General features: G+C 65.0%; 54 protein-coding genes, 3 tRNA genes and 4 pseudogenes. 6 read left to right on the plus strand and 55 right to left on the minus strand.

The window, feature by feature from the left end; genetic code table 11:
* Positions 1-1,116 (minus strand): SH3 domain-containing protein (locus tag ACFVV1_RS07655; RefSeq protein WP_389985968.1); only part of this gene is annotated, 1,116 nt, incomplete at its 3' end.
* A 263-nt stretch (positions 1,117-1,379) separates the two neighbouring features.
* Here ACFVV1_RS07655 and ACFVV1_RS07660 point away from each other — a divergent pair.
* A complete protein-coding gene (locus ACFVV1_RS07660; RefSeq protein ID WP_389985971.1) occupies positions 1,380-2,636 on the plus strand; it encodes a glycosyltransferase in 1,257 nt (418 codons plus the stop codon).
* 274 nt (positions 2,637-2,910) lie between these two features.
* On the opposite strand, the pseudogene ACFVV1_RS07665 reads toward ACFVV1_RS07660, so the two are convergent.
* Positions 2,911-3,980: pseudogene (locus ACFVV1_RS07665) on the minus strand (acetyl-CoA C-acyltransferase); the annotation flags it as partial.
* 199 nt (positions 3,981-4,179) lie between these two features.
* On the opposite strand from ACFVV1_RS07665, the pseudogene ACFVV1_RS07670 reads away from it, so the two are divergent.
* Positions 4,180-4,740, plus strand: a pseudogene (locus ACFVV1_RS07670) (SDR family oxidoreductase); the annotation flags it as partial.
* A gap of 3 nt (positions 4,741-4,743) precedes the next feature.
* A complete protein-coding gene (locus ACFVV1_RS07675) occupies positions 4,744-5,688 on the plus strand; it encodes a MaoC family dehydratase (protein WP_389985974.1) in 945 nt (314 codons plus the stop codon).
* On the opposite strand, the gene ACFVV1_RS07680 is transcribed toward ACFVV1_RS07675, so the two are convergent.
* The 3 genes and pseudogenes from ACFVV1_RS07680 to ACFVV1_RS07690 form a co-directional block, all read right to left on the minus strand.
* Positions 5,618-6,271, minus strand: a complete 654-nt coding sequence (locus ACFVV1_RS07680) for a TetR/AcrR family transcriptional regulator (RefSeq protein ID WP_389986386.1) — start codon at positions 6,269-6,271, stop codon at positions 5,618-5,620. The two genes, ACFVV1_RS07675 and ACFVV1_RS07680, sit on opposite strands and share 71 nt — an antisense overlap.
* A gap of 205 nt (positions 6,272-6,476) precedes the next feature.
* Positions 6,477-6,665: a hypothetical protein gene (locus tag ACFVV1_RS07685; RefSeq protein WP_389986402.1), complete on the minus strand. Its 189-nt coding sequence runs from the start codon at positions 6,663-6,665 to the stop codon at positions 6,477-6,479.
* A gap of 129 nt (positions 6,666-6,794) precedes the next feature.
* A pseudogene (locus tag ACFVV1_RS07690) lies at positions 6,795-7,049 on the minus strand (hypothetical protein); the annotation flags it as partial.
* 533 nt (positions 7,050-7,582) lie between these two features.
* On the opposite strand from ACFVV1_RS07690, the gene ACFVV1_RS07695 reads away from it, so the two are divergent.
* Positions 7,583-8,689, plus strand: a complete 1,107-nt coding sequence (locus ACFVV1_RS07695; RefSeq protein ID WP_389985977.1) for a glycosyltransferase — start codon at positions 7,583-7,585, stop codon at positions 8,687-8,689.
* An 87-nt stretch (positions 8,690-8,776) separates the two neighbouring features.
* Here the strand turns inward: ACFVV1_RS07695 and ACFVV1_RS07700 are convergent, their stop codons facing one another.
* From ACFVV1_RS07700 to ACFVV1_RS07920, 45 genes and pseudogenes are all read right to left on the minus strand, one after another.
* Positions 8,777-9,388, minus strand: a complete 612-nt coding sequence (locus ACFVV1_RS07700) for a dicarboxylate/amino acid:cation symporter (RefSeq protein WP_389985980.1) — start codon at positions 9,386-9,388, stop codon at positions 8,777-8,779.
* Positions 9,389-10,538: 1,150 nt separating this feature from the next.
* The gene (locus ACFVV1_RS07705; protein WP_389985983.1) at positions 10,539-11,384 is read right to left on the minus strand and encodes a hypothetical protein; all 846 of its coding nucleotides are present in this window, start codon (positions 11,382-11,384) and stop codon (positions 10,539-10,541) included.
* 699 nt (positions 11,385-12,083) lie between these two features.
* A complete protein-coding gene (locus ACFVV1_RS07710) occupies positions 12,084-12,302 on the minus strand; it encodes a hypothetical protein (protein WP_389985986.1) in 219 nt (72 codons plus the stop codon).
* A gap of 109 nt (positions 12,303-12,411) precedes the next feature.
* On the minus strand, positions 12,412-12,834 hold the full coding sequence (locus tag ACFVV1_RS07715; RefSeq protein ID WP_389985989.1) for a deoxycytidylate deaminase: 423 nt from the start codon (positions 12,832-12,834) through the stop codon (positions 12,412-12,414).
* The gene (locus ACFVV1_RS07720; protein WP_389986405.1) at positions 12,812-12,997 is read right to left on the minus strand and encodes a hypothetical protein; all 186 of its coding nucleotides are present in this window, start codon (positions 12,995-12,997) and stop codon (positions 12,812-12,814) included. Before ACFVV1_RS07720 ends, ACFVV1_RS07715 begins: the two co-directional genes overlap by 23 nt.
* Positions 12,994-13,698, minus strand: coding sequence for an FAD-dependent thymidylate synthase (thyX, locus tag ACFVV1_RS07725; RefSeq protein ID WP_389985993.1), 705 nt, complete (start codon positions 13,696-13,698; stop codon positions 12,994-12,996). Before thyX ends, ACFVV1_RS07720 begins: the two co-directional genes overlap by 4 nt.
* Positions 13,699-13,942: 244 nt before the next feature.
* Positions 13,943-14,221 (minus strand): hypothetical protein, encoded by a 279-nt coding sequence (locus ACFVV1_RS07730; RefSeq protein ID WP_389985996.1) that lies wholly within the window; start codon positions 14,219-14,221, stop codon positions 13,943-13,945.
* 85 nt (positions 14,222-14,306) lie between these two features.
* A complete protein-coding gene (locus tag ACFVV1_RS07735; protein ID WP_389985999.1) occupies positions 14,307-14,468 on the minus strand; it encodes a hypothetical protein in 162 nt (53 codons plus the stop codon).
* A gap of 53 nt (positions 14,469-14,521) precedes the next feature.
* Positions 14,522-15,430: a hypothetical protein gene (locus ACFVV1_RS07740; protein WP_389986002.1), complete on the minus strand. Its 909-nt coding sequence runs from the start codon at positions 15,428-15,430 to the stop codon at positions 14,522-14,524.
* Positions 15,431-15,947: 517 nt separating this feature from the next.
* On the minus strand, positions 15,948-17,795 hold the full coding sequence (locus ACFVV1_RS07745; protein WP_389986005.1) for a DNA polymerase: 1,848 nt from the start codon (positions 17,793-17,795) through the stop codon (positions 15,948-15,950).
* Positions 17,796-17,869: 74 nt separating this feature from the next.
* Positions 17,870-20,365 (minus strand): phage/plasmid primase, P4 family, encoded by a 2,496-nt coding sequence (locus ACFVV1_RS07750; RefSeq protein ID WP_389986008.1) that lies wholly within the window; start codon positions 20,363-20,365, stop codon positions 17,870-17,872.
* Positions 20,366-20,416: 51 nt separating this feature from the next.
* Positions 20,417-20,926, minus strand: coding sequence for a hypothetical protein (locus ACFVV1_RS07755; protein WP_389986011.1), 510 nt, complete (start codon positions 20,924-20,926; stop codon positions 20,417-20,419).
* An 817-nt stretch (positions 20,927-21,743) separates the two neighbouring features.
* On the minus strand, positions 21,744-22,457 hold the full coding sequence (locus ACFVV1_RS07760; protein ID WP_389986014.1) for a hypothetical protein: 714 nt from the start codon (positions 22,455-22,457) through the stop codon (positions 21,744-21,746).
* A 109-nt stretch (positions 22,458-22,566) separates the two neighbouring features.
* Positions 22,567-23,400, minus strand: a complete 834-nt coding sequence (locus ACFVV1_RS07765; protein WP_389986017.1) for a hypothetical protein — start codon at positions 23,398-23,400, stop codon at positions 22,567-22,569.
* Positions 23,401-23,678: 278 nt separating this feature from the next.
* A complete protein-coding gene (locus ACFVV1_RS07770) occupies positions 23,679-24,269 on the minus strand; it encodes a hypothetical protein (RefSeq protein ID WP_389986020.1) in 591 nt (196 codons plus the stop codon).
* 116 nt (positions 24,270-24,385) lie between these two features.
* Complete coding sequence (locus ACFVV1_RS07775; RefSeq protein ID WP_389986023.1) at positions 24,386-25,939, minus strand: hypothetical protein; 1,554 nt, start codon at positions 25,937-25,939, stop codon at positions 24,386-24,388.
* A 153-nt stretch (positions 25,940-26,092) separates the two neighbouring features.
* A complete protein-coding gene (locus ACFVV1_RS07780) occupies positions 26,093-26,668 on the minus strand; it encodes a hypothetical protein (protein WP_389986026.1) in 576 nt (191 codons plus the stop codon).
* A 54-nt stretch (positions 26,669-26,722) separates the two neighbouring features.
* Positions 26,723-26,935 carry a hypothetical protein gene (locus ACFVV1_RS07785; RefSeq protein WP_389986029.1) on the minus strand — a complete coding sequence of 71 codons (213 nt, stop codon included), beginning with the start codon at positions 26,933-26,935 and terminating at the stop codon, positions 26,723-26,725.
* Between the two features lie 119 nt (positions 26,936-27,054).
* The gene (locus tag ACFVV1_RS07790; protein ID WP_389986032.1) at positions 27,055-28,089 is read right to left on the minus strand and encodes a peptidoglycan-binding protein; all 1,035 of its coding nucleotides are present in this window, start codon (positions 28,087-28,089) and stop codon (positions 27,055-27,057) included.
* 77 nt (positions 28,090-28,166) lie between these two features.
* Positions 28,167-30,371 carry a hypothetical protein gene (locus ACFVV1_RS07795; RefSeq protein ID WP_389986035.1) on the minus strand — a complete coding sequence of 735 codons (2,205 nt, stop codon included), beginning with the start codon at positions 30,369-30,371 and terminating at the stop codon, positions 28,167-28,169.
* Positions 30,372-30,478: 107 nt separating this feature from the next.
* Entirely contained in the window at positions 30,479-30,724 is a 246-nt protein-coding gene (locus ACFVV1_RS07800) for a hypothetical protein (RefSeq protein WP_389986038.1), read from the minus strand.
* Between the two features lie 13 nt (positions 30,725-30,737).
* Positions 30,738-31,562, minus strand: coding sequence for a hypothetical protein (locus ACFVV1_RS07805; RefSeq protein ID WP_389986040.1), 825 nt, complete (start codon positions 31,560-31,562; stop codon positions 30,738-30,740).
* Positions 31,546-32,616, minus strand: a complete 1,071-nt coding sequence (locus ACFVV1_RS07810) for a hypothetical protein (protein ID WP_389986041.1) — start codon at positions 32,614-32,616, stop codon at positions 31,546-31,548. Before ACFVV1_RS07810 ends, ACFVV1_RS07805 begins: the two co-directional genes overlap by 17 nt.
* Positions 32,616-33,419, minus strand: coding sequence for a hypothetical protein (locus tag ACFVV1_RS07815; protein ID WP_389986044.1), 804 nt, complete (start codon positions 33,417-33,419; stop codon positions 32,616-32,618). The genes ACFVV1_RS07810 and ACFVV1_RS07815 overlap by 1 nt, the downstream gene beginning before the upstream one ends.
* A 56-nt stretch (positions 33,420-33,475) precedes the next feature.
* Positions 33,476-35,803 carry a phage tail tape measure protein gene (locus tag ACFVV1_RS07820; RefSeq protein WP_389986047.1) on the minus strand — a complete coding sequence of 776 codons (2,328 nt, stop codon included), beginning with the start codon at positions 35,801-35,803 and terminating at the stop codon, positions 33,476-33,478.
* Positions 35,804-36,016: 213 nt separating this feature from the next.
* Positions 36,017-36,298, minus strand: coding sequence for a hypothetical protein (locus ACFVV1_RS07825; protein WP_389986050.1), 282 nt, complete (start codon positions 36,296-36,298; stop codon positions 36,017-36,019).
* A gap of 2 nt (positions 36,299-36,300) precedes the next feature.
* Positions 36,301-36,729, minus strand: a complete 429-nt coding sequence (locus ACFVV1_RS07830; protein WP_389986053.1) for an HK97-gp10 family putative phage morphogenesis protein — start codon at positions 36,727-36,729, stop codon at positions 36,301-36,303.
* A gap of 9 nt (positions 36,730-36,738) precedes the next feature.
* A complete protein-coding gene (locus ACFVV1_RS07835) occupies positions 36,739-37,740 on the minus strand; it encodes a phage tail tube protein (protein ID WP_389986056.1) in 1,002 nt (333 codons plus the stop codon).
* 12 nt (positions 37,741-37,752) lie between these two features.
* Complete coding sequence (locus ACFVV1_RS07840; protein ID WP_389986059.1) at positions 37,753-38,181, minus strand: hypothetical protein; 429 nt, start codon at positions 38,179-38,181, stop codon at positions 37,753-37,755.
* A 10-nt stretch (positions 38,182-38,191) separates the two neighbouring features.
* The gene (locus ACFVV1_RS07845) at positions 38,192-38,557 is read right to left on the minus strand and encodes a hypothetical protein (protein WP_389986062.1); all 366 of its coding nucleotides are present in this window, start codon (positions 38,555-38,557) and stop codon (positions 38,192-38,194) included.
* Between the two features lie 74 nt (positions 38,558-38,631).
* Positions 38,632-39,819: a phage major capsid protein gene (locus ACFVV1_RS07850; protein WP_389986065.1), complete on the minus strand. Its 1,188-nt coding sequence runs from the start codon at positions 39,817-39,819 to the stop codon at positions 38,632-38,634.
* Complete coding sequence (locus tag ACFVV1_RS07855) at positions 39,819-40,502, minus strand: HK97 family phage prohead protease (protein WP_389986068.1); 684 nt, start codon at positions 40,500-40,502, stop codon at positions 39,819-39,821. Before ACFVV1_RS07855 ends, ACFVV1_RS07850 begins: the two co-directional genes overlap by 1 nt.
* Positions 40,465-41,736, minus strand: coding sequence for a phage portal protein (locus ACFVV1_RS07860; protein WP_389986388.1), 1,272 nt, complete (start codon positions 41,734-41,736; stop codon positions 40,465-40,467). Before ACFVV1_RS07860 ends, ACFVV1_RS07855 begins: the two co-directional genes overlap by 38 nt.
* Positions 41,737-41,868: 132 nt before the next feature.
* Positions 41,869-43,422 carry a terminase large subunit domain-containing protein gene (locus ACFVV1_RS07865; RefSeq protein WP_389986071.1) on the minus strand — a complete coding sequence of 518 codons (1,554 nt, stop codon included), beginning with the start codon at positions 43,420-43,422 and terminating at the stop codon, positions 41,869-41,871.
* Between the two features lie 13 nt (positions 43,423-43,435).
* Entirely contained in the window at positions 43,436-43,780 is a 345-nt protein-coding gene (locus tag ACFVV1_RS07870; RefSeq protein WP_389986391.1) for a phage terminase small subunit P27 family, read from the minus strand.
* A 304-nt stretch (positions 43,781-44,084) separates the two neighbouring features.
* Entirely contained in the window at positions 44,085-44,432 is a 348-nt protein-coding gene (locus ACFVV1_RS07875; RefSeq protein WP_389986074.1) for an HNH endonuclease, read from the minus strand.
* A gap of 120 nt (positions 44,433-44,552) precedes the next feature.
* A tRNA-Leu gene (locus ACFVV1_RS07880) sits at positions 44,553-44,625 on the minus strand.
* Positions 44,626-44,630: 5 nt separating this feature from the next.
* A tRNA-Ala gene (locus tag ACFVV1_RS07885) sits at positions 44,631-44,701 on the minus strand.
* Between the two features lie 100 nt (positions 44,702-44,801).
* Positions 44,802-44,873, minus strand: a tRNA-OTHER gene (locus ACFVV1_RS07890).
* A gap of 546 nt (positions 44,874-45,419) precedes the next feature.
* A complete protein-coding gene (locus ACFVV1_RS07895; protein WP_389986077.1) occupies positions 45,420-47,162 on the minus strand; it encodes a recombinase family protein in 1,743 nt (580 codons plus the stop codon).
* Positions 47,163-47,188: 26 nt separating this feature from the next.
* Positions 47,189-48,133: pseudogene (locus ACFVV1_RS07900) on the minus strand (dicarboxylate/amino acid:cation symporter); the annotation flags it as partial.
* Between the two features lie 410 nt (positions 48,134-48,543).
* Complete coding sequence (locus ACFVV1_RS07905) at positions 48,544-48,798, minus strand: DUF4229 domain-containing protein (RefSeq protein WP_389986080.1); 255 nt, start codon at positions 48,796-48,798, stop codon at positions 48,544-48,546.
* A 154-nt stretch (positions 48,799-48,952) separates the two neighbouring features.
* The gene (locus tag ACFVV1_RS07910; RefSeq protein WP_389986083.1) at positions 48,953-49,477 is read right to left on the minus strand and encodes a GNAT family N-acetyltransferase; all 525 of its coding nucleotides are present in this window, start codon (positions 49,475-49,477) and stop codon (positions 48,953-48,955) included.
* A gap of 108 nt (positions 49,478-49,585) precedes the next feature.
* On the minus strand, positions 49,586-50,749 hold the full coding sequence (mqnE, locus tag ACFVV1_RS07915; RefSeq protein ID WP_389986086.1) for an aminofutalosine synthase MqnE: 1,164 nt from the start codon (positions 50,747-50,749) through the stop codon (positions 49,586-49,588).
* Positions 50,750-50,838: 89 nt separating this feature from the next.
* Positions 50,839-51,294 carry an Lrp/AsnC family transcriptional regulator gene (locus tag ACFVV1_RS07920; protein ID WP_389986089.1) on the minus strand — a complete coding sequence of 152 codons (456 nt, stop codon included), beginning with the start codon at positions 51,292-51,294 and terminating at the stop codon, positions 50,839-50,841.
* Between the two features lie 132 nt (positions 51,295-51,426).
* Here ACFVV1_RS07920 and ACFVV1_RS07925 point away from each other — a divergent pair, with 132 nt between their 5' ends.
* Positions 51,427-51,561 (plus strand): hypothetical protein, encoded by a 135-nt coding sequence (locus ACFVV1_RS07925; RefSeq protein WP_389986092.1) that lies wholly within the window; start codon positions 51,427-51,429, stop codon positions 51,559-51,561.
* 8 nt (positions 51,562-51,569) lie between these two features.
* Here the strand turns inward: ACFVV1_RS07925 and ACFVV1_RS07930 are convergent, their stop codons facing one another.
* Positions 51,570-52,250: a UbiX family flavin prenyltransferase gene (locus ACFVV1_RS07930; RefSeq protein ID WP_389986095.1), complete on the minus strand. Its 681-nt coding sequence runs from the start codon at positions 52,248-52,250 to the stop codon at positions 51,570-51,572.
* Between the two features lie 139 nt (positions 52,251-52,389).
* On the opposite strand from ACFVV1_RS07930, the gene ACFVV1_RS07935 reads away from it, so the two are divergent.
* A complete protein-coding gene (locus ACFVV1_RS07935) occupies positions 52,390-53,025 on the plus strand; it encodes a rhomboid family intramembrane serine protease (protein ID WP_389986098.1) in 636 nt (211 codons plus the stop codon).
* 28 nt (positions 53,026-53,053) lie between these two features.
* Here the strand turns inward: ACFVV1_RS07935 and ACFVV1_RS07940 are convergent, their stop codons facing one another.
* The 4 genes from ACFVV1_RS07940 to ACFVV1_RS07955 all read right to left on the minus strand — a co-directional run bounded on the left by ACFVV1_RS07940 (position 53,054) and on the right by ACFVV1_RS07955 (position 56,910).
* The gene (locus ACFVV1_RS07940; protein ID WP_389986101.1) at positions 53,054-53,719 is read right to left on the minus strand and encodes a DUF4232 domain-containing protein; all 666 of its coding nucleotides are present in this window, start codon (positions 53,717-53,719) and stop codon (positions 53,054-53,056) included.
* Between the two features lie 479 nt (positions 53,720-54,198).
* Positions 54,199-55,116, minus strand: coding sequence for a menaquinone biosynthesis prenyltransferase MqnP (mqnP, locus tag ACFVV1_RS07945; RefSeq protein ID WP_389986104.1), 918 nt, complete (start codon positions 55,114-55,116; stop codon positions 54,199-54,201).
* Entirely contained in the window at positions 55,113-56,570 is a 1,458-nt protein-coding gene (locus ACFVV1_RS07950) for a menaquinone biosynthesis decarboxylase (RefSeq protein ID WP_389986107.1), read from the minus strand. Before ACFVV1_RS07950 ends, mqnP begins: the two co-directional genes overlap by 4 nt.
* Before the next feature lie 127 nt (positions 56,571-56,697).
* Positions 56,698-56,910 carry a DUF397 domain-containing protein gene (locus ACFVV1_RS07955; RefSeq protein WP_389986110.1) on the minus strand — a complete coding sequence of 71 codons (213 nt, stop codon included), beginning with the start codon at positions 56,908-56,910 and terminating at the stop codon, positions 56,698-56,700.
* Positions 56,911-57,017: the final 107 nt, after the last annotated feature.

Genomic DNA, 57,017 nt, shown 5'->3' on the forward strand with positions numbered 1-57,017 from the left:
CTGCAGACCCGTCGCACCCGTCGGACCCGCGGGACCGGTCGCACCGGTGGCGCCATTGGCACCGGACGCACCCGTGGCACCGGTCACGCCCTGCAGGCCCGTCGCACCCGTCGGACCGGTCGCACCCGTCGGACCGTGAGCACCGACCGCACCGGACGCACCGGTGGCACCGGTCGCGCCCTGCAGACCCGTCGCACCCGTCGGACCGGCGGGACCGGTCGAACCGGTGGCGCCAGTCGCACCGTTGACACCCGTCGCACCCGTCGCACCCGCGGGACCGGTCACGCCCTGCAGACCCGTCGCACCCGTCGGACCGGTCAAGCCGGTCGCACCGGTCGCACCGGTGGCGCCATTGGCGCCATTGGCGCCGTTAACACCCGCCGGACCCGTGGGACCGGTCACGCCCTGCAGACCCGTCGCACCCGTCGGACCGGCGGGACCAGTCGCACCGTTGACACCCGTCGCACCCGTCGCACCCGCGGGACCGGTCACGCCCTGCAGACCCGTCGCACCCGTCGGACCGGTCAAACCGGTCGCACCCGTCGCACCCGTCGCACCGGTAGCGCCATTGGCACCGTTGACACCCGCCGCACCCGTAGGACCGGTCACGCCCTGCAGACCCGTCGCACCCGTCGGACCCGTCGAACCGGTCACGCCGTGGGCACCTGTCGGGCCCGTCGGTCCCGTCGGTCCCGTCGGACCGGTAGGTCCGGTTCCTGGGTAGTCGTCACAGAACGGCACGGTGGTCTGCGTCGCGATGTAGCGGGCGCTCATCCAGCCGGTGCCGTTGGACAGCAGGTACCACAGCGAGTTTCCGTCGACGTTCTGGCCGACCACCTGGCAGGCGATGGACACGGTGCCGCCGGACGGCACATTGCCCACGATCTGCGACTGGGTGGTGGGACCGCTGCGAATGTTCTGAGAGGTCTGGGAGATGACCGTCCCGGACACGCTGGCCGCCACCCGGCTGGCCATCACTCGGTTGACCGCCTGCGAATCCGTGGGGTTCGGCGTTCCGTGAGCGATGTCCATGGGGCACAGCGCCAGGGTCATTCCCAGCGACATGGCGCCCAGGGTTGAACGGGACAGGATGTCCCAGCTTCTCGATTTGCGCATCTTGGATTCCTTACCGGATCTACGTGGATCGGAACCGTGACTGTGACAGGAGAAACAGGGTGAGGGCATATGCGCCACGCCGCTGATCTTCCGTCCGGGTACGGACCGTTCCCTTTGTGAGTGACGGATGCTTCGGCCATCTGCCCCTATTTTCAGCCTGGTTAGGCGCATTGGCCATGACGGTCCGGCCACCCGCGCGCCCCCGAGAACTCCGTGTCGCGTCGTGGCCGCCGGATTCATGCGCACTAGCGTCGCTCTCCTCGGTGACCGGATCGACTGATCCCGCACACCGCACCAATTCGCCGCGGGGCGTTACTCCATTACAGCCAGATCGGGAGTTGTATATGAAAAATCTGATCGACCGTCCTTCCGAAGAACGGTCCCCCGCTCTGCATCGCAAGCCGTCGATCTGCCTGTGCATGATTGTCAAGGACGAGGCGAAGGTCATCGAGCGATGCCTGAACTCCGTACGCGACCTGGTGGATGCATGGGTCATCTCCGACACCGGCTCCCGTGACGGAACACAGGAATTGATCCGCGCCACGATGAAGGGAATTCCGGGAGAACTCCACGAGGACCCCTGGACCGACTTCGGCCACAACCGCACCCTGAACATCCAGCGCGCACGTGGCAGGGCCGACTATCTCCTGCTCATCGACGCCGATATGGCCGTCCGACGAGAGGGGTCGCTGTCCGCGCTGTCCGAACTGAGCGCCGACTCGTACATGCTGCGTCATCTCGGCGCCCTCGAATACCGCATCCCCCGGCTGGTCAGAGGGGACATTCCGTGGCGGTACGAGGGTGCGACCCACGAGTATCTGACCACCGCGCAGCAGCACACCGTCGCCGATCTCCAGGTCCTCAGCATTGAGCATTTCGCCGACGGCGGCTCGCGCGGGGACAAGTTCACCCGGGACGTCCGTCTGTTGCGCCAGGACCTCAAGCGCGATCCGCACAATTCCCGAACGGTCTTCTACCTCGCGCAGACCCTCCGTGACATGGGTGAGACCCGGGAAGCGATCGCGACGTACGAGCGCCGGTCCGGCATGGGCGGCTGGGAGGAGGAGGTGTATTACGCCCTGTTGCAAGTGGGGGTGCTCAATGCCGACAGCGGTGACTGGCCCGGTGCCATGGACGCTCTCACCCGCGCGTGGGAAAGCCGTCCGCAGCGGCTGGAAGCCTGCTACGAACTGGCCTGCCGGCTACGGAAGATGGGGCGCTATCAAGCGGCTCACGCCGTCGCCGCCGCCGGCCTCAATCGCCCCGTCCCCGAGGACTGGCTGTTCATGGAGCCCTGGATCTACAGCTGGGGTCTGCTCTTCGAGCACTCCATCACGGCCTACTGGACCGGCGATGCGCGCGGATCGCTGGCTTCCTGCGATCGCCTCCTCGCCCTGCCCGACCTTCCGGCCTCCTATCGCGAACAGACCATCAACAATCGTAAATTCGCGGCTGATCTTGTCACCAAGCGCTCCGGCCGGTCAGCACCGGCCACCTTTGCCCGCCAGAAGCGCGCGTGAATGGACATGTGCGGCTCCTGAACGTGGGTCGGGCGGCTCTGCCGGGTCCGTCCGGCGGCCGTTTCGTCCTCAATCGCCGGACGGGCTGGATTTTGGCGCCTGTCCGCTTTGATGCGTCAGGCTGGAGCGGGGTGGATTCTGGTGTCCGGCCGACATGGTGTGCCCGGCCGGATCGGTGCGTAAGGCCGGAACGAGGTGGAATTCGGCGTCGGCCGGACTGATACGTCAGGCCGGAGCACGGGTGGAATCCGGGGCCCGGTCGGAGCGGTGGTTCAGGGCGTTCGAGGATCGCTGTGACGCCCTGGCCGCCGGCCGCGCAGAGGGAGATGAGCTCGAACAGGTCGAAGTCCTCGATGGTGAGGCCGGCGCGCTCCAGCAGGCGCGGTACGGCGTACGCGGGGGCCATCAGGAGGCCGTCCTCGCCGTTCACGTGGTCGACGGCGGCCGTCTCGTGGAGCGAGAGGTGGGCGAGCGGTTCCAGGTCGTGGGCCCTGGCCCATTCCTCGCCGGCGAGCAGTACGGTCGCGGCGTCGTCCGTGAGGGGGGTGGAATTACCCGCGGTCATCGTCGCGTCGGGGCGGTCGGCGCCGAACACCAGCCTAGGCCCAGCGAGTTGCTCCGCCGTGGAGTCGGGGCGCAGGTTCTGGTCGCGGGTCAGGCCCTGGAACGGGACGACGAGGTCGTCCAGGAAGCCGCGTTCGTACGCGGCCGCGAGGCGTTGGTGGCTGGTGGCCGCGAGGCGGTCCTGGTCCTCGCGGCCAATGCCCCGGCGACGGGCGGTGACCGCCGCGTGGTCGCCCATCGAGAGGCCGGTGCGGGGTTCGGCGTTGCGTGGGATGTCCGGGACGAGGTGCCGTGGACGTACGCGTGCAAGTGCCTTGATTCCGGCCCCTGTCGACGTTGCCCGGCGGGCGGTGAGCAGCAGTTTGCGCAGCTCGTCGTTGACGCCGAGAGGCGCGTCGCTCGTGGTGTGCGTACCGCCCGCGATCGCCGAGTCGATCGCACCGAGCGTGATCTTGCCGACGGCGGCGATGACGGCCTGGAGGCCGGTGCCACATGCCTGCTGAATGTCGTACGCGGGGGTGCGCGGGGGTCCAGCGCCGAGCCGAGTACGGTCTCGCGCGCCAGGTTGAAGTCGCGGCTGTGCTTGAGGACGGCACCCGCGACGAACTCGCCGACCCGCTGCCCCTGGAGCCCGAACCGCTCGACCAGGCCGTCCGGCGCGGCAGTGAGCAGCTGCTGGTTGGAGACCTGTGCGTACGGGCCGTCGGAGCGCGCGAACGGGGTGCGGCTGCCGCCGATCACCGCGACCCTGCGGGGCTGCGGGAGTGCGAGGGGGATCATCCCGGCCGGCTCATCTCGACCAGCTCCTGACTCTTGAGTAACCTTGCTTTGGAGTAAATCCAGGACCGAGCAGGGAGTCCGGACAATGGCCGACCGCTGTCTGCACTTCACCGGCACAGCACCCGGCCGCTTCCTGACCCGGCGGCTCGGCCTCCCGCAGCCCGCCCCGTTGCGCCGCTGGTCGCTGGAGACCCGGTCGCTGGACATCACCGCCGCGGATGCCGCGGAACGGATCGCCGTCGCGGTCCCGGGCGGTCTCGACGTCCTCGTCCACAACGCGGGCATCACCCGCGACCGCCGGCTCGCCGACATGCCGGCCGGCCGCTGGGCCTGTGTCGCCGACGTCGATCTCGACAGCGTGCTGCGCACCACGGACGCGCTGCTCAAGGCGAGCACCGTCAACCGCGGCGGCCGGATCGTCGCCACCGCGTCCATCGCCGGTATCGCGGGCAACACCGGCCGGACGAACTACGCGGCGAGCATGGCGGGCATCATCGGCCTGGTCCGCTCCCTGGCTCCGCGTGCCGCCGCCGATCACGGTGTCACGGTCGACGCGGTGGCCCCGGGCTTCTTCGAGACGAAGACGACCGCGGCCGTTCCCCTCTTCGTCCGGGAGGCGGGCCGCCGGATGAACTCCCTTGCGCGGGGCGGCCTACCGGTCGATGCCGCCGAGGCCGTCGCCTGGTTCGCCAAGCCCTCCTCGACGGCCGTCAACGGCCGGATCGTGCGGGTCTGCGGCCAGAGCCTGCTGGGTGCGTGACCCATGCCGAATCTGAACGTGACACTCGTACGGGCAGCTGTCACGTCCCCGTTCAAGAGGGCCGGCCGCCCGGGCGCCGCCGTACCCACCGGCCGGGCGGTCCTCCCGGCCGCGCCGATCGCACCGGCCCCCCTCGCCTCGTACCGCCGGGTCTGCGGCTTCTCCGAGCCGGGTGTGCTGCCGCTCACGTACCCGCATGTGCTGGGCTTCCCGCTCGCCATGCGGCTGATGACGGCCAGGGGGTTCCCGCTGCCGGTCGTCGGGCTCGTCCACACCTGGATCGAGATCACCCGTCACCGGGCCCTGCACCCCGCCGATCTGCTCGAACTCACGGTGTACACCGCTGGGTCGGCCCCTCACCGGCGCGGCACCGAGGTCACGGTGGTCACCGAGGCGCGGCTGGCGGGCGAGCTGGTCTGGGAGTCCCGCAGCGGCTATCTCTCCCGGCATGCGACACGCGCGACCGTCATCACGGGGGCCCCGGCCCTGGACACGAACCGAAACCCGGACTCGAACCCGGACCCGGCCCCGAACCCGGACCCGGCCCCGAACTCAGCCCCGGACCCGAACCCGGTCCCCGGGCTTCCCGCCGTCGCCGAGTGGCGGCTCCCCGGCGATCTGGGGCGCCGTTACGGTGCCGCGTCGGGCGACCGCAACCCCATCCACCTGTATCCGCTCACCGCCCGACTCTTCGGCTTCCCCCGGGCCATCGCCCACGGCATGTGGACCGTCGCCCGCTGCCTGGCCGAGGCACCGCGGCCCGATGAAGTCCGGTGGGTACGGGCCGACTTCAGGGCCCCCGTCCTGCTGCCCGCCACCGTCACCTACGCGGCGGACTCCACCGGCTTCCAGCTGCGCGGCGCGGACCGCGTCCACCTCACCGGGACAACACTCGGGCCGCCCGGTCCCCGGCCCGGTTCGGCGGCTGCCACGGACGGCCGTTCATAAGGTTCTCCAGCCCCGCCCAGGAGAAGTTCATCAGGGTGGCCGCGGCCTCCTTCGCCGAGACGCCCGGGGTCTCGTTCGCCCACCCGGCGAGCGATTCCGCGGCCCCCACGAGCGCCTGCGCCAGCCCCGACACATCGCGGTCGGGGAGCGCCGGACCGTGGTGTGCCTCGCGTGCCGCGGCCCCGATCAGACCCGTCACGAACGCCACGATCTCGTCCCGCATCGCCGTGACCTCGGCGGCGAAGGGCTCCCCGTGCGTACGCGCCTGGCGGTGCAGCACCGACCAGCCGTCCGGATGCTCCGCCGTGTGCGTGAAGAACGCGCGCAGTCCGGACCACAGTTGCCGGTCGGCCGGAAGTCCCGGCTCCGCCCCCGCCCGTACCGCGTCGACCAGCGCTTTCGCCTCGCGCCGGATGCAGGCGGTGAAAAGCTCTTCCTTGGAGTTGAGGTACAGATACACCAGTGGCTTGGACACCCCGGCCAGCTCGGCGATCTCGTCCATCGACGCGGCACGGTATCCGCGCTGCCCGAAGGTCTGCACGGCGGCGTCCATCATCTGCTGCTCACGCACGGCACGCGGCATCCGTCTGCTCTTCACAGCACCCACGCCGACTTCCTCCTGCCCCGCTGTGCCACTCCCCGGTAAGAGTACGGCGCGGGTCTCCTCGGCGTCGTACGGAGCAGTGGCGGCCCGGTTCCGGACAGCCGGTTTGCGGACGGGGCACCGTGCGCACTGTGCCCGCCGGAACCCGGCGAGCACAGCACACACAATCACTTTCCTCGTTCGGTCAGGCCGGCTGCAACACCAACAGCGTCCAGGGTTCGAGCCAGATGAAGTTGCCGTCGTTGGTGACGCCGTGCGTCTCCCAGACCTGACCGGTGGTGGTCAGCACCTTCACGTAGGAGTCGTTCCCGTGGTCCACGACGGAGATGGAACAGGCGTTGGAGGGGTAGTTGGTGTTATTCGAGAGATTCACCCACGAGTAGTTCCCCTGCGGGGGCATGGGGTTGGTGTTCCGGCGTCCGACGAACGCGTTGCCGCCGCTGAGTACGGCGCTGAATTCCTCCGCGTTGTTCGGGTCGAGGGAGTCGATGTCGGCACACGGACCGGTGGGGCCGGTAGGACCGGTGGGGCCGGTAGGACCGGTAGGACCGGTGGGGCCCGTAGGACCGGTGGGGCCCGTAGGACCGGTGGGGCCCGTAGGACCGGTGGGGCCCGTAGGACCGGTGGCACCAGTCGCGCCATTGGCGCCCGTCGCGCCGGTGGGACCGGTGGCACCAGTCGCGCCATTGGCGCCCGTCGCGCCCGTGTCACCCTTCGGACCCCTGGGTCCCGTCGGCCCCGTCGGCCCGGTGGGCCCCACCTTGCACTTGTCGCCGCCGCCGAGCGCAACCTGCGTCTGCGCCTCGCTCGCGAGCGACCTGTGCTTCTTCGGCTTCTTGGGCTTCTCGACCTTGCAATTGTCGCCGCCCGACGGAACTAGGTGCTGCTGCCAGCAACCGGACGCGCCTGCTGCGCCGCGGCGACCGCGGGGCTCGCGAACCCCGTGATGACAAGGGCGATCGAGGCGACCGTGGTGCCGGTCAGCCACGCACGCCGCCGCGGAATCGGACCGAGAGAGGAGTCCTGTGTTCAGGACTCATTCACTGCTCCTTCCAGAGCTGAATCAAGTGAAGCCACAACGAAGCGTGTTCACGCTTCCGTCGGTTCATCGGATCGCAGCCGGAACCCCTTGACAGCAGAGCGGCTCTGTTTAACGCATTGGCCTATCGGCGACGTCCGGTCGGGTGCCCGCACCTCGGTGAATCCGGGCTGTTCCGGCGTGCCGCAGCCGCGCCGCCCGGCCCCGTACGTAAGGTCACGCGCACCTGTCCGCCGGGAATTGGTGTTGCCATGAAACCGTCCATCTGCCTGTGCATGATCGTCAAGAACGAGGCCGCGGTCATCGAACGCTGCCTCGCCTCCGTCCGCGGCCTGATCGACACCTGGGTGATCTCCGACACCGGCTCGACCGACGGAACCCAGCAGCTGATCCGCAGCGCACTCGACGGCCTCCCCGGCGAGCTCCACGAGGAGCCCTGGGTGAACTTCGGCCACAACCGAACGCTGAACATCAAGCACGCCCACGGCAAGGCCGACTATCTGCTGCTCCTCGACGCCGACCTGGTGATCCGCCGGGAGGGCCCACTGCCCCCGCTGACCGCCGACTCGTACATGCTCAGGCACGAAGGCTCCACCGAATACCGGATCAAACGTCTGGTCCGCGGCGACCTGCCCTGGCGGTACGAGGGCGTCACCCATGAGTACCTCACCGCCGACCGGCATGACGACCAGCCGAATCTCGACGCCCTCGTCATCGAGGACTACGCCGACGGCGGCTCGCGGCACGACAAGTTCGAACGCGACGCCCGGCTGCTCGGCGCCGAGCTGAAGCGCGACCCCTCCAACACCCGTACCGTCTTCTACCTGGCACAGACCATGCGCGACATGGGCGACACCGCCAAGGCGGCCGCCCTGTACGAACGCCGCGCGCAGATGGGCGGCTGGGACGAGGAGGTGTACTACGCGCTGCTGCAGGCCGGAATCCTGAAAGCCGAGACCGACGACTGGCCGGCTGCCATGGACGCCCTCTCACGCGCCTGGGAGTCACGCCCGCAGCGGCTCGAAGCCTGCTACGAAATCTCCTCCCGGCTGCGCTGCCTCGGCCGCTACCGCGCCGCGCACGCCTTCGTCAGCACGGCGCTCGACCGGGAGGCGCCGGACGACCTGCTGTTCGTCCAGCCGTGGGTGTACCGCTGGGGCCTGCTCTTCGAGTTCTCGATCACCGCCTACTGGGTCGGCGACTACGAGGGCTCGATCCGCGCCTGCGACCGCCTGCTGGCGATGCCGGACCTGCCCGACGCCTATCGCGAGCAGACGCACGCCAACCGGGCCTTCGCCGAGCAGCGGCAGACCGCCCGGAACACGTCGGCGGCCACACCTGTCGGGGCGGCCCGCTAGACACGCGCCCCGGCCGGTACGACGCGACAGGAGCGCCCCCGGTCCCTGCTTACGGACCGGGGGCGCTCCTGTGTACCTCGGGTGCGGCTACGCGGCGACGGGCACGCGCTGCGGCTCGCCGTCACGCACCTCGGCGTCGTCGACCGGGGAGGACGAGGCCGAGTTGTACGCGTCGTGGTCGAGGATCTTCTCGCGGGCCGAGACGATCACCGGGACCAGCGCCTGGCCCGCCACGTTCGTGGCCGTACGCATCATGTCCAGGATCGGGTCGATGGCCATGAGCAGACCGACGCCCTCCAGCGGGAGGCCCAGCGTCGACAGCGTGAGGGTCAGCATGACCGTGGCGCCGGTGAGGCCGGCGGTGGCCGCCGAGCCGATCACCGAGACGAACGCGATCAGGACGTAGTCACCGACACCCAGCTGGACGTCGAAGATCTGCGCGATGAAGATCGCCGCCAGCGCCGGGTAGATCGCGGCGCAGCCGTCCATCTTGGTGGTGGCACCGAACGATAGTAACAGTTTACCGACATGTACCCTGACCTGCGGAAACGCGCCCCTGAGACAGCAGGAAGCCCCGCCGGTAGCTACTCCGGCGGGGCTCGTTCCGTCCGCGTCATCCGTCGAAGCGCGGAGCGTCGCCCGTGGGTGTCGGCTGGACGGTCTGAGGGCTTCCGGCCCTCTTCCGCATGTCCTCACCACGGGGGAACGTGGATCACCCTAATGCCCTCAGGGGCCGTCTGCGGGGCGTTTACTGAGTTCGGCCACCTGGGCTTGCAGCGCGGCTAGTTCGTCCCTCTTACGCTGCGCCGAGGCACGCGAGTACGCCGCTTGTTTGGCCCGTGCCCCCTCAGGGTCTTCGGCTAGCTTTCGCGCCCGGCGCGCTGCTGCCTCAGCGGCTTTCCGCTTCTTGAACCCCTCAGGGTCTTCGGCTTTCAGCTTTTGCGCGTGTGCCGTGGCCTGAGCCGATCGGGCCTTAGCGACCTCAGGGTTACGGGCTAGCCGGTCTTTCTGCGCACCAAGGGTGCATTCCGTGCAGGCACTCGTATGCCCGTCTCGCGCGGACTTCCGGGCGTAGAAATCGGTCAGGGGCTTGACCACGCCGCACCGCGTACATGCCTTCTCTTCGTCCACGGTGAGTAAGCCTACTCAGGCAGCACGAAGCCCCGACCGCCCGTTACGTGAACGGGTAGCCGGGGCCTTAAAGTGGGACCGAAGTCCCCGGACGCTATGACCGTCCGGGGGCTTTTTAGTGCGCGCCCCAGTAGGGAATTTCACGGGGTTCGGGCGGAGTGGTGTACCCCACCCACGGGGAATCAGGCTGACGGGGGTTGTACCGCCGCCTATTCCACAGGCGCGACGGCGGGGGCTCTTCGTGGCGGGCAGGGTTGGTTCCCCACGTCCGGTAGCAGTGCCTCAGCCATTCCAACGCGCCGTGCCGGTCCGGCCACACCAACAACCGGCCGTCAAGCTTGCACATGCGCCCCATGGCGAGATCTTTGATCCCCCACTTGTCGGCAAGGGGCCGAACCTCGTACCGGTCTTGTGGGGGAGTCAGTTTCGATGTCATGGGTGTCAAGGTAGCCGCGCCGACGTCAGGCCGGAACTAGCGTGACCAAAATGCCGCCCCGGGACGCTGACCACTCGTTACCCCGTTCGACGGCAAAGCGGCCGTCCGTCACGAGCTGGGCCCTGAGGGGCGCAACGACGGTCGCCAAAACGTGCGCCTGGACGCTCACCCCATCCTTTGCGTACGCGTCCCGCACAGCAGCGCTCAGGGCTCTCGCTGCCGCATCCACGTCGACCGCTTCGGCTTGCCCAACGCCGTGCCCCTCAAGGGCCCATGTGATTCTCATGCGGGCAGGCTAGACGTCTCTGCCTTGCTCGATTCCTGCACGGCCTTTGTGACGGTCTTCGTAGCGACGTCCGTGACCTTTGCGGGTGCGGTCACCTTCGCCGTCTTCGTCGTCGTCTCCGCCGTATCGGGATTGGTCACGGTGACAGTCACCTTCGTCGGGTCGGACCGCGTGGCCTTTGTCGGGTCATCGACCACTAGCCGGACGTCGACCGTCGGCGTATCGACGCTCATTGTCGACGCGTTCAACATGCCGCCCAACAACCCAGGTTGCGCCGTCTTCGCTTCGTCGACCCGCACCCAGACGACGAGCTTGCCGGACCGGTTCATGTACGCCTGAACGGTCGTCCCCTTCGCTGCGTGGTGCTGAGCGTCATGGACGATCGGACGGGCCCAATCCGGGATTTTCTCGATGCCGGGTACCACGTGCTTTAGCTCTTCCTTGAGCGCGTCTTTCGTCCCTTCCAACACCCCAGGTTTCTTGCGCTTCTTGGGCTTCGTCTTCGGGGCAGCGTGCGGAGTCTTGCTCACCTTCGGCGACGGCTTCACCTCAGTCGGCGCACTGGGGGCACTGGATGCCCGCTGAGCGCCCGGCGGGATGCGGGGAGCACCGGGGGAAGGGTTGGGGTCCGGCTCGCCGTCAGACGGCGATCTGTCGGCTTGCTCGGTGTCGTCCAGCTCGGTCAGCTCGTCGCGTCGCGTGATGGTGGGGGCTTCCGGTCGCTGAGCGGCAGCAATTGTGATCGTGCTCAGGGCAACGAACGTGCCTGCCGTAGCCGTGACGGCAAAGGCCGGTAGGGCATTGCGGCGGGCGGGGGCAGTGCGGGCATGACGCGCGGACACGCGGGACCTTTCAAGCGGAACGGAGGATTCCGGAACATATTTGCATATTCAAGCAAGATCGTTAGACGGGCTAAACGGATGCGCGCCTTTTCGGCTTCACGTGGCTCAAGCCGGGCAGCGCGGCAACGGGTCCATCCCCCCAGGGGTTCAGCTCGAAAAGCCCCTCAGCGGTCCACAGAAGCCGCCCCAGGTGCTCGCCGGTCTCAGGGGACTTGCACCACTCCCCCACCCCCAGGAGACGGCGCGAGAGCACGCCACGGACGGCGACGCGGAAGCCCCGGTATCGGGTGTGTTCAAGGATGCGAGCGACCGCGCCACCGTGGGCACGCATGAGCGGGGGCAAGTCTCGCCACGTGCCGATCACGTCTACGGCTGTCAGCTCTTCGAGCAAGACGCAAGAGCGGTACTGCGTACGGCCGTCCGGGGTCGTCACCGGGACGGTAAACGTCAGTTCGACGTCATATGGAGCGATTGGCATGACCAAAGCTTCGCAAGTGGAAGTTCCCTTCCATTGCTGCCTGAGAACTGTTTAAAGCTCAAGCACCTCGTTCCCCAGAATGACGGCCGACTACTACCACAGGTGCAGAAGATCAATGACCAAAATGACCACAACTCAGATAGTTGCTTTCGGCAACAAAGGACATCGAGACACGAAAGAGCCCCCAGGCTCTATGACTGCCTGGGGGCTTTCCGTGGTGGCTACTTGCTGTAATGCATCTTCACTCGCTCAGCGGGGCGGAAGTGCGACCCCATGTAGCCCATCGGCAAGTAGATGTCACCGTTGGTCTCAGTGGCAGGCTGCCCCACCAGGAAAGCCATTCCGCCGAACACGACCCAATCACCGGCCTTGACGTTCTTCGCTGCCTTCGTCTTCGGCTGAGCGTTCATGTTCTTGCCTCTCGTTCGCTGCGTTCTCACGAGTGAAACTCTAGCATGAAAATCAGCCGCTTTCGGCCATTTCCAGACTACTCAGTGAGTAGTCAGAAACGACGAAAGCCCCCTACCCGCGAAGGTAGGGGGCTCTCAACTAGGCGCGCCTGTAAGCGCGTTCGGGAGTCACGACGCGCGCAATGCCGCTCGCCAGTATCAGCGTCCAGCACTGCGGGCACGGCTCACGCGTGACGTACAGCGTCGACCCCGGAAGCTCAGCCGGGGCAGCGTGGTTGATCGCGTTGCGTTCGGCATGGTCGGCAATGCAGTTCGCGTAATCGCTGTCCGGCGCGCACTGCTCAGCGCTCAACTGCCCACGTGGGCACGCCCCTTGAGTGGCACACCCAGGGACACCGGCAGGGGCACCGTTGTAGCCCGTCCCCCGGACTTCGTGACGAGCGTTGACGAGCACTGCCCCCACCTGAGCGCGGGTGCAGTCGGCACGCGTGGAAACCCAACGTGCACCGTTCAGGAAGTAGTCATCCCAGGAAAGCCGGTTACTCACTCGCGTACTCCACACATGTCGTTGTGATCACCGGATGCACACTCACGGCCGTGCCGTTGTACGTCGTGACGATCGTGGTGTGTGTCTCGTACCGCTCGCACGCCGGACCGGGGTCACAACCCGTCAGCAGCACGACGACGAGCGCGAGACCCAACACGAAGAACGCTGCCCGCTTCACTCGCCACCCCCGAACGGCTCGTTGGGGATGTCCTGAACGGCCCCAGGAGCGACGTTCCGAAGCTCAGCGAGGATGAGCCCCGCGAAGACCCTGATCTCAGCGTCAGCGGCCACGTGATGCCGTTTACCGAGCACGTCACGCCATGCCCTCAGGTTGCCCGTAACCACCATGTCGACCGGGGCAGCGTTCGGCAGCACCGACCGGGCCGCTTCGCGGGCTTCCTTGCGCTTGAGCCCCTGGGCTTCGAGCCGGTGTGTCAGGTTCTCGTAATCGGCAAGCGCGTCAAGGTACGCGGTCTCAAGCACGTACCGGGCCGACTCCCGGTCGACGAGTGCGGGAGGTATGACCGGTTCCGTCTCGGCGTAGCTGACGTACCGCTGAGACACCACGGAAAAACTCAGGTGGCGGTGTCGGGTCAGCTCAGCGAGTAGCGAGCGGGACACGCCCCGGACAAGGAAGCTCACGGACGCGTGCTCAAGCACGGAGTAATGACCCTGAGCAAGGATGTTCGCTAGGTAGTCGGCGTTCGCTGCCGTCTTCGGGTTGGGCCGACCGAACGACTTGTAACAGATGCGCCCGGCAGCCTCAGCGAGAGCGTCAGCGTGCGACTCCCCGTAGTCCGTGCGGGTGTCGTACCCATACGCGTTCTCAAGTGCGCGCGGGTAGCTCAGAGTTGTTGATGCGATGACGTCAACGTGCAAGGTCTCTCCCCTAGTTGAAAGAGCCCGTCAGACTACTCACTGAGTAGTCTGACGGGCCCGGATGATGGCTAGTCCCCAGCGAGGAACGAAGCCACCCCTAGAACGTCTTCGGGATAGGTCGGCTCGTCCCACTCGAACGACTTGAGCAGTGCGTGAGCCGCGCGGAAGATGTCAGCGCGTTCGGCTACGTACTCCGCTGCCCGTAGCGCTTCCCCCGTCAGCTTCGGGGGCTTGAACTCTGGCGTCACCACGGGCGGGGGGTCGCGCGCTCGAAGCGGGCAGTCCGCTCAGCAGCGAGCGGCACCGACGCATTGCGAAGCGGCGAGCGGTCCGGCTTGCTCACGTTCTCGCTCGCTTCGATCAGCCACAAGCCAAGCTCTCGCGCCTGAGACGGGGTGAGCTTTGCCCGGTCCCCCGGAACGGCAACGCTGATCGCGCGGGCTTCCTTGTCGTTGTGCCACACGAGCACCCTGCCGACCTCAGCGGTAAGAACGGCCTTGACTTCGCGAATGGTCTTGAGCATGTGCGTTCTCTCCAATGCGTTGGGTTTGTCTCCCACTGCCAAAAGGCCGGACCCCCGAAGGAATCCGGCCAATTGGCTTTGAGCTTTAGCGGCTGATCTCAGCGACGAGCCGCGCGGCGTCACCCTTCGCCATAACCACGGTTGCGACCGTCCGGCCGTCCGCGTCGCGGTAATGCATGTCCGTGCGGAACTCGTCCAGCGAGCGAGTCTGAACGCTGCCGCCGTCGCGGGTGGTGTAGGTGCGCATTGTGTTTCTCTCCTCGTTCGGGGGTCTCAGTTAGGGGCTAGTGAGTCGACCCCCTACCGGGCGCGCTCAGCGGCGGCAGCCTCAGTCAGCTCAGCGGCGTGCGCTTCGTTCTTCGCAACGGTCTTGATGTATCGCTTCGTGAAGCTCTGGAAACCCTTGTCACGGTTCTTCTGAACGAGCTTCGTGGTTGTGCCCAGGTGCTCAGCGAGTTCGGCATCCCGGTTGTTCTCGCGGCCGTAGCCGTAGCACTCGTAATCAGCGATTCCGAAGCTGTAGCGGATCACGTCAGCCTGCCCCTGCCCCATGGTGTCCAACACGCCGTTCACAACGGCGAGCTTGATGCGGCGTTCTTCGCGGGTGATGTCCTCAGACGTGATCAGGTACTCAGGGACGCCGTAGTCAGACGCGATTGATTCGGCGTACGAGCCGGGCGACTGCTCGCCCTCACCCGTGGCCGGACGGGGCGCGTCGATGGACTCGGCACCCTGCCACGCGAGACGGGCAGCGTTGGCCCGGTCCTTACCGAGACGGCGACCCTTCGGGGGCACGGTCTGTGAAAGCTTCTCGGCAAGGAAGACATCCCCGTCAGCCATTTCGAGCATGGACCCGAAGACCTTTACGGCGTCAGCGTCGGCACCGGCAGCGCCGTTGCGCTCGCTGCGGACGGCATCCTTAAGCGCGTCCTCAACGGTGGCGTACATGAACGCGAAGAACGAATCAACGGTCTCGCCGGTGAAGCGGCTAAGCGACTCCCACACGGTGATCCGGCCGACCTGTGCGAACTCGTCGCGGTAGTCCATGTACCGGTCTCCGCCGGTCGGTGCCATGCGGCGCGCTGCCTTCTCGGCAAGCTGGGCTATCCGGCCCTCAGTGGCCTCAACGACGGCCGTGGTTGCTGCCATCTTCTCGGCAAGGTTCTCGCCGGTCTGAGCGGTACGAACCTGAGCAAGGGTGAGCGACATGTGTTGTGTTCCTTCCGAGTGGTCTCACTCGGTGTCGAGTGAGTCGACCCCCCGGAAGGGGCGGAGCACGTGATCAGCTCTGTGTGGCCTGGGTCACACCCTGTTTTTGGCAAGGGGGTGTTAAGGCGTGGTTACAGAGAGTGGGCACAGCTAAGCCCCGTCCGGGGGTTTGCTAGACGGGGCCTGATCAGTGCCGTTCGTCGTTGCGTTGTGTTTGGAACCTACGTGCCTACTCACTGAGTAGGCAACGGGCGATTCACAGGGGAAGACCCCGGACGGGGGTAGGTGGTTTACGTGGTTTCGAAGGCGTGACCGGACGTCAGCCTTAGGTATGACGGTTGCGTTACTAGGTAACGGGCGGATCACCTAAGAGATCAAGGTTTGGACCCGCAAACGATCATGGTTACGAACGGCAAGAAAAAGTTTGCGTTGTGACCCAGAAAACAGACTACTCAGTGAGTAGGCTGCCCTCTGTAGTCACAACACACCGCACGGTAACCACAACACGTGACCGGGGTCACACGTCAGCGCCGTACAGACTGCCCCAGGAACGCAACCCAACTTCCGCTTCGGCTTCGATCGGCACGCCGAAGAGATCGAACGTCATGCAACGCTCAATCTCGCGTGCCAAATCGGCAGCATCCTCAGCCGGAACCGAGCACAACACTTCGTCATGGATCGGCAACCGCATGTAGTCGAGAAGCCCCGCGCTCTCCATCTCGATCATGGCTTGCCCCAGACAGTCACGCGCTGCCGACTGACACGCGTAGTTCACGACGGCATACGTACGGTCCCGGTCCAGCGGAAGCCGTCGACCGGTCACACTGACGTGCACCATGCCGGTTTGGTACGCCTCACGCTGCCAGCGGGCAGACGCGCGCTTGATCTCCGGATACACCCGGTCATACGCCGTAATGGCGCGCTGGACGTCGTCCATGGGTGCGCCGGTCTGCCGGGCAATCGTGGCAGCGCCACCGCCGTACACCTTGCCGAACCCGACACCCTTACAGAGCTTCCGGTGATGCTTCGTGAACCCTTCCCCGAAGACGAGCCGCGCCGTGAAGTCGTGCAAGTCCTCACCGTTGGCAATCGCCGTCTTCATTCGCTTCACGTCAGCGAGTGCGGCGAGGACGCGCATTTCCACTGCCTGAAAGTCAGTGGACACCATGACGTGCCCCTCTTCGGCGAGCAATGCACGCCGGATCATCTGATCGGAAGACGGCAGCGTTTGAAGCGCCGGACGCGTGACACTCATACGTCCCGTGCGGGCAGCCATGGAATTCACGAACGGGTGAATGCGCCCGTCATCGTCCACGGTCTCAAGGAACGTATCCGCGTACGTCGTGCACCACTTGCCGGACCGCTTCGCCCTGAGTACCGCGTCAGCGAGCGGGTTAGCCGATCGGGCCCCTACGCGCTGCCACTTGTCATCCAAGTCAGCGAGAGCGAGCAAGACGGCCTTATCGACCTTGACGGCACCCCCGGCGGTCGTCTCCGTCAGCGTCTCGCCCATGCCCGTCAGCGCTTCGGCAATCTGCCTTGTGGAGTTGACGGAGTCGACCCCGTACCGGGCGGCAACCCCCAGGTACTCAGCCTCTTCGTCTCGCAGAATCTTCGTTAGCGCGTGCACGTAATCGATGTCCAGCACCATGCCGCGTCGCTGCATCACTGAGCAGATACGGGCTATCTCGTGCTCGTACTGAACGAGTGCGTCACGCACGCCGAGACGGTCAAGCTCAGTCTTGAGGACCGGATAGAGCCGAGACGTGAGGATCACGTCTAGCCCCGCGTACAGGTTGTAAATGTCATGGTCCAGCGGGATGCCCGCCCACCCGGTCGCCTTCGTCAGCCCCATGGACCGGAAGACGGCCGTAAGGTCCCCCTGAGTGTCCGGGGCGGTCCGGTCGACGTAGTACGCACTGAGGGGCTTGAGACCGGTCCCAATGCCCCCTTCCTGGGGCTGCCGGGGGTCGACGAGACCGGCCATCAACTTCGTGTCTCGCGTACGCGGTGCGAGCGATTCGAGCGACACACCCGCGTGACGGTCCAACACGAGCCAATCAAACGGCGCGTTGTGAATCAGGAAGCGTGCGATCTTACGGAGTGCCCATGCGGCGAACTCCCGGAAGATGCCCCCGCGTTCCCAGTGGATCACCCATGCCGTCATGGCGTCCCCGAACTGGACGGTACGGAGACGGTAGCCGTTCGAGAACAGATCAAGCCCAGTGGTTTCGGTGTCCAGCGCGATGGAGCCGCGCGCGTCGGCGTACTCCACCCAATCGCGGAACCGCTCAAGGTCTTCGACGGTCTGAGGGACATATACCGTGACGTCGTCACCGGCGACGTTGTGGCGGTAGGTACGCAAGTTCTCTCCCCATGCGAAGGGGCTGACTACTCAGTGAGTAGTCAGCCCCGGTCCGGCGTTCTGTTCTGTTGTGGTCAGCCCTGAGCGAAGATGCCCGGTCCCGACGGCTTGTTGATCTCACGGCCGAACGCGTCGGCTACGCGGCAACCCACAAGCGCAATGCCCTTGTTGGTCTTCTTGCGGGTCACCCCGCGCTCTTCCATGGCGCTGTAAAACGTGGTGCGCGTCCAGCGCTCACGACCGGGCAGATTCTCGGCTTCGCACCACTCAAGGTAGAGATTGAACGCGTCGTTGCCCGGTGTCTGGCACGTCTCTTCGCACGGCTCAAGTACGCCGGGGTAGAACCCAGCGAGAGCGTCACTCGTCTCGCGGTATTCCTTGACGCTCTTCTTAATCACCTCAGGGTCTTGCAGCCCACCCCGGAACCACTCGACGGCACCCCGGACGGCCCATGCCGCAATGCCCTCAGCCTCAGCGGTCAGCTTCGCGTCTAGCGTGTGGTCACGCTCGTGAGGGGCGAACCAACGCTTGAAAGGGATCATCTTGACGCGTCGCCAAAGCCCCTCGTCCTGCCCGCGAAACTTCGGCTTGTGGTTGGTGGCGAGCATGAGCAGGAACGACGGCTTGAACTCGAAGAACTCTTGCCGCAGGAATCGAGCGGCAATCATGTCCTTACCCGTGACCCGCTTGAGGATCGCTTCCGACATGGGCTTGCCGCTCTCGCCCTCACTCGCCATGACGAGACGCGAACCCCTCAGCGCTGCAATGTCGTTGGGGATGCCGCCCGACCCCTTCTCTTCGAACGTGGCGAAGGGGGTTGTCTTGCTGATCGTCCGGAAGACGTGCGTCAGCGTGTCCGTGAGCACGCTCTTACCGTTGGCACCCTTGCCCCAGAGAACGGCGAAGCACTGTTCCGACACGTGGCCGGTTACGCCGTAGCCGCACAGCCGTTGCATGTACCCCGGAAGCTCAGGATTGCCGGGGAAGATCTCATCAAGGAAGCGTTCCCAACGGGGGCACTCGGCGTCAGCCACGTAATCGATGTCCAGCGCGTACGTCAACATGTCGCGCTGATCATGCGGACGGAGTACGCCGGTCCTAAGGTCGACGGTCCCGTTGCGGAAGCTCAGCAGGTCGGGGCGCGCGTCGAACTCTGACGCATCGACGTGCACCGACGGGACGGCCCGAAGCTCACGCATGAGCGCATCAATGTTGCGCGTCAGCGTGAACCCCTTCGCCACCTTGCGCAGACGCTCCCCCGGATCGTTCTTCGCGTCCCCGCCGTTCGCGTTGTGCGCACTGCTCAGCTCAGCGGCAGCGACCGTAAGCGCGGCCCCCATGTAGTGGATTGCCTGCCGTACGCGGGTCTCGCTGCGCTCCCACGTAATGCCGTTCCACACGTAGTAGCCGAGACCGGCCGCGAACTTGATGTGACCACGGGTGAACGAGACGAGCGCGTGAGCGTTGAGGACGTCAGACGAGCCGTAACGGTCGGCAAGCTCAGTCATGAGCCGGACGGCCCGCGCCGCTTCGTCGGTGTCCGGGACGAGCGCCCCAGTGTCGGCGTCGACAACGGCGCTACCGGCCTTACCGGCAACCGGCTTCGCCACCTTGACGGCATGGTGAAGCTCAGACGGGAAGCGACGAGCCCCCACCCGTTCCCGCCAGTCGGTCAAGTCGGCACCCTCGTACGGGACTTCGAGCGTGAACACGTCGACCCCGTGGGCGGCAAGACCGTCAGCGAGACGAGCCGTGAAGCCGTTACCGGCAGCGTCGTTGTCTCCGCAGACGATCACCTGAGACCCGCGCAGACCGGCGGCAAGCTCAGCGATCAACTCAGGCGACGCAGCGAGCGACGCACCCCGGACGGCAACCGCGTCGTACCCAACGGCAACCGCTGTGAGCGCGTCTCCCGGCCCCTCAGTGACGAGCGTGACCCCGTAGCCACCCTGACCCCGGAACACGCCGTACGGGGCCCACCGCGCCCCCTCAGGGTTGCTAAGGCTGATCCACCGTCCGGGGCACTGCCCGGTGATGTCCCGACCCTGTAGCCCACGGGCAACGCCCCGGAAGTCAGCGAGCGGAACCGTGATGCGCGGGAACGCGAGATACGCGCGGGACCGGAACGGGAACGAACCCCCGTTGCCGTCGTCCACACCGATCATGAGTTCCGCTGCCGTCTCAAGGTCCAGCCCGAAGCGCCGGTCAAGGTAGCTGAGCGCGTCGGCTGCCGTCGCGCTGCCGTAGGCACCCAGGGCGAGCGTTGTTGTGTCGACGTACGCGGCGAGTGCGGCAGTGGGACCGGGGCCGACCATGGCGGGACGCTCCTTAGAGATCGTCAGACCGTCGCCGGTCGCATTGAACAAGTCGCCCCAGGTGAGACCGGCAGCCTTGACGACGTCAGCCGTCTCGCAACCGGAACGGCACGTGATCCGAACCTTGTTGTCATCCCCCCGCCAGATACGCAGCGAAGGGCGGGAATCCTTGTGGGCCGGACAGATCGCGAGATACCCGCCGTCGTTCTGCTCGGCGACCTCAGCGAAGCGGGAAAGGACAGTCTCAAACTTCATGTTGTGCTCTCTTTCCTTGTCTCACTCCGGCCCTAGTGAGTCGACCCCCTGTCAGTGCCTCAGCCCCTCTCGCATGTCCGCGACGAGCCGCGTGAACGCCTCAACGTCCGTCGTGAGATACCACTTTCCGGAGTCCAGCCCACGGAGCGAAGCGGCGAAGCCGTACCGGTCCCATGCCTGCCGGGACGAGAGCCCCAGGGCGAGACGTACGCGCGTCCACGTGGCCACGGTGAAATGCACCTTGCCGCGCCGGACGTTCAGCCGGGGCACCTTGACCACGGCGACGCCGTACGGGAACCCAGCGTTGCGGGCTTCGACTTCGGCTTGCCGTAGGAACGTCGGCACGGCGGGGCTCTTGACGTTCTTGCATTCCAGGATGAACGGCACGGCGTGCACGTCCCCCACGTCTGCCGCACCCTCTTGCGCCGGACGCTTCACGTTCAGCGCTGAGAAGATGTCAAGGAACTTGCCGTACTCGTCGACGAGCCCCAACGCGTCGTTCATGTAGTTGCGGACGTCGCTTTCCCATGCCGTCCCCTTTGCCTTGTTGGGGTTAGCCACGTAGCCACGTCCAGACGAGCAACGCCACAACGGCGACGAGTCCGGCCACGCTGCCGACCATGGACAGGATGAGGACGAGCGCGAACGGTTCAGCGATGATCATCAACGAACCCACCTGACATCCACACCGCGCGAAGCGGCAGCGCCGATAGCGTCGGCATACCGGGGCCAGTCTCGGCGTGCCTCAACACCCTCAGCGAGAAACAGAGTTGAGCCCTTCGGCATTGCTCGCACGTCACCCAGGGCGGGGGCAGCGTCAGCCGTGATCTTCCGATCCATGCGGTTCCTTCCTGACTACTCACTGAGTAGTCAAAACAGAAAAGGGCCGGGCAGTCTCCCACTGGAAACCACCCGGCCCGTTCGGTCGGTGCTAGTCGTTGTCTCGCGTGTCCATGGGGTCAGCCATGACTAGACGCACGTGCTCAGCGCTGATCCACGCAGCGCGCAGAGAACGACGCTTCGTGAAACCGGACTCCGTGCCGGTCGGCCGAACCTTGAGCATGGGGCGAAGCCTGCCGCCCTCAAGTCGAGTGGTCACCTTGTCCACAACGGCATCCGTCATGCGCACCCGGTTACCCTGCCGGGCCGCGTAGGTGACTAGGTCACCCCGGTATAGCTCTTCCCCCGCGTAGTCAGTCACAACGCCACGCTTACCCATACTCAGGATCTCCAACATCGTCAGTGTCCACACCGAAACGGACACGGCGCTCATGAATCACGTCTTCGCGGACAGCCGGGGGGAACTCCCAAAGGGGCCGACGCGCAATGTCGTCGTCGGCACCCCTCAGGAACTCAACCCACTCAGCGCGGGTGCGCTTCACTCGTTGTCCGCAATGGCGTCGTTGTAGGACTTGAGAACCTTGATGGTCGGCTTGTAGTAGCTGACGTTCCGTCCCTTGTTCGGACCCTTCTTGATGGTGAACTCGACAAGCTCAAGGGCCAGTTCGGCAAGAGCCTCGCCCTTGACCATGGCTAGCGCGTTCTCGTACTCGTGAAGAACCTGAGCCATGGTCCACGAACCCGACTGGAACTTGAACTTGCCAAGCTCGTAATCCTCGGCGAGACGGAACGACACCGTGATAGACGGAGACGGACCCATGAAGTCCTTCGCTGCCTGCTTACGCTCCGCGAAAAGCTCAGGGCAGCCGCACGCGCGCCCCTTCTTCTCGTCCGGACTCAGGTAGCTGACGCCGTCGCAGTGGTGGACGAGCTTGTTGCGGTTCCAGAGCTTCAGATCGGAATAGATGGACTTCGGGCCGTCGAGAACGACGAGCACCGTTTCCCGGTCCGTGAAGACGTCGATGTAATTCTCAGACGTCGACTCTTCGTTCTCGATCGGCTGACCGCCGAAGAGCTGGGCAACGGCCTTAGCAACCTCAGGATCACCCGTCGAAATGCGCCACTCGCTCAGAGCCTCAGGCACGCCGTCAACGGCACGGCCGGAATGGAAGCGGCCCACGGTGTCATCAGAGAACGTCTGACGGGGCTTCGGCTTGTTGTTGGGGTCGGTGTCCCAGATCTTGAGCGCCATGCGTTTCTCTCCTGTGTAGTACGGGGGTTGGGGAGAGGGACGGGCGGGGCTTCGTTCGCCTGCCGCGCCGTCCCTCTCTCACTTGGGGTCTAGTGAGCCGATCCCCCGGTTACTTCGCTCGTCGCTGGGTGCCGGTCACAATCTTCGTGCTCTTCGCAATGGCACGGCCGATCACGGTCTTACTCGTCTCGCGGTCCCACGTGAACACGCGACGCAGCGTGAGGAACACTTCGAACACGTCGCGGTCGATACGGACCGGCTTGAAAGCCCACTGGTCCGGGGTGATGTGGAGTACGGCAGCGCCGTCAAGATCGGGCATGGCGAACTCATTGCCCTCAGCGTCGATGATGCGATCAGCGTGCGCGTAAGCGGACATCTGAAGTGCGACGTCCGGATAGGTGCTCTTCGACGTCTTCCAGTCGACGATCAGGAGGTGAGGCGTACCGGACCGGTCCGGGGTCGGCTTGCCGTCTTCGTCGAGCCACACGCGCAAGATCGCATCGAAGCTACCGGCGTACTCGTGAGCGTCGGACCATGCGACGTCTTCGGCCCGGACAAGCTCAGGGTTGACCGCCTCAAGGAACTCAGCGAAGTGCTTGCGGTACGGCTCAAGGTCGGGCGCGACGAAGGCAACCCGCTCGCCCCGGATCATGCGCTCAAAGAGGTCATGAGCCTCGCTGCCGACGTCGGCGCGAACCTTGGTGTACCTGCGGGACGCCCCCTTGAGGTAGTCAACCGCGCCGTCTCGATCCTGCTCAGCCATGCGCGACACGAAGTCGATGGAGTCAACGGCGAGTTCGGCCGTCATCTTCGCTGCCCAGAAGGTGAGGAACGGCTTAGGCAGCATCCCGACGACGCTGGTTACGCCGGGCACCTTGATTGCGGTTTCCGGGTCGACGTAGAAGCGAGAGCCGGAACGCATGATCGTGCGGACAGAACCCATGGTGTGTGCCCCTTTCGGGCTAGGCGGTTACACACCGGGTCTAGAGAGCTGACCCCCTGGGGTGACGAGTGACGGGGATGACGTCACTTTCGGATTGAAGCCCTAGAGCCTTACTTGATTGATGTATGTACGGAACAGAACTACTCATCATTTCGTCACTCGTCACCACTCACCCCACCGCTGAGGGGCGCGAAGCGCTCAGCGCCCGTCTGCGGGCATGAGAAAGCCCCGCCCGACCACGGGGGCCGAACGGGGCTAAGGGGCTCTCAGGCGCGCGTCTAGGGGGTGCGCTCGGGTTCGTCCGCCACTGCCGACGCACACGCCGGACACGTGGGGGCTTCGCTGCTGCCCACGGGGAAGCTGACTGCCTTGCCGCAGACACTTACCTTGCCGTTGTCCGTCACGGCGTGCGTGTCGTCGTCGCCGTCGATGTTGAACAGTGACCACGTGTTGCCCGGACGCCTCCCCGCGTCCTCAGCGCCGTACTCAGCCGCGAGGATGCACCCGGCAGCGCCGTCGTACGTGTCGGCGTAAACGAACTCGTCGCGCTGCCACGCCTTGACGTAGACGCCCAGGGGGGTGTCTGCGTCGCCGACGTCCATGACGATGAACGCACCGCGCAACGCGTCGTCTTCGTCGTACACCTTGCCCCCCTTCGCCCCCGGGTCGCGCTTGAACGTGAACCCGTTTCGTTGGGTGATCAGCTGTCCGGGGAAGTCTGCGAGTGATTCCCTGTCGGCGTCATCTTTGGCAGCGTGCGCGTGACAGTAGTCGTCGCGCGGCAACGCGTCCTCGGTGCACGGTGCGCCGTCGCCCTGCCATGTGCACTTCCTAGGGCCGTTCGGCACCACGGAAAGCCTGTCAGCCATGTCCCTAACTCTCTCTACTAGTGAGCCGACCCCCCGGCAGTGGTGTCGCGCGGGGGGTCGGCATGGTGGGCGGGTCAGTCTGACTACTCACTGAGTAGTCAGACCGGACCGGGGTCCTACTTGAGCAGCGCACCCAGGGCGGCAGCCTCAGCGATCAGGGCATCAATCTTCGCCTTGATGGCGGTCTTCTCGTCGTCGGTCATCTTCTTCACGTTGGGTGCGCTGAGCTTCTTCTCAGTCTTCTCGAAGAACTCTTCCGCCTTGCTCAGGTACGAGCTTGCACGCTTCGCGGCAGGGGTGGCGTCTTCGCCCAGCTCGTTACCTTCGTCGGTCTCTTCGTCTTCGCCCTTACCTTCGCCGCCCTCTTCCTCGCCGTTCTTACGCGCCGTCTGGAGTTCCGACCGGCTCATGATCGGCAACTTGTACTTCTCGTCAGCGTCGGCGTACAGCGCGCGCACGGCCGCCTCAGGCTCCATGTCGGCGTACTCGCCCTCAGCGATCGCGGGGAACGTCTCACGGGCGAACTCGACCTGATCGTTGAGGCTGCCCAGCCACGACGCGAGCTTGCCCGCCATGCGGTTCTGTACGCCACGCTTGAGGCTGTTGACCGTCGCCGCGCCCACTTCATCGCCCGACTTCTCAAGCTCAGCGAGAACGATTGCGTACGCCTCCCCTGCCGCATCCTTCGTCTTCTTGCCGCGCGACGTCAGGTCGGGCAGGTTGTGAGGGTTCAGCATGGCAACGCGGATGTGAATCATGGTGTCCGTCAGCTCTTCGGCAACCTCCCCCATGCTGCGCCCCAGGGCAACACCCTTCTTGACCTTCTCGACGCCGTCAGCGACGAGCGCGCGAACCTCAGGGGTGTTGGTGCGGTCTTCGACCTCAGGGGCCGACTCGCCCTTGACGGCAACGTCAGCGGACGGCTTCGCCTTGAGCGCGTCGGCAATCGCCTTGTCCATGTCGGCGCGAAGCTTCGCCTTGATGGCAGCGGCACCGGTGCCCGTGATCGCGTTGGTAGCCGTCTTGAGTTCTTCCGTCAGCGCTTCGGCCGACTCGCCGTCGCCGCCCTGGGTGATCAGCGCCGTCAGTCGCTCAATGCCCGCGCGAACCTCTTCGTCCGCCTTCGTCTGAGCTGCCTTGTCCATCGTCTTCGCTGCCATGTCGGTCTCTCCCGTGGTGTTGGTGGTGTCGTCGGTGTGGCTGAACAGGCCCGGAACCTCAGCGGCCTTAGGCAGGGGTGCGAACGAAGCGGCGACGGTCGCGCACTTCTTACACGTGACTTCGGTGTCCGGCTTGACGACGTGCGTGTTGGTCTTCGCGTCCCGCCCGCAAGCGGTCTGCGCGCCGTCGTACTGCAACACGTGAACCGTCTTCGCCTTACCCAGCGTCGCGCGCTCCATGACCTTCGCCGTCTCGTTCTGTACCTCTGCCATGGTCCCCACCTTTTCGAGTTCTGCGCTCTCGCGCTCCATCTTGGTCCAGCACGTACGGCACGGCTTGTAGTCGGCAGCGTCGCTAGCGCTGACGTACCGGCTGCCGTCGGCAATCATGAGCTTGCCGCAAAGGGTCTCGTCATTGCCCCGCGTGAAGTGGGACGACTTGCCCTTACCGATCAGGCAGAAACCGCGAGAGTGCGGGGCTTCGTTGATCCAACGCTCAATGTCGTTCATCTTCGCTGCCCTCACTCTCCGCCCGACCCGTTGTCGTGCTGGGAGGGCCGACCTTACCGAAACGATCATGGGCCCGCAACCCCTGACTACTCACTGAGTAGTCTGAAACGCAGAAAAGCCCCCTACAACCCGAAGGCTGTAGGGGGCTAATCGTCAGCGCGTTCGAAGCAACGTGTCCGCTTCGGTGTCCAGTTCGAAGAGCGTTCCGCCGTTGATCAGCGTCACGTCTGCCGGGTAGTCGTCTAGCGCCGTCTCGCTCTCGTGTGTTCCGTTCTCGCCGGTAAGGAAGTTCCCCGTAGCGCTGACTCGCTTGATGCGTGCCAGCAGGAAGCCCCGCGCCTTGAGCGCTTCGGCTTCGTTGGGGTACCTCACATCGGTCACGACTACGGGGAGGTTCCACGTGTCGGCAACGTCGATCTTGTCGCACGCGAGATTCGCCCAGAAGTCCGGGTCAAGTTCGCGAACGGTCTGCCCGGCAGTCTGCAACACCCTTCGAACCTCAGGGTAGTTGTCTTTCGCTGCCTCCCAACCGACGTCCTTGATAAGGGACTTGAGCCGGACATGAACGCCGTACGTCGTCGGGATGATCGGGTTCAGCCTCAGCGCGACACCCTTAAGGGGGTCAGCGAAGGCAACCCGCGTGAATGCCCAGCGTGAGACGAGCCGGGCGGCAACGGTGTCTTTCCCGCTACGCGCCCGGCCCATGAGTGCAACGTGTCGATAGGTCATGCTCTAGCCCCTTCGTCGGCAACGCCTTCGGGCAGGGTCTAGAGCGTCGACCCCCTACGCCTTGCGGTGCTTGCCGTCGTTGTCGAGTAGGGCAGCGGCAAGGGACTTCGCGCCTACGCGCTGCACCGCCTCACCGGTACCGAGTAGGGCAGCGGCAACACCCAGGATGAGCGCGCTAGGTAGGTCCGGCACGAAGTGCGCGACGAGCGCGACGAGCGCGACGGCAACGGCGTAGATGCGCGCGGCGTGCGCCTTGATGAACTCCACTTGACAAACTCCTTTGATTACTGTCTGTAAGATTTATGCCGGAGCCGGCATCGGGTGGATGTGGGCAAAAACGGACATGCCGGGCGCTCTGCAGCCCCCGCGGGATAGACGGAGAGTGACTAGACCTTCGGGACCTTGAGCGCGTCCCACTGCTTCCGACCGGGGAAACCGTCGCAGTACGCGGCGGCGTCGCCTAGCTTGCGCTGCCACTTCCGGACGCTCTCGCGGTCAGCGCTCGTCCACTGGGCACCGGGGCCGGACGAGTACGCCGAACACCCCTCAGCAACAAGCCGCTTGCCCATGGCAGTGATGATCGGAGACTTCGGGGCACCCTTGAAGAACGCGTCACCGGGGAACGGCTCGAACTTCGGGGCAGCGCTGCCACCCGGCAGGGTGCCTAGTAGCGTCTTGAGGCTGGACGCACCGGGGACACCGTCCGCGTCAGCGCCGGTGAAGCCCAACGACCGCTGAAAGTCCGCGTAGTTGAGCGTGTCGGCGTCAGTCCAGTTCGGGCCCGGACCGTCGGTGTAGTGCTTACCGAAACCCTTCGAGACGAGCGCGGTACCGACCTGGGTGACATGGTCACCCTTCGCGCCGTAGCCGTAGACGAGTCCGTTGATGGTGACCTGAGCACGGGACGGAGTAGTTCCGCCACCGCCACCGCTGCCACCCGCACGCTTCACAATCTCGCCTAGCTGGGCAACAACCTTCGAGCCGGGGCACGAAGTATGACCGCCCCATGCAGCCCCGCCCATGCCGTGGTACCCAAGACCCTTGCCCGACGGGCTAGTTGCAAGCTGTAGCGGCACGCCGTAGACCTCATGGGCCCAACGGAGCACGGACGCGCAACGGTCAATCTGAGCGTCAGTGAGAGCGTCGCCCCCCTTCCCCTCGTTCTCGATGCTCAGCCACGTGCGGTTACCCCCTGCCTGTGCCCATGCACGGTCAGCAGTGTCAACCCACTGATACAGCGCGCCGGAACGGCCGGTACCGAAGTGGGACGACGCCGACGCGGCAGGGTTGCGGAACCAAGAGTCAGTGCCGGACAGCGAACCGTCCATGATGTGGATCACAACACCCTGTACGGACTCCTGCCCGCCCGCAGTGAAGTTGACCGGGATCGGTCGCCAACTAGCCTCGCTGAAACGGGACATGCCTGTTTCCTTTCATGAGAAAGCCCCGCCCGGTACGCCCGGACGGGGCACGTTGCCTACTCAGTGAGTAGGCAGGGTTACACCATGGCGAGCGCCATGACCGGACGGTCATGGTCGATTAGGCCCGAAGCCTGGTTTGCCGTAGTGGGTAGGGACGCCTGAGAGTCGAGGTACCAGGAACGCGCGAACGCGCTTCCCAGGTAGAAGTTTTCGACCGCGAAGCCGTCGTTAGCAATGTGGACGTAACCGAAGTCAGCCGCCCCGCCTGCCTGCTGCATCCACGCGCCCCAGTAGCGACCGGGCGTAAGCGTGACCGTTGCGGTCAGCTTCACCGGGACAGCGCCAAAGTGATTGGCGGTCATCTGCGACGGGGAACCGGTGATCTGCCCCGCACTGGGGGGAGAGACAGAAGTCGTCATGCGAGACACCGACGTACCGTTCTCGCGGTAGATACCGCAGAGAACCTTGTACGCAGCGATACCGCCATAGCCACGGGCGAACATCACGACAGCGTTAACCTGCGTGGTCTCAGTGATGTTGAACCCCTGCATGAACACGCGCCCCGTACGGGTGTACTTCGTAGCCGTCCCGGTGTAGGCAACGGCGGTAGCCGGGTCGGCCGACCACGCGGCGAAGCCGAGAGCGTCCGGGGTCCACGTGTTCTTAGCCCCGCTGCCACCCGTAGCCGGTAGCTGAGCGGCAGGGACGAGCCCCGACGCGTCCAGCGTGGCAACGCCGTTTGCCGCACCGCGAGTTGAAACCTTGACGTACGTCGCCCCCAGGTCCGGGAGGTTCGCCGTAGGCACCTTTGCGAACTCGTTGAGCGGAGCAATACCGTTCGCAACGTTCACGTTGGCAGTGGTCAGCACGCCGGACGGGACCGAACCAATCTCGAAGTCAGCGCCGTCGGAGTTCCGGCCGCGAAGCTTGCCCCCGGATGCGTACATGATCGCGCCGTTGACCGGGGCAAGCCCGTCCGTCGGGCCCTGCCCTGCCTTCGTGTTGGCAATGCCGAGAACGCCGTACTTGGCACCCGCGAACGGGACCGTAGTGTCACCAACACCCAGGTTGTAGAACGTCGCCCGGTCAGAGTTGCTGTACGGGTGTCCGGCAGTCGTGACAGAGAACCGGTTCACGCCGTCGCTGCCGTTGACCACAAGAGGATTCTTGCCAGTCGAGTTAAGGACTACCTCAGCACCGGCAACCGTGCCGTTGGCAGGGACGGCAGCCACGTCAGCGGGAGCGAGGGTCACAAGCCCCGTACCGTCCGGCTGAACGCCGTTGACGGCCGTGACGGTACCCGAACCCGAACCGTTCTGCCCGGGGACGCCCTGAGGGCCCTCAGGGCCCTGAGGACCGGCCGCACCGGTCGCCCCTGCCGGGCCGGTCGCTCCGGCGTCACCCTTCGTGCCCTGGGCACCAGTCGCACCGGTCGGGCCCTTGATGCTCCCCTTGCTCGTCCACCCCGTGGGAAGCTCGTACAGGTAGACGTTTCCGGTGTCGGTGCGAATGGCGAAGTCACCGGGCACACCCTTGCCCTGAGACTCAGTGCCGGTCGCGAAGGCGTACACCTTGCTACCGGCAACGCCCTCAGCGCCGGTGTCACCCTTGTCGCCCTTGAGCCCCTGAGGGCCCTTGAGGCTGCCCTTAGTCGTCCCCCACCCGGACGCGTCGCGCTGCCACATGTCACCGGTGTCGGTCCTGATCAGAACGTCACCGGGCTTAGAGTCCGTGCTCGGAGTCGACGCAGTGTTTAGGTAGATCTGAGAGCCGCGAACGTCGCCGCCCACCTTCGCCCAAACACCCAGCGTCTTACGCCAGTTGGTCACAGTGGTGTGCGTGACGCCTAGCAGCGTGCGCGTGTCGTACTGGACATAGAAGTCATCCGTCAGACCCAGCGTTGCAGCGGGGGCAGCGGTACCCGTCAGGATCTTCGAGCCGGACACCGGAACATAGTTCGGCGTGGTCGGGTCGGACGGGGCAATGTCGGCTAGGTCGACGACCGTAACGGCCTTTGGTAGCAGCATCGCGAACGAGCGCGAACCCACCACACCGGCAAGGTTTTCCTTGACGGAGTACGACCAGTCAGAAGGGTTCATGTTGGGTGAGTCGGTCGCCGGTAGGGCAACCGAGAACGAGCCTTCGGCGTCAAGCTGAGCAACGACCGGACCCGCAATGAATAGATCAGCCTCAGGGAACGTCAGCAGACTCGGCGCACTGAACGTGACGGTACCGCTGAGGGCCCGTCCGTCCGGGCCACGGTACTTACCCTTGACGGTCACGGTAGGGATGGAAGCGGGCAGCGCCGCAAAGGGTGTAACGGTAGCCATGGTGTCCCCCAATGGGGGCTGTCAGACTACTCAGTGAGCAGTCTGACAGCCGGTTGTACTTACGGGCGTGCGAGCAACTGAGCGATCTGCGTACGTAGTTCGGCGTTCTCGCGCCTCAACTCCCGAACTTCCTTGTGGAGTTCGGCAAGCTCTTCGGACTGACGCTCAACCTTCGAGCGGTACGCTTCGGCCTCTTCCTTCCATGTGGCTTCCATCCCGCTGCGGAACCTCCGCAGCGAGTAGGCAGCGAACACGAGAAGGGGAACGACGATTTCCGCCGATCCGTATAGTCGGGTGATGTCCATTGGTGGGTACGCCTTACACGTAAAAGACCGGCTCGGTAATGTCGGGGTCGCGAACGCCCTTGATGTTGCTGGTACCCCGGTACCAGAAATTCCCCTTAACGCTTGCGTTCGGCAGACGCTCAGCGGGTAGGCCAACGCAGTAATGCATGTTGCTGATGTTGTAAGACCCGTCCCACACGTCGTTACGGTCCTCAACGTCAACCCACCCGTAGTAGGGGACGCCGCCGCTGATAGCCGACAGGCCGGGGGCCCAAATCTTCCCGTCAGGGTTACTGATAATGCCGTCAGTGTTCTTCAGGTTCTCGTTCGACATCTTCGAGTAACCGAACATCTGCCGGACGTTGACCTTGTCCGGAGTCTGCGACGCCGACGCGTACCGGTGCTGTAGCTCGATGGTGTAAATGGTGGTGTCGTCGGCGTAGTCCCACCCGAAGGGGATTCCGTGAATCCACTGAATCGTTCCGGTGCCGATGACTCGGTTTGTCTCGCCACCAACCCACATCGTCGCCGACGCCGAAACAACCTCGCGCTGAGCGTTCCCGTAATGCCGGAATGCCGCTAGGCGAATCTCCGCTTCCGAACGCCCCTTGATGATTCGGTCAGTGATGTACTTGACCTCAACACGGTCAAAGACCATGCCGGTCACGTTAGCGATGCCGCAGGATGACCACTCGTTCTGACCGAGCCGACCACGGCCGACGGCCGCCCACTCAACGGACGGGTACCGGTCGAACTTGTTGACCGGGGCCGGTGCGCGCTCAATGGCGGACATGCGCCGCTTGAGTTCGGAGAGTTCGTTTACGAGCGACGGAGGAACAACGTTAGCTTGGGTTGCCATTCTGGAATAGCTCCTTAGATGCAAGTGCGAGCTTGATGGTTTCCGTACCGTTCACATCAACCGTGGTCGCGCACTCCGTAACAACGAACTCGTCGTAAAGCGCGATGTAACCGGCGTCGATGTCGACGGCCGTAATGTCCCCAGGGGTGAAGTCCAGCGGGCCGAACTCACCGGGGTACAGGGTCAGTTCCGGGATCGCTGTAGGCACGGCACCGGCATTGATGTGCGCCTGAGCCTTGTCTATGAGCGTCTGCGTTTCCTTGACGTCGGTATACGAGCCGACGACGACGCGTTCAGGCATGGTCACCGCGAGAGAGGCATTTTTGAAAATGCCGACGAGCTTTTCCCCGTTGCCCTTATCAGCGCCGGTCGCGTAGGCGACGGTACATAGCGCGGTGCTGTCATAGCTCACGCTCGTCACGTTGCAGTTCGCGCGGTGCGCAAGCGTGTGAGACGTCGCCACACCTTCGCGGCTAGATATGACGAACCGGTGACCGATCTTCTTGCCGGGGGTCACCCAGTAGGGGACGTACCGGAAGTTGAAACCGCCGATGTTGTCGGCAAGCTGGTCAATGGCCTCAGCGACGTTCTTAAGCTCGTAGCGCGTCCACGTAGCGGTTCGCTTGTGGCCGGTCGCCGTGACGCCGGTAGCGTCCGTGCCAATGCCGTTGTTGGTGTTGCAGTAGGCAACCCAGTTCTTGAGTAGTGTTGCCTGCTCGGTGCTCTTCGCGTCCCACCCGTTGACGAAGTACCGACCCTGATAGTGCGAGTGGTAGCCGGACGCGTTGAGCGTCAGCGTCCCCGCCGCGATATCACCGGCGAGAGTCCACAGAATGCCGCCCCATACCGGCTGCCCGTCCCTGAGGACGACTAGCCCACTGACCCCAGGGATAAGGCTCTCTGCGTCCGCCTCAGGGGCGAAGAGCGGGATACCCACGGCGCACGAGCCGGGCGCGTTCAGCGTGTGCGCGAATGCCAGCGAGGTAATCGGCAGCGTGGCAACAACGTTGCCCGTCTTCAGGTTCGTCTGAACGACGGAGTAAAGCGCGTTCACTAGGCCCACCTATTCCGCCACTCGATTACGGCAGTCGTCGGAGCATTCACGGCGAGCGTCGTAAGGCTCAGCCGGTGCGTCCCGAACTTGAATTCTGGCCACGTGCTACCGGCCGTGATGCGGTCATTGAAGTTCGCTCCGGTCGCCGTCGCGGTGACGGTCTGCGCTTCGCTGTTGATGGTGAGACCGCCGGATAGGTTCGTCATGCCGAACCATTCGCCAGTGACTTCGTCGGTAATGACGACGTCCTTAGCGTTGGTCAGCGTGATGACCGGCAGCGCGTTGACCGAACCGGGCTGCGTGAAACCTAGCTTCGGGTCACTCCCCTTCCACGGGGCGGAGAGAGCGAGGCTCGTGAGCGTGTCGCCGTAGATGTGCGGGTCAGTCGCGAAGAACTCAACGACGACGTTGCACACCCGGTAGGCGAAGTTCAGGTCAAGAGGGCCGGACCGCTTGCGCGGACGGACGTTCACGAAGCCCGTCAGGTCGCCGCCTACGCCCGGAAAACGGAACCGTAGGGGCTTCTCACGCTCGGCAGGCTGAAACGCTGCGTAGACGGCACTCAGGGCCGTTGTGAACTCTTCCCGCGTGCTGCCGTAGACCTCAAGCGTCAGCGTGACCGTCCGGCCGTTCATGTAGTCGTCACCCGCGTACAAGCCGTGACGCTGCACAAGGGTGAGATCGGAAGACCGGACGTCGGGCAGCGAGAGCAACCCATCGACGGCAACGATCGATATCGGGGAGTCCGGGGCACCCATGACGAGCCCGCCAAACTCACACGTCCAGTCTTCCAACTCTGCCATCGTTCCCCCTAGTTGGGACGGGGCAGACTACTCAGTGAGTAGTCTGCCCGCCTTCGTTACGTCGTCCGCAGTGCCCACGCCACGGAACGGCCGATCGCGTACGGGTCGGCATTCGTCTGGACGTTGACCACCACTCCCCCGCCCGACGGTCCGGCATGGTTCGGAACCACGCTGGAACCCTTCGGGAGGTTCAGCCACTCAGGGCCACGCTCGCCGACCCGCGTAAGGCCGGACGCCGGGCCACCCATGGCGCGAATCTTCGGGATCGGGTTGTGAGGCAGATCAACGCCAATCGGCCCAATGCCGATGCGGTCCGGGATAGCCCAGTTGAGCAAGTCGATAAGCGAGTTAATCGCGGTCTTGAGCCCACGGGCTACGGCGTCGCCGATCGACTTGCCGAACCCAGCGAGAGCCGAAAGACCCTGCCCTAGCTTGTCGATGATGGTTCGGCCGACACTCGCCGCAGCGTTGCCGATGCTGCCGACGATTCCCAGGATGCGACCCGGTAGGGACTGGAAGAACCCGACCACCGCGTCTAGTCCGGCTTTCGCCTTTTCCTTGACGACGTTGAACGCATTCGCCGTCGCGTTCTTGATCGTGTCCCAATGCTTGATGATCAGCCCCGGCCCGGTGAAGTTCAGGAACAGATCCTTTAGCCAGTTGAACACTGCCTTGATCTTGTCCCACACCCAGTCAAAAGCCTCGCCGGTCCACTGCTTAATGCTGTCCCAGTTCTGCCAGATGATCAGCGCGAGACCGACGATTGCCGCAATGATCAGCGGTATCGGGCCCATGGCGAGAAGCCACGCGGCAGCCATGCGGGCAGCCTGCAACATCGCCTGAGTGCCCATGAGCACCCACTGCGCAACCATGATCGCTGCGTTGAGGATCGCGGAAGCGGCACCGGCTACCCACTGCCCGACGATGATTGCGCCGGACAAGAGCGCTTGCGCCCCTGCCTTGAGCCAACCACCGACCACGGACCACGACGCGGCAACCTGGGTGAGCGCGGAACCGGTCGCCGTCGTGGCGCTGGATATCCACGCGCCTACCGCGAGAGCGGCACTCGTGACCGACTGCACGCCCCACTGAATCAGCGCGGGCAGCATGACGGCCGTGATGACACCGGCCACGGTCAGGATGGGTGTCTTGTTCTGCTCAATCCAACTAGCGAGCGTCTTGAGCTTGCCCACGAAGCTCTCAACCATGGGCAGCACCTTGCCGCCGATCACGTCGACCGCGAACGTCTCAAGGCTTCGAGTGAAAACAGAGATCTTGTTCGCTGCCGTGTCGTGCATGGTCTTGCCTGCCGTGTCGGCAGCGCCGTCGACCTTACCCAGGGCGGAAACCGCCGTGTCGACGTTGAGCGAATACAGCGCATCGCCCATGTCCTCAGCCTTAGTGCCGAAGAGGTTTACCGCTGCCGCTGAGCGCTCGGCAGGGTCCTTGATGGCACGTAGCTTGTCCAGCGTGAGCCCTAGTGCCTTCTCAGCAGTCGGGCCACCGGCCGCAATCTTCCTTTGCATGTCGTCGGCATTCAGCCCAATGGACTTGAACCCGTCGATAGTCGTTGCGCTGCCATCAATGGCGCGAATGCTGAATTCCTTGATCGCGTCAGCGACCGTGTCAGCGTCTCGCGCACCACCCTGCAAACCTTGCTGGATGAGACCCATTGCGGTCTTGCCGTCTAGTCCAACCTTCTTGAACTGAACGGAGTACTCATTGAACGTGTCTAGCAAGTCCTCAGCCTTGTTGGCACCTCGCTGCGTTCCCGCAACAAGGATGTCCATAGCCTCGTCGGCATTCTTGGCTAGACCGTTCTTCATCATCGTTCCGACGGCATTAGCCGTAGGCCCGACCTCTTCGCCCAGGACCGATGCGACGTCCATAGCGCTCTTGCTGATCTTCGCCATTTCGGCGGACGTCGCCCCAGCGGGTACTAGACCCTGCTGCCAAAGGGACTTGAGCGCTTCGTTCGCGTCAGCGACGGATTCGCCGTAACCGGCCGAATAGACCTTTCCGGCAGCCTGCCCCAGGGTCTTAGCCTGTGCCGGATCGGCACCTAGCTGAGCGGCTAGCTTCGCGTTACCGGCTTCCCGGTCCATGGCCTCATGTAGGCCAACGGCGAGAGCGGCACCAACGGCGACACCGGCCGCCGCAGCGAGACCCGCGAACTTCTTGCCGAAGCCTGAGAGCGAGTCTCCCGCGCCGTCGACCCCATGCTGTACTTCGTCGCCTAGCCGGTCGGCTTCGTCGGACGCACCCTGTAGCGCATGGGTCAGGTTGTTACCTAGCCCGTTCACCTCAGACGATGCGCGCGCCATGCTTCGCGCTAGGTCGGACACGTCGCCCAGCAACGTAATCCGGATCGGCTCACCGGCCATGGGTCACCCCCTATGTCATGACCGGCGTACGCCGTTCACCGGCTGACGTCCCCCCGCTTGTTCGGCCACGGGACGCGCGCCGGTCTTGCTTGTTCTGCTCTTCGACGTCACTGACCATTTGGTCCGTGAGCGTGTTGAAATCCCTCAGCGAGAGCGAGCGCACGTCAGACCATGTGAGCCCCTTGAAATGCCCGACGAGCCGCGCGCACGTAATTACTCGCTGAGCGGCGTAGGGTCCTTCGGCTTGTTCTTGAGCGAGATACGAAGCTTGCCCGCGTCCTCAGCGGTAAAGGTCGGGTCCTCACGACGCTTGATGACAACCGCCATGGCGCGCAGTAGCTTCGCCTTACGGGCACCCGGCTTCGCGAGAGCGTCTAGCGGGCCGTCGATGATGTCCTCAATAACGTCAATCTCGTCGATGGAGAGAGAGTCAATGTCGATGGACAGAACCTCACCCAGGGAACCGACGTTCTCAGCGGTCTTCTTCGCGGCCATGGCTAACTCTCCAACTTGTCTCGCAGCACGTCAGTAATTTCGCGCTGGTAGGTTTCCGAGACGGCCTCACTGTTTCGGGCCATTGCTCGGTAAAGGAATCGGTTTGCGTGAATGCCCCGCCGGGGGAAACCGAAGTGAATAGCCCCCGCGTACGGGGTGCGTGATTTGGTGCCCGCCTTGATGGCAGCGGAGTTAGCCGACGCCTGAACCTTGACCGACTTCGCAAGCTTGCCCGGACGGTATTTCTTGTTGTCCTTTGAAGTGCGTGTGTGTCGGGGCGCAAGGTGTTGCGCTTCGGGTCTGACTATCTCCGCTGCCGCCTTGTTGGCGTCTCGCACCTTCTTATTGAGGTCCCGGTCTTTGAGCTGCCTGAGCGCCTTTTTCAGGTCGTTCAGTCCCTCAACCTGAACCGAGAATTGCGAGCCTGCCACCGCTCCCCCTTACGGACCGGGCTTGACCCATCCGGCCGTAGGCTCGGTGTAGGTCAGCGTGATAGCCGGGGTACCGTCACCGGGGTCGAGCACGCGGAACGGAAGCTCAACAACCGTGACGTCGTCCACGGACGCTTCGGGAGAGTCGCCGGTGAACTGGATTGCCGGGCACTCAATGGTGACGTCGGCACCGGGGTTCAGACCCTCGAAGGTGACAGCGAGCGAAGCCGTCTTACCGGCAATGAACGCTTCGTACAGCTTGACAGCATCGTTGCCGAACTCGCCCTTGAACGTGCCCTCATAGGTCGGCACGGCAGCGCGTACGGGCTTCGCCTTGAGCGAGCTACCGCGCAGGAAGCGCCGGTCAACCTTCATACCCAGGTCGCCGGTTAGCTCGAACGAGTTCGCATCGATCGGGGCCGACGCGCCGTCGATGGTGAGCGCGAGAGCAACACGCGACCAGTCATAGGCGAACGCAACATCGGGGTACGCGATAGGCAGCGTCTCGCCCGGCTTGTCAGTGTGCGCGACGTCCTGAAAGTCGAACGACACAGTCAGCGCAACGGCGTTCTCAACTTCGGCCGTCAGACCGAACTCAGTAGCCACACAACCGACATGCTTGTAAGCGACGTTCTTGCCGTCGACCGTAGGCCGGATCATCTGCGAAGTGAACGACGGGGCTTCGCTGTTCGTGCCAGTCGTGAACACGTGCTTCGTGACACCGTTCGCGGCGTCCGGGGTTCCGCCGTCGTACTTGTCGAAGGCAGCGGAGAGAAGAGCCGCGCCGCCCGCGTCAAGTAGGTCGACCTCTAGTTCCCCTTCGCCGCCCATGTTGATGATGTTCCGGCGGTCCGCGCGGGCAGTCTGTAGACCAGACCGGAAGCCGACCGACTCAATGAACTCGCGCGACGTCTTCCAACTGTCCGCCTTGCCTTCGTAGCCGAGGACAGACGAAGCGGGAACGCCGTAAGAGGCTTCCTTGCCGATGCCGATTGCAGCGTCTAGCGCCATGGGATCACTTCCTTAGGTGACGCGTCCGCGAATCTTGACGCGAACGGTGAGAGCGGCATAAGCGCCGTCAGTGTTTTCGGCCGTGTCCGTCTCGCTGGATTCCGGCCGGATATCGACGAGCCCCGCCACGCTCGCCCGGTCGACAGACCGGCAAGCCTCAGCGATGTGCTCACGAAGCGCGTAAACGGCCCTCTCAGCGGCTATCGGGTCACCGGGCGATATGACGAGTGCGTGAGCGTCTACATAGCCCGTAACGGCCGTAGGCTTCCGCGTACCCTGCCGCATCCCGACCGGCTCTAGCTCGTCGTCCGTGGTGGCACCTAGCCACACCTGATGACGACGATCAGCCTTGCCAGTCTCGGCGAACGTGCATTGCGTCCCAGCGGGAACGAGCGACCGAAGCTTTTCGAATAGGGCAACCTTCGCTTCGAAGATCAGCACGGCAAGCCCCTTACATGAAAATGAACGGCAGACGCACGCGGTAGAGATTCAACTTTGAGTTGACCTCAGGCAGCGACGTCGGACGCCAGTTGCCGCCCGCTTGCGCCAACTGGATTGAGCCGAACTCGGATTGAAGCTGTAGGGCCCGGTCCGGGATGCGCGAGACACCATCTAGGCAGTACTGCCGGGCAAGGGTGCGGACACACCAACGGATCGTTTCCGGGGGCGAGTCGACGCCAACCCACTTGCGACCGCAGTAAACCTCAACGGTCTCAACGGCGAAGTCAATAGCTTCGCTCAGGGTCTCAGCGGGGAAGATGCTTGAATCGTCCAGCCCGTCAAGTGCCCGAAGTTCATCGGTAGTTGCGTAGGACATGGTCCCCCTTCCTGGGCAGGGGTTGGCAGACTACTCACTGAGTAGTCTGCCAACCCCCGTGAAGCCGCTAGGACTTAGGCACCGGTGCCGGAAACGGCAAGCACCTTCGCCGACTGCTCGTCGACTAGCAGACCGTCAGCGCGCTGAATGAACCGGTAAACAACCTGGTCATTCAGGAACTTCGCATCTAGCGAACGCTCGACACGAAGCGGACCCGCCATGCGGACGCGGTACTTCGACAGGTCGCCGAATAGAACCTTGTCGTCAGGCATGGCGACGTCAGTGACAACCGGGCGACCGTTGAAGGTGTCCGGGGCACCGGCGGTTAGAGCAGACTGCCAAAGGTACTGACCGTTCGCGTCCTTGAGCTTCCGCATGATCGCGGCAATCTTGTCGGACACAACGAAGGTGCTGTTAGTCCGGTAGGCCGGTAGCAGCTCATAGAACAGGTCAATCAGACCGTCGGAAACCTGGGTGTCCTTGACGGCCCCACCCGGAAGCTTGAACGTCGCGTTGGCAGTCGGGGCAGCGGACAGAATTCCCTTCGGCTTGCCGACACCGTCACCGGTCAGGAAGTGGGTACCCATGCCGTGACCGATAGCCGGTCCAGCGTCGCCGACCAGGAAGCCGACTAGGTCTAGAGCCTGGTCCTGAATGAACTCAGTGGAGACAACCGAGGCGTACGCGTACTTGTACGCGCCGATAGAGCGAGTGACCTGGGTCGGGTTGCTCTCGGCAATCGCGGCATTCTCAGAGGTGATCTGAGCGGACGCGCGACCGGTGATAACCGCCATGTCGATAGGCTCGCCGGACGACGTGGTCATGATGGTCGCACCATTGCGCATGACGGTCGAACGGTTCACGGCCTCAGCGAGAAGCTGACCGAAGAGGGTACGCGGGATGACGTCCTTGCCGGTCGCAGTGTCGACCGCCCGACGCTCCGGCGCGAAGTCGGCAACCTGGCCAAGCTCAAGCGAACGAAGCTGATCAGCCGCAGCGTCTAGCTTCGCCTGAGTGTCACGCTTGCTGCCGGTGCCGTGCAGACCCGCCATAAGCGAAGTCACGGACTCAGAAGCCTTGATGGCCTCAATGCCCCGACGGACACGGCCGTCATAGTCGGCAATGGCGTCGAGTAGCTTGCCCTCAGTGGAGCGAGCCTCAGCGGACATGTCCTTACCGGCGAACTCGTCGGCAAGCGCGCGTAGTTCGGTCTGCGCCTTCTCGCGCGCCTCAAAGTTCGCGCTCAGGGTCGTAGCGTCCATTAGTTGGCGCTCCTCTCAGATAGTGCGCGAGCAAGCGCGCGGGCATTCTTCTTGGTGTCAGACTCGGCGGGGATTTCCTCGCCGTCGCCTTCGTCGCCGTCTTCGCCCATGGCGATTTCGGCAAGCTCTTCCGCTTCGCTCTCGATCTCAAGCTCAAGCGTTACGCCTAGGCAAAGCTCAATGGATCGGAGTGCGGCGTCAGTTGTGGGGTAAGCCGGATTCAGGACCGGGCCCAGTTCCACCACATCCATGGACGTGATCTCTCGCACCGGTAGGCCGGTCTCAGGGTCGTCGTCGGAAGCCCGACGCTGCCCCTCAGCGTTCACGCGGAACGTGAACGAACTCCCGTTGATGTCACCGCGCTTCAGTAGCTCAGCAAGGTCACGACCAACCGTCGTATTCGGTAGATCAATCTCGTACCAACCACCCTCGTTGTCCTCACCCGTCCGCAGAGTCCCGGCGGACGAGCGACCAAGAACGTTGTTGTTGTCGTGATTGAACGTCGCGAACACGTCGTTACGGACTAGGGACGTAGCCCCAGCACCCGGCAGGATGCGTTCCCGAAACCCGCCTAGGTTGTGGCTCAACTCGTTGAACCTGTACGCGTATCCGCGCATGGTCACGGTCTCGCCGTTCTCGCGAACCTCAGCCGGACGGGTCAGGTTCCGCCGTTCCGTCGTCATTCGATACCCCCTCGTTTCCGTCCCCCTTCTCGACCGGGGACGCATCCACGGGCGGGGGCTCAATTGCGGGCGGCCCGCTAGGTTCTGCGGGCTCGTCATCCGTGGCAACGTCAGCGAGGTTCAGTGGCACTCGGTGCGCTTCACCCATGCCGTCCGGCAGGGGCTCCATGTCTTCCCACGCGCGGACTTCGTCAATGGAATAGATGCCCTGCTGAAGACCAATGCTGTACATGTTCATGCGCTCAGCCGGGGCACCACGCTGGATACCGTCAAGCGAGAACTTGACGAAGAGCTGACGGTTAGCCGTCTCAGCGAAGAGCAGACGAGTTAGCCCCGCTTCGATGCGCTCAAGCCACGGACGCAGCGAGAACATTGCGAAAGCCTGGTTCTGCTCAGCGAGACCGGAACCCCACGACGTCGAGTTCGTTGCGTCAGATATCAGATGCGGGGGCACGCCGAAGATGCGCGCGATTTCCGGGACCTGAAACTGTCGGGTCTGTAGGAACTGGGCTTCGTCCGGCGACATGGTCACCTTCGAGAACTTCGCACCCTCAGTCAGCAGTGCGACCCGGTGACTGTTCTCAGCACCGGAGTTCGCGAGTCGCCACGCTTCCCGCGCACGCGATAGACCCTCTTCGGACATCGCGCCCGGAACCTCAACGACAGCACCGGGCATAGCCCCGTTCGCGAAGAACTTAGCGCCGTACGTCTGAGCAGCGAGAGCAAGCCCGATGGACTCACGCGCATACGCGATCGGGGAAACGCCGGTGAAGTCACCCGGCAGCATCATCCCGGGAATGTGCAGGATGTCACGCGTAGTGAACCAACCTAGGGCAACCTCGTTGCCGTCCCGGTCGACGTCCCAACAGTCAAAGATCTTCCGGCGCTTGCCATCGATCACCACCGTGTGAGTGCGAACCTTCGAAGGGTCCAGCACGTCAAGGGCAACGATGTTCGGGCCCGACCACGAAACGGCAATGTACGCGTTGCCCTCAAGCAAGAGGGAAAGCACAACCTGAGACAGCAAGTCGATACGGCCCATGCCGCCCGGCTCGGCGGTCGGATAGTCAAGCCACATAGGGGACTTGGCTTCCTTCCGCACCCCGCCACGACGTGAGTACGTCGTAACCGGAAGCGTGGCAATCGTCTCGCTCAGGAGACGGACACAACCGAAGACAGCCGACACCTGTAGCGCCGTACTCGCGTTGACCCGCTGCCCCGACTGCCCGACCATGCCGGGGTACGGGTACAGCTCGCCGGTTACGTCATCCCACACGCGCGTTTCAGCGACGGGGGATTTTCCTCGGAGTAGGTCAGACCAGAAGCCCACGGGAACCCCCGCCCTTCTGACTACTCAGTGAGTAGTCTAGATATCGTCGAAGAACTCGGCGGAACCGCCGAATGCGAATACCTCGCCGTTGTCTTCCCAGGTAGCCAAGATGGGCGAATCCACTAGTCCGGGGTTGTCCTCACGCCACATGACCGCACCGTGAACGGCGAGAATCATTGCGATAGCTAGGTCAATCTTCCGGCGGGATGCCGCGTATTCCTTCGTCACTCGCGCGCCGTTCTTGTCCTCGCGCAAGACGGCATTGCCGACGTGCCGAGCAAGAGCCGGATTGCCGTCATGGCTAAGCCGTCCGTCTCGGCACGCGTCGTATACCGCCTGAGTGGCAGGGATCATGCGCTTCAGTGAGTTCGTCGGGAACGCCTCAACCGGGAAGCCCTCAGCTTCGAGATTGTCTAGCGTCTCTTCCCAGCGGTACGGGTCGGCAACAAGGTTGCGCACGGCGTACACCCTCAGCGCGTCACGAAGCGCGTCGCGAACGTCCCCCATGGGAACGCGCCAATGCGCATCGTCCGCCGGGGCTTCCCAGTGACCTAGGACGAAGACCCTGAGGTCTTCCACGCGACAAGCAACGAGCGCCGTACTGTCGCCCTTCCAAGACCCGTCAAAGCCCAACACAACGGCGTCACCGGGGCTCAAGGTGTCCGGGGTACCTAGCTCGTCCCAAAGGCCGTGAGGCAGCCACGTAGACGCGCCACGGACGAACTGCGACAGCCGGTAGATGCGGAAGCTAGCTTCCGTCGACCGCTGGACGGCAGCGCGGAAGTCGTCTTCGTTCAGAATCTCGAACGACGGGTTGCACGCTCGCCAGACATCAGGGTCGGTGTGGTCGCACTGCTCGCCGAGACGCGGACCCCATGAGCGGTAGAACAACGTCGGGTCGTCCAGCTCACCGGAGTTGATCCGCTCACCGGTCTCGCACAGCTTCGCAAAGGGCCCGTCCGGGTCCGGTCCGGCCGTCGACACAACCCACGTCATGGGCTGATTACGAGCGGCAGAACCCAGCGTCAGCGCGTCGAATAGGTCGGCGTTCTTCGAGAACGCGTATTCGTCCAGCGAGACAGCCGAAGGGTTCAGACCCTGCTGACGTCCGGCGTCAGCCGAGACGACGCGGTAAGTCGAATCCTTGAACCGGATCACGTCGCGCTGCACATCGCAGACAGCCGACAGCTTCGGGGAAGCGTTGACCATTTGCTTAGCAGCGTCGAACACCATGCGTGCCTGATTACGGTCATTCGCCGCAGCGATGATCTGACGCTGAGCGTCAGCCCGATCGGCCACTAGGTGATAGAGCATGATGGCAGCGGCAATCGTCGACTTGCCGTTCTTACGGGCAATGCAGACAACCGCCATGCGGTGCTTACGCTTCCACCGGCCGAACGTGTCACGCTCAAGGCGGTACGCGTCGACTAGTAGATCTTTCTGCCACTGGAGCAACCGGAACGGCTGCCCGGCAAACGAGCCGGTCAAGTAGCAAAACTGTTCAATCCAGTTGGCTACTCGGTAGCCCTCACTGGGGAACGCAGCGTCAGCGGGAATGTGCCGTGCAATGACGGGGTCAATGTCGGTCACGTTCCCCCCTGGGTTAGAAGTCTTCCGGTCCGGCTGCCACTCGTCGGGCCTCAGCGGCGACGATGCCTAGGCGCATACGCGCTTCGGGCGTGAAGCCGATGACGGTCTCTATCGCGCGTAGTTCCTTCTCCGTCGACTCGACGAAGCGAAGTGCGGGATGGACAGCGGGTTGACCCGTGCTGCCGACGGTCATTAGCCCGTCTTCGTCGACGGCATCCATGAGGGCCGCTCGTCGGTCGTGAAGCTCGGAGTAACGCAAGATGATGTTCCGGTCAGTGTCCGGCGAGTACGCCCCGCTACCGGCCGACCAGACAGCGCGCCAGACCTCACGGCCGGTCGCTCGAAGGTGGGCAGGCACGCGGGGTGCCCGACCCTCGTAGACGATCGGGGCAGTCTGCTCAGCGGCAGTGTTCGCGTTGCCCGTTCGCTGATCGGGGCTCTTGCTTCGGGACACCTTGACACCACCTATCGGGGATTGATCTACCCCTTAGCGGGTGCCGTTCCGGGCGGTACAAATGGGGGCAAGTTGAAAGGGGCCCAGGTCAGCGCGGAGGGACGCCCCAAAAAAGGGGGCACACCTAGCGCGCGTTTTCCGAGCTTGGGCCGGGATCGCTGAGAGGCAATCGGATTGAACTTTTGCAGCGCTCCGCCCCGCCAGGGAATCAGAACGGACGCTTGCCGAAGTCCATTGCCGTCTTCGTCTTGTGGCAACGCTTGCACAGCACCTGAACATTGCTGTCAACATCCTCGCCACCACGTGCGAGCGGGACGACGTGGTCAATGTCCACCTGACTAGGCAGGAAGGAACCGAGACACATCACGCACGTGCCGGACACAGCATCACGCACACGCTTGCGCAGACGAGAGGCAGCGTTGTTGCCCCGTGCTATGGCAGCGCGCCTCTTGCTGTGCGACTGGTAGGCACGGCCGTTCTCATACGCCTTGTGGTGGGTAGGGCAGCGCCCCTTGTGTGTAGCCCAGTCACGGCAGTCAAGGCACCGGGTACGCATGGAACACCCCCCCCCTATCTCGAAGGGGCCCCCTACCCGAGAGGGCCCCCCTACCTGACAGCGAGCCCCCCTAGTCGGAGGACCCCCCTACCTGACTACTCAGTGAGTAGTCTGAACACGTGCCCACTGAGAGATTCGAACTCCCGCTGTACGCGCCCTAAACGCGTCGCCTCTACCGCTGGGCTAAGTGGGCTAGCTTGCGTCGTGTTGGATTCGAACCAACGTTGCCCCCGGCAAGGGGGAGTTCTAGGCCGCTGAACTAACAACGCTTCGGGCCATTCCGTGGGAGCTACCCACCAAGCCCAGGGATCACGAGTGAGCCCCATAAGCGCGCTTCCGTTCACCGCTAGGTTCACATTCACGCGCTCGCCGGTCTGACGGGTTTCGAACCCGTGGCCTCACCGTCGTTACGGTGCACTCTGCCAACTGAGCTACAGACCGTTGCCCGCACACTCTGAACCCAGGTGGGAGAGAGTCACCAATGGGGAGTGTGCGGGACGTAAGCGAGAGCGGGTACTCAGTCCACCGAAGGTGTGCAAGGGGTGTGCGGTAAACCCGCTCTCACTTAATATCTAGTGAGTGAACCCCCTGCCTATCTGCCTAGGGGGTCAACCCCCTGGGGGCGCGGAGCGCCGTCGGTGACGAGTGACGGAGATGACGTCACTTTCGGATTGAAGCCCTAGAGCCTTACTTGATTGATGTATGTACGGAACAGAACTACTCATCATTTCGTCACTCGTCACCACCTTAGTAACTGTGAGTGACCATATGTGTTCTTCGGTGACTATGAGTGTCCAGGGGCCTCGCCCACTCCCCTTCGCTGACGCTGCGCCGTCCGGCACCCCGTGTGACCGGTGCCACATACACAAGTCGCCTCAGGCAACCACAGGGACAAGGGAAAGTCCCTGAGGGCCCCTCAGCGGGCATGGGAAAGCCCCCGGGCGCTATGAACTGCTCGGGGGCTCTCTCGGACGCTCAGAACGCCGTCTAGGCCGCTTGCGGGGCTTCCCTGGGGTTCGGCTCGTCTCCGGCGAACGTGATCGTCAGCCGTTCGGCTGCGTCGTACTGCTTCCACTTGTTGCCGCGTAGGTGCGTTTTGTGGATGACGATGCGGTCCACGAAGAGCGCGACGAACTGTCGCCGGTCGGCAAGGGATGCCGTCGCCCACCACGAACCCTCGCCCATGGGGTCGCCGTTGCCGTCTTCTGCGTTGATCCACTGAGCTATGGGCAGTGCGGGGCTGTCCGCTTCGGCAAGGGCCCTCAGGCGCGCGTCTAGGGCCGCTAGCGCCGTCTCGGCACGGTCCATCTCTTCGAGCACCGCGCGGCGGGTCGCCGGTCCGGCGTCCTTGACCGACTTGTAATCGGCTTCGCATTCCTTGAGTAGCTGGGCCGCTTCGGCGCGCTCCATGACGAGCTGCCGACGCTCGCGAAGGTTGCTGGGGGCTTCCTGGGTGCGCGCGTAGCGCTTCGTGGCCTCCAGGAGGAATCCGGCCGTGTCGCCGTCCCCTTCGGCCGTCAGGATGCGCCCGAAGACGACGCGCCCGATGTGCTCGTCTAGGTGGGCTTGAACCATCGAGTTTCCGCCGACGTGTTCGGGCACGTTCCGGAAGTTGCACCGGTATTGAGGCTTGGGCGACGTCCCCGCGTACGAACACATGGGCTTGTGACAGTCGCAGTACAAGACCGGCTCATCGTTGGCGTTCCGCAGCGCGCTGAGCAGTGACTGACCCCGGGAAAGCCCCCTGCCACGTCCACGGGTGTCCAACCACGCTTGCAGCTCCCACCATTCGGCGCGCGGGATGACCGGCTCATAGTCGTACATGAGCGGCTGCCCGTTCTCGTCGCGCTGAATGCGGTATTTCCAGCGGTTGACCCCTTCGGGTTGCTCGACGCCCCTCGTGTTCGGGATGGCTTGATATCCGGCTAGCCGGGGGTCTCGCAGAATGCGCGTGAAGGTGGTGACGGTCCATCGGGCGTCTTTCTGCGTTCCGCCGATGCGTGCCGCGCGGGTTTTCATGCCGTTGCCGTTCATGTGGTCCACGAGACCGGCGAGCGAAGCGGGGTGCTTTGCATGGGGCGCAGTGTGAATGTCCATGTTGGACTTGATGGTGTGCCAAGCCCATTGGATGGTTTCCGATTCGTCGTCGCGGGGACGGAGAATCTGAACGGGAATGCCGTTCCTGAGTTCCTTCTCAACGCTGAAACCGAATGGGGCGTGTCCGCCGAGCCATCCGCCTTGTGCGCGGGCTTTCTCGAATGTGCCACGGACGGCAATGGACTTGTTGCGGGATTCGTTGTGTCCGGCCTCGAATCGCATGACGATATTCATGAGGTCCATGACATTGTTGTTGCTGAATTCGCCCTCATTGACGGATACGACACGTACGCCGAGGTTGAACAGCTCAAGCATTTGCATGAGAACTACGTTGTAGTTCTGCCGCGAGAAACGCGATGCGTAATGCACGACGATCATGTTGATTTTGCCCGAACGGGCGTCATTCATCATGCGGTCGAACCCCTTGCGTTCCGCGTTGGGGTCATAACCGGACTTGCCGATGTCTTCGTAATAGTCGACGAATGCATGTCCCTCGCCGTCGACCCATGCGCGCGTCTTGTCGCGCTGGTCTTCCGGGGATGCCTCCGACTTGTTAGCTTTCTTCCGTGACTGCCGGATGTAGCACGCGCAGTAAGTGTCTGTCCCGCTCACGGTCCCCACCTCGTTGATCATGGGGTGATAGTACCCCTCTAACTGTGACTACCCAACGGGACCGAGAAGGAGGCGTACTCCTTCGGGACGCCGAGGCGCTCGGTGACCTTCTGGGTGACCGGCATCGTGCCGACCGAGGAGCGGGAGACGAACGCCAGCTGGATCGCCGGCCAGGCGCCCTTGAAGAACTGCAGCGGGCTGAGCTTGGCGACGGTGACGAGCAGCAGCGGGTACACACCGAACAGCACCAGGGCGCAGCCGATGTAGACGTCGGCGGTGAACGTCGCGTACTTGCCGATCAGGTCCCAGCCGTAGTCGGCGATCGCGTAGCCGATGAGGCCGATGGTGCCGATGGGGGCGAGGCGGATGACCCACCACAGGGCCTTCTGGAGGAGCTCCAGGACGGACTCGCTGAGGGTGAGGATCGGCTGGGCCTTCTCGCCGAGCTTGAGCGCGGCGATGCCGGCGACGGCCGCCATGAAGACGATCTGGAGCACGTTCAGCTCGGTGAACGGGGTGATCACGTTGTCCGGGATGATGCCGGTGAGGAAGTCGAGCCAGGAGCCCGCGTGTTCCGGCAGCTTGCCGTCCTTCGGCGTGAGGCCGGTTCCGGCACCCGGGTTGGTGATCAGGCCGATCGCGAGGCCGATGGCGACCGCGATCAGCGAGGTGATCATGAACCAGAGCAGGGTGCGGGTGGCCAGTCGGGCGGCGTTGTTGACCTTGCGCAGGTTGGTGATCGACACCAGGATCGCGAAGAAGACGAGCGGCGCGACGGCCAGCTTCAGCAGCTGGACGAAGATGTGGCCGACCTTGTCGAGCGTGGTGTAGAGCCAGTTGATGTCGTATGTACGGGCAAGCCACCCGAGTACGACACCGAGGACGAGACCGGCGACTATCTGGGCCCAGAACGGGACCTTGGGTATACGGAAACCGGAGCCGGAGCCGGACGGGCTGTCGGTCGCGGCGGCGGACGCGGGATTCGCGGACACGGACACACTCCAGATGTGACGCATCGGGGCGCACGGGGACGTCGTGCGGGGGACGGGGGTGCGGCGCCCGCGCCAGGGGCGGCGCCGCTGCATGGTGCCGGTTCAGACGTTGCGGCAACAGACCGCGGACATACAGCGGCATAGATCGACATGCAGGCGCTCCACGAGCGGGACGCTCGCGGCGAATCGATGGCGCACTGCTGTCTTCATGGCGAACACGTTAACACTTGAACTTTGAGAACCTCAAAGCTCTTCTTTGGGCAGCAACGCAGGGGCCGGAGCGCCGTGCACGCGGCGGAAACGACAAAACCCCAGTACAGGAGCAGTCGCTCCGGCGCCGGGGTTTCGTACGGAAACTGTGCGGGGTGTGAGGAACCTTACGTAGCCCTTACGTCATCCTCACCCGGTCGTCACTGGGTGACGTGGTCCTCGCGGGTCCGGTTCGCTTCGAGCCGCGCCTTGGTGCGGTCGACCGTGGACACGATCTGCGCGGACATCTCGTCGCGCTGCTTGCGCAGCAGCACATAGCTGAGCGGCGCGGACAGGACCAGCGAGAGCAGGATCACCCAGACGAAATTGGAGCCACCCGCCCCGGAGGGCAGCAGACCGAAGTGGACGGCCACGGCTGCGACGGCGAAGCAGCCGACGAAGATGCTGAGGCGCATCGCGGTGTACCGAATCGTCGCGCTCGGCTTGGCAGCGGACACAGTTGGCCTCTCTCTCTACGTACGACAGTCCTGCGATCCTGCCCGACCAGTGAAGCATGCCCCGGAATCGATCACTTCGGAGGGCTGCACCAAAGGAGGCCCTGCGGGGCCCTCAGCCGAGCGGCAGCAGCATGATGACGTCGTCGCGGTCGTCCCCGTCGGCCACTCGGATCGCGTCGGGCACCCGCCCAACCTCCTTGTACCCGCAGGAGGTGTAGAACCGGTCGACCCCGGTCCCGCCGCGGCAGGTGAGCCGGATCGCCTCCATGCCTTCCATCCCGCGCGCGGCCTGTGCCGCGGCGTCCATCAGGTCGCGCCCGTAACCCTTGCCCTGGTGGCGGGGGTGGACCATCACCGTGTAGAGCCAGAGCCAGTGGGCCATCAGCCGGTGCGTGTTGAAGGCCAGGAAGGCCGTGGCCGCGACGGCGCCCTCCTCGTCGTAACCGACCAGCAGCCGGGTCCGCCCCTCAGCCATGGCCACCAGGTGCTTGACCAGTTCGGGCCGGACGTCGTCGGCCGTGACGGGCGGTACGAAGCCGACCGCGCCGCCCGCGTTGGAGACATCGGTCCACAGCTCGGCGATGCCGTCCCGCAGGGTGCGGTCGAACTTGGGGTCCAGCTCAAAAGTAAGCGCCATAGGTGCAGATTAACTATTACCGATCCATCGCCTCAAGCCCTGTCCAGTACGCGAGAAAGCCCCGGCCGGCGGCCGGGGCTCTCGTACGGGGCTGCTGACGACGGAACGTCAGACGCGCATCGCCTGCGGCGACTCGCGCCGCTCGGTGTCCGGTCCCGGGTACTCGCGGATGATCTCGTACCGGGTGTTGCGCTCGACGGGCCGGAAGCCCGCGTCACGGATCAGGTCGAGCAGATCCTCGCGGCCGAGCTTGTTCGGCGTGCCGTAGTTGTCCGCGTCGTGCGTGATCTTGTACTCGACGACCGAGCCGTCCATGTCGTCCGCGCCGTGCTGGAGCGCGAGCTGGGCGGTCTGCACGCCGTGCATCACCCAGAAGACCTTGACGTGCGGGACGTTGTCGAAGAGGAGCCGCGAGACGGCGAAGGTCTTCAGCGCCTCGGCGCCGGTCGCCATCGTCGTCCGGGCCTGGAGCTTGTTGCGGACCTTGCCGTCCTTCATGTCCACGAAGTCGTGCTGGTAGCGCAGCGGGATGAAGACCTGGAAGCCACCGGTCTCGTCCTGCAGCTCACGCAGCCGCAGCACGTGATCGACGCGGTGCCGGGGCTCCTCGATGTGCCCGTACAGCATCGTCGCCGGGGTCTTGAGACCCTTCTCGTGCGCCAGGCGGTGGATGCGCGACCAGTCCTCCCAGTGGGTGTCGTGGTCCACGATGTGCTGACGGACCTCCCAGTCGAAGATCTCCGCGCCGCCACCGGTCAGCGACTCCAGACCGGCCTCGATCAGCTCGTCGAGGATCTCGGAGGCGGAGAGCCCGGAGATGGTCTCGAAGTGGTGGATCTCGGTGGCGGTGAACGCCTTGAGGGAGACCTGCGGCAGGGCCTCCTTCAGCGCACTGAGCGAGCGCGGGTAATAACGCCACGGCAGGGTGGGGTGCAGCCCGTTGACGATGTGCAGCTCGGTGAGGCTCTCGCCCTCCATCGCCTTCGCGAGCCGGACGGCCTCCTCGATGCGCATGGTGTACGCGTCCTTCTCGCCCGGCTTGCGCTGGAACGAGCAGTACGCGCACGACGCGGTGCACACGTTGGTCATGTTGAGGTGCCGGTTGACGTTGAAGTGCACGACGTCGCCGTTCTTGCGCATCCGCACCTCATGGGCGAGACCGCCGAGCCAGGCCAGGTCGTCCGACTCGTAGAGGGCGATGCCGTCCTCACGGGTCAGCCGCTCCCCTGCGCGGACCTTCTCCTCCAGCTCGCGCTTGAGCCCAACGTCCATGCGGCTGCCTCCCAGGTGTCGACGTGCTGTGCCTTCCCGGTGATACCGGGCGAAACCCCCGGTCCCCCGGGGGCTCCACCACGTTACGCCTACACCTCTTCGGGAAGTTCCCCGACCCGGTCCTCCCACTTGGTGGAGAGCACGATCGTGGTACGCGTACGCGAGACGCCCTTCGTACCGCTGAGCCGGCGAATGGTCCGCTCCAGTCCGTCCACGTCACCGACGCGCACCTTGAGCATGTACGAGTCGTCGCCCGCGATGAACCAGGCGTCCTCGATCTCCGCGAGGTCCTTCAGCCGGCGCGCCACGTCCTCGTGATCGGCCGCGTCGGAGAGCGAGATACCGATCAGGGCCGTGACGCCGAGCCCCAGGGCAGCGGCGTCGACGGTGGCGCGGTAGCCGGTGATGACACCGGCGGATTCCAGCCGGTTGATGCGGTCGGTGACGCTGGGCCCGGAGAGCCCGACGAGCCGTCCCAGCTCGGCGTACGAGGCCCTGCCGTTCTCCCTGAGGGCCTGGATGAGCTGCCTGTCCACCGCGTCCATATGACTGAAACCTTCCATTGTTCAGCAGTACCGCGAGTTTACGTGTAGAATCTAAGGCATGCAGGCGTCATCGCCTGCAAATCTTCTCGAACATCCAAAAAATGCTTTCGAATCCTCAGGAGTGAGAACACCGTGTACACGATCGAGATGGCCTACGCCCGGATGCGCGAGCTGCAGGACCTGGCCAACCGCTCGCGTGCCCACCAGCCCGCCGCCGCGCACCGGATCGACAAGGCCCACAGCCCGCGCGCCACGAAGAAGCGCTGACCACCGGCTCAGCCATCCCGGCGAGAGCCTCCACCGAGCTCTCCCTCCCACCGGCGGTACAGGCCGTGCGGCACCCCCGCCGCGTCCAGCACCCGCCCCGCGACGAAGTCCACCAGATCCTGGATGTGCGTCGCCCCCGCGTAGAACGCCGGAGAGGCGGGCAGCACCACGGCGCCCGCCTCGTCCAGGCTCACCAGATGCTTCAGCGTCTGCCCGTTCAGCGGGGTCTCCCGCACCGCGACGACCAGCTTCCGCCGCTCCTTGAGCGTCACGCTCGCGGCCCGCTGGAGCAGATCCTTCGAGAGCCCGAGCGCCACCCCGGCCACGCACGCCGTCGAGGCCGGGACGATCAGCATCCCCTTCGCCGGGTACGACCCCGAGGACGGCCCCGCGGCGAGATCACCGGCCGGCCAGTGCCGTACGCCCTCGATGTCCGCGTCGCCCACATCGAAGGTGTGCGGCTTGCCGTCCGCCCCGCGCGCCAGCCAGCTGCGCAGATCCTCCTGCCAGTGCGCGTCGCGGAACGCGATCCCGGTCTCGTCCAGCAGCGTCAGCCGCGAGGCCCGGCTCACCACCAGATCGACGCTCTCCCCCGCGGCCAGCAGACCGCGCAGCACGGAGGCGGCGAACGGGGTGCCCGAAGCGCCTGAAACCCCGACAATCCAAGGCTGTCGCTGGTGCTGACTCATTGAAGTCCCGGAATCCACACTCCTGAGCCTATCCGGCGGCACGAAGCCGGAACTGAGTAAGGTGCCTCGGGCGTTCCAGGGGTGGGAACAGGGACGGCGGGCAACCGCAAGGAACGACAGGCGACGGCAGGGGGGCACGATGGCCGCATCGTGGGACCGGTCCGCGCCGTCGTGGACCGCGGGCGACCGCGCGAAGACCGCGGCCAGGCTGATGCTGGGCTGGGTGGCGTTCCTCTGGCTGCTCGAAGCTGTCGACGCCGCGACCGGCCATTCGCTGGACTCGTTCGGGATCGAGCCCCGCCGGGCCGGCGAGCTGCTGGACGTGGTGCCCGCGTCCTTCATCCACTTCGGCTTCGGCCATGTCGCCTCCAACAGCGTGCCGCTGCTGGTCTTCGGCTTCCTGGCGGCGCTGAGCGGCATCCGCAGATTCGCCGCCGTGGCCGCCATGATCATCGTGGTCGACGGGCTCGGCGTCTGGCTGGTCTCACCGGACGGTGCCAACACGGCGGGCGCGTCCGGGCTGGTCTTCGGCCTCTTCGGCCATCTGCTCGTCCGGGGGTTCGTGGACCGCAGGGTGCTGGACATCGCCGCAGGTCTGGTGGTCGGCGCGATATGGGGCTCGTCGATCCTGGTGGGGCTCTCCCCCGCCAACACCTCGGTCAGCTGGCAGGGCCATCTGTTCGGGCTGGCGGCGGGCGTGGCGGCGGCGTTCGTCTTCCGCCGCCCCGCGCGCGGCCGGAGCACGATGCCGCCCGCCCGGCCGCTCATACCGTAGAGCGCGGACGGATCCCCTGGTGTCCGGGTCAGCCCTCGCCCTGACCGGCGCTCCCCATCGGGCCGACCTTCACCTGGGAGCCGGAGCCGTCCGTGACGGGCAGCGTGTCGGCGCCCGGCCAGTCGAGGGTGACCGACTTCGTCTCGTCCGGCGGGGTCACCACCAGCCCCGTGATGCGGACGCCGGAGCCGCCCGACGTGTTGATCGGGTAGTTGATGCCGAAGTACACCGACTTCCCGTCCTTGAGGGTCATCGGGGTGGCCTTCTCACCGGTGCGCTCCGCGGACAGCGACCCCGAACCGGTCTTCAGGTCGACGCCCGCGTACCCGGAGAGCACGCAGTCCCGGCCGCCGCCGTTCTTCAGCTCCACCGCGACGGTCCCATCGGTGTCGCCGTCGATGGTGCTGTCCGTCGCCGTGATCTCCAGCTCGTCGGTGCGGCACTTGCCGACCTTGCCGTTCTCGTTGGAGCCGGTCCCGGCGATCGTGCCCTGCCCGCCGGCCCCCTTCCCGGCCGAGTCCTTCCCGCCGTCCTGATCCGAACCGCCCGAGCCCGAACCGCCGCTCGTGGAAGACGCGGTGGACGCGGACGACGGGGCGATCTGTCCCATGTCTTCGTCGCCGTTCTGACAGGCCGTGAGCGAGAGGCCGGCGACAACGGCCAGGGCGGCGAAGGTGAGCTTCTGTGCGCGCATTGTTTCTTCCTCAGCGTCGGTGGGGGGTGTCGGCCGCTCGGCACGGTCGGTACGAGCGAGCGTTTCTGATCACCAAGAGCCGCCCGGCCCGGCAACCAGTTCCGCCCAACCACCTGCTAATACACCCCTGTTACAGGCACAGCCAGGCACAACGCGCACCACCACCGGGCACACCCCGCCCGCACCGCCCCTGCCGCACCCGCTCCCTGCCGCCGTCCGGCAAGGGAAACAGGGGCCGGACACGGCGCGCCGCACCGCGCCGGGGCACGCCGCGGGCCGGCCGGGACGGCGGTTCCCCCCGCCGTCCCGCACCCGTCAACGTCCGCAGCCCACTGGGACGGACCCGTAACGCGGCGGTCCTTGACCACGGCAGGTGACATGCCTCCTCGACCCGCCTCCCCGCGCCCGCGCCCGCGCCCCGGGGCAGCCGTCCGTCGAGGACGAGGTCCTGGATCCGCCGGGCACGCCCCCGGGCACGCTCAGACGGTCAGGCCCCGCACCAGCAGGTCCAGGAGGGCGCACGCGAACAGCGCCATCCCGATGAACCCGTTGACCGAGAAGAACGCCCGGTTCAGCCGGGACAGATCGTGCGGGCGCACCACCCGGTGCTCGTACACGAAGGCGGCGGCGACGATCACCATGCCGATCCAGTAGAAGAGCCCCGCCTCCGTGGCCAGCCCGAACCAGACCAGCAGCCCGGTCGTCACCACATGGCAGACCCGCGCCCCCCAGAGCGCGGCCGGAATCCCGAACCGGGCCGGCACCGACAGCACCCCGTGCGCCCGGTCCGCCCGGACGTCCTGGCAGCCGAAGATCAGGTCGAAGCCGCCGATCCAGATCCCGACGGCGAGACCGAGGATCACCGCGTCCCACGACCAGCTGCCGGTCACCGCCAGCCAGGCACCGATCGGCCCTATCGCCTGCGCGATGCCGAGGATGGCGTGCGGGTAGTGGGTGAACCGCTTGCCGTACGGATAGACCACCATCGGCACGACGGCGACCGGCGCGAGCGCCAGACAGAGCGGGTTCAGCAGCGCGGCCGCCCCGAGGAAGAGGACGACGGCGATGATCGCCCCCGTCCACGCCGACTTCACGGACACCGCGCCGGTGACCAGTTCCCGGCCCGCGGTGCGCGGGTTACGGGCGTCGATCTCCCGGTCGATGATCCGGTTGCAGGCCATCGCGAACGTCCGCAGCCCCACCATGGCGAGGGTGACGAGCAGCAGCCTGACCCAGTGGACGGACTTGTCCGCCTGGAACATCGCGGTCAGGGCGGCGATGTACGCGAAGGGCAGCGCGAAGACCGAGTGCTCGATCATCACGAGCCGCAGAAACGCCTTGACCCTGCTGTTCGGCTGTACGGGCCCTGAGCCCAGTGCTGCTTCGGCGGCGCTCACAGTCCGTATTCCTTCCACCGGCGGTCGACCTTCGCCGCCGTCCCCGGGTCGGACTCGACCATCTCCGGCCAGCCCCCGTCCCGGGTGTAGCCCTCCTCGGGCCACTTCCTCGTCGCGTCGATCCCCGCCTTGCCGCCCCAGAACTGCTGGTAGGAGGCATGATCGAGATGATCGACGGGCCCCTCGGTGACGATCAGGTCCCGCGCGTAGTCCGTATTTCCGAGCGCCCGCCAGGCCACCTCGTGCAGATCGTGGACGTCGCAGTCGGAGTCCACGACCACGATCAGCTTGGTCAGCGACATCATGTGCGCACCCCAGATGGCGCTCATCACCTTCTGGGCGTGCTTCGGGTACTTCTTGTCGATCGAGACGATCGCACAGTTGTGGAAGCCGCCCGCCTCCGGCAGGTGGTAGTCCACGATGTCCGGCACGATGATCTTGAGGAGCGGCAGGAAGAACCGCTCGGTGGCCCGCCCCAGCGGCCCGTCCTCGGTCGGCGGCCGGCCCACCACGATCGACTGGAGCAGCGGACGCTTCCGCATGGTCACGCAGTCGATGGTCAGTGCGGGGAACGGTTCCTGCGGCGTGTAGAAGCCGGTGTGGTCGCCGAACGGCCCCTCGGGAAGCATCTTCCCGGGCTCCAGCCACCCCTCGATGACGACCTCCGCCTGCGCCGGGACCTGCAACGGCACGGTCTTGCAGTCGACCATCTCGATCCGCTTGCCCTGGATGAACCCGGCGAAGAGGTACTCGTCGATGTCCCCCGGCAGCGGCGCGGTGGAGGCGTACGTCACCGCGGGCGGCGCCCCGAACGCGATCGCGACCGGCAGCCGCTCCCCGCGCTTGGCGGCGACCTGGTAGTGGTTGCGGCTGTCCTTGTGGATCTGCCAGTGCATCCCGATGGTGCGCCGGTCGTGGCGCTGGAGCCGGTAGAGGCCCAGGTTCCGTACGCCGGTCTCCGGGTGCTTGGTGTGCGTGAGCCCCAGGTTGAAGAACGATCCGCCGTCCTCGGGCCAGGTGAAGAGCGCGGGCAGCCGGTCCAGATCCACGTCGTCGCCGGTGAGAACGACCTCCTGCACGGGGGCGCTGTCCGACTTCACCTTCTTCGGCGGCACGTGCACCATCGACCCGAGCTTCCCGAACGCCTCCCGCACCCCGACGAAGCCGTGCGGCAGCTCCGGCTTGAGCAGCCCGCCGATCTTGTCGCTGATATCGGCGTACGACTTCAGCCCGAGCGCCTTGAGCAGCCGCTTGTCGGTCCCGAAGACGTTCATGGCCAGGGGCATCGAGGACCCCTTGACGTTCTCGAAGAGCAACGCGGGCCCGCCCGCCTTGTTCACCCGGTCGACGATCTCGCCGACCTCCAGATACGGGTCGACCTCGGCCTTGATGCGCTTGAGCTCGCCCTCGCGCTCCAGGGCCCGGAGGAGGGAACGAAGATCGTCGTAAGCCATGCCGTCCAGTTTGTCATCACCGTCGGCGATCAGCCCGGGTGCCCCACCTCGGCGCCCCTCGGACGGAACAGGGACGCGCCCGCGCCACGGGGGCGCGGACACGTCCGGACGACCGGCTTCGCCGGGGCTACGGCCGCTGGAACCCGCCGTCCACCACACCACCCTCGAAAGCGGCCCACTCACCCCTGGTGAAGACGAGCGCGGGTCCGTCACCCCGGTCCTTGCTGTCCCGCATGGCCACGCGTCCGTCGCCGAGGAAGGCGACCTCGACGCAGTTGGCCTGGCCATCGCTGCGGCTGCTCTTGCGCCAGACCACGCCTGTCAGATCCGCACTGTTCACTTTCTTAGCTCCCTCGCTGCTCGCTTGAGAAGGCTCGCGCTGCCTGCTTCGTCAAGCGCCGAGCCCCAAATCGACGTGAATGCCCCGTCGTAGCGCTCGATCTCGAG

This window comes from Streptomyces sp. NPDC058092 (genome assembly GCF_042884935.1).
In the GTDB taxonomy this organism is placed as follows: Bacteria; Actinomycetota; Actinomycetes; order Streptomycetales; family Streptomycetaceae; genus Streptomyces.

Excerpts from the sequence above, each read along its gene's own strand:
- ACFVV1_RS07675 (WP_389985974.1), top strand. The coding sequence starts at position 4,744 with ATGCCGAATCTGAACGTGACACTCGTACGGGCAGCTGTCACGTCCCCG.
- ACFVV1_RS07680 (WP_389986386.1), bottom strand. The coding sequence starts at position 6,271 with ATGCCGCGTGCCGTGCGTGAGCAGCAGATGATGGACGCCGCCGTGCAG.
- ACFVV1_RS07695 (WP_389985977.1), top strand. The coding sequence starts at position 7,583 with ATGAAACCGTCCATCTGCCTGTGCATGATCGTCAAGAACGAGGCCGCG.
- ACFVV1_RS07730 (WP_389985996.1), bottom strand. The coding sequence starts at position 14,221 with ATGCTCAAGACCATTCGCGAAGTCAAGGCCGTTCTTACCGCTGAGGTC.
- ACFVV1_RS07735 (WP_389985999.1), bottom strand. The coding sequence starts at position 14,468 with ATGCGCACCTACACCACCCGCGACGGCGGCAGCGTTCAGACTCGCTCG.
- ACFVV1_RS07740 (WP_389986002.1), bottom strand. The coding sequence starts at position 15,430 with ATGTCGCTCACCCTTGCTCAGGTTCGTACCGCTCAGACCGGCGAGAAC.
- ACFVV1_RS07750 (WP_389986008.1), bottom strand. The coding sequence starts at position 20,365 with ATGAAGTTTGAGACTGTCCTTTCCCGCTTCGCTGAGGTCGCCGAGCAG.
- ACFVV1_RS07760 (WP_389986014.1), bottom strand. The coding sequence starts at position 22,457 with ATGGCGCTCAAGATCTGGGACACCGACCCCAACAACAAGCCGAAGCCC.
- ACFVV1_RS07765 (WP_389986017.1), bottom strand. The coding sequence starts at position 23,400 with ATGGGTTCTGTCCGCACGATCATGCGTTCCGGCTCTCGCTTCTACGTC.
- ACFVV1_RS07770 (WP_389986020.1), bottom strand. The coding sequence starts at position 24,269 with ATGGCTGACAGGCTTTCCGTGGTGCCGAACGGCCCTAGGAAGTGCACA.
- ACFVV1_RS07775 (WP_389986023.1), bottom strand. The coding sequence starts at position 25,939 with ATGAACGACATTGAGCGTTGGATCAACGAAGCCCCGCACTCTCGCGGT.
- ACFVV1_RS07780 (WP_389986026.1), bottom strand. The coding sequence starts at position 26,668 with ATGACCTATCGACACGTTGCACTCATGGGCCGGGCGCGTAGCGGGAAA.
- ACFVV1_RS07790 (WP_389986032.1), bottom strand. The coding sequence starts at position 28,089 with ATGTCCCGTTTCAGCGAGGCTAGTTGGCGACCGATCCCGGTCAACTTC.
- ACFVV1_RS07800 (WP_389986038.1), bottom strand. The coding sequence starts at position 30,724 with ATGGACATCACCCGACTATACGGATCGGCGGAAATCGTCGTTCCCCTT.
- ACFVV1_RS07805 (WP_389986040.1), bottom strand. The coding sequence starts at position 31,562 with ATGGCAACCCAAGCTAACGTTGTTCCTCCGTCGCTCGTAAACGAACTC.
- ACFVV1_RS07815 (WP_389986044.1), bottom strand. The coding sequence starts at position 33,419 with ATGGCAGAGTTGGAAGACTGGACGTGTGAGTTTGGCGGGCTCGTCATG.
- ACFVV1_RS07820 (WP_389986047.1), bottom strand. The coding sequence starts at position 35,803 with ATGGCCGGTGAGCCGATCCGGATTACGTTGCTGGGCGACGTGTCCGAC.
- ACFVV1_RS07825 (WP_389986050.1), bottom strand. The coding sequence starts at position 36,298 with ATGGCCGCGAAGAAGACCGCTGAGAACGTCGGTTCCCTGGGTGAGGTT.
- ACFVV1_RS07835 (WP_389986056.1), bottom strand. The coding sequence starts at position 37,740 with ATGGCGCTAGACGCTGCAATCGGCATCGGCAAGGAAGCCTCTTACGGC.
- ACFVV1_RS07845 (WP_389986062.1), bottom strand. The coding sequence starts at position 38,557 with ATGTCCTACGCAACTACCGATGAACTTCGGGCACTTGACGGGCTGGAC.
- ACFVV1_RS07850 (WP_389986065.1), bottom strand. The coding sequence starts at position 39,819 with ATGGACGCTACGACCCTGAGCGCGAACTTTGAGGCGCGCGAGAAGGCG.
- ACFVV1_RS07855 (WP_389986068.1), bottom strand. The coding sequence starts at position 40,502 with ATGACGACGGAACGGCGGAACCTGACCCGTCCGGCTGAGGTTCGCGAG.
- ACFVV1_RS07860 (WP_389986388.1), bottom strand. The coding sequence starts at position 41,736 with ATGGTCGGGCAGTCGGGGCAGCGGGTCAACGCGAGTACGGCGCTACAG.
- ACFVV1_RS07875 (WP_389986074.1), bottom strand. The coding sequence starts at position 44,432 with ATGCGTACCCGGTGCCTTGACTGCCGTGACTGGGCTACACACAAGGGG.
- ACFVV1_RS07895 (WP_389986077.1), bottom strand. The coding sequence starts at position 47,162 with ATGATCAACGAGGTGGGGACCGTGAGCGGGACAGACACTTACTGCGCG.
- ACFVV1_RS07905 (WP_389986080.1), bottom strand. The coding sequence starts at position 48,798 with ATGCGCCTCAGCATCTTCGTCGGCTGCTTCGCCGTCGCAGCCGTGGCC.
- ACFVV1_RS07910 (WP_389986083.1), bottom strand. The coding sequence starts at position 49,477 with ATGGCGCTTACTTTTGAGCTGGACCCCAAGTTCGACCGCACCCTGCGG.
- mqnE (WP_389986086.1), bottom strand. The coding sequence starts at position 50,749 with ATGGACGTTGGGCTCAAGCGCGAGCTGGAGGAGAAGGTCCGCGCAGGG.
- ACFVV1_RS07920 (WP_389986089.1), bottom strand. The coding sequence starts at position 51,294 with ATGGACGCGGTGGACAGGCAGCTCATCCAGGCCCTCAGGGAGAACGGC.
- ACFVV1_RS07930 (WP_389986095.1), bottom strand. The coding sequence starts at position 52,250 with ATGAGTCAGCACCAGCGACAGCCTTGGATTGTCGGGGTTTCAGGCGCT.
- ACFVV1_RS07935 (WP_389986098.1), top strand. The coding sequence starts at position 52,390 with ATGGCCGCATCGTGGGACCGGTCCGCGCCGTCGTGGACCGCGGGCGAC.
- ACFVV1_RS07940 (WP_389986101.1), bottom strand. The coding sequence starts at position 53,719 with ATGCGCGCACAGAAGCTCACCTTCGCCGCCCTGGCCGTTGTCGCCGGC.
- ACFVV1_RS07950 (WP_389986107.1), bottom strand. The coding sequence starts at position 56,570 with ATGGCTTACGACGATCTTCGTTCCCTCCTCCGGGCCCTGGAGCGCGAG.